The 57671-nt window shown below is 47.0% G+C and carries 50 protein-coding genes (1 of these 50 cut by a window edge); 38 read left to right on the top strand and 12 right to left on the bottom strand.

Going from position 1 to position 57671, the window contains the following annotated elements:
- The 3 genes in view from NLBNIHML_RS29815 to NLBNIHML_RS29825 are tightly spaced (at most 58 nt apart) and all read left to right on the top strand, a layout consistent with a single transcriptional unit that may run on beyond the window.
- Positions 1-229 carry the 3' portion of a DeoR/GlpR family DNA-binding transcription regulator gene (locus tag NLBNIHML_RS29815; RefSeq protein WP_339241942.1) on the top strand. Its footprint begins 539 nt before the window's first position, so only the last 229 of its 768 coding nucleotides appear in the window; the start codon falls outside the window, past its left edge; the stop codon is at positions 227-229.
- 21 nt (positions 230-250) lie between these two features.
- On the top strand, positions 251-709 hold the full coding sequence (locus NLBNIHML_RS29820; protein ID WP_339241944.1) for an OsmC family protein: 459 nt from the start codon (positions 251-253) through the stop codon (positions 707-709).
- Between the two features lie 58 nt (positions 710-767).
- A complete protein-coding gene (locus NLBNIHML_RS29825; protein WP_339241946.1) occupies positions 768-1358 on the top strand; it encodes a DUF2062 domain-containing protein in 591 nt (196 codons plus the stop codon).
- On the opposite strand, the gene NLBNIHML_RS29830 is transcribed toward NLBNIHML_RS29825, so the two are convergent.
- Positions 1336-2265 carry an AEC family transporter gene (locus NLBNIHML_RS29830; protein ID WP_342572703.1) on the bottom strand — a complete coding sequence of 310 codons (930 nt, stop codon included), beginning with the start codon at positions 2263-2265 and terminating at the stop codon, positions 1336-1338. The two genes, NLBNIHML_RS29825 and NLBNIHML_RS29830, sit on opposite strands and share 23 nt — an antisense overlap.
- 215 nt (positions 2266-2480) lie before the next feature.
- Here NLBNIHML_RS29830 and NLBNIHML_RS29835 point away from each other — a divergent pair, with 215 nt between their 5' ends.
- The 13 genes from NLBNIHML_RS29835 (at position 2481) to NLBNIHML_RS29895 (ending at position 18504) form a co-directional block, all read left to right on the top strand.
- Positions 2481-3563, top strand: a complete 1083-nt coding sequence (locus NLBNIHML_RS29835; RefSeq protein WP_339260676.1) for a lactonase family protein — start codon at positions 2481-2483, stop codon at positions 3561-3563.
- 377 nt (positions 3564-3940) lie between these two features.
- Positions 3941-4573 carry a 3-hexulose-6-phosphate synthase gene (gene hxlA, locus NLBNIHML_RS29840; protein WP_036670570.1) on the top strand — a complete coding sequence of 211 codons (633 nt, stop codon included), beginning with the start codon at positions 3941-3943 and terminating at the stop codon, positions 4571-4573.
- 4 nt (positions 4574-4577) lie between these two features.
- Positions 4578-5141, top strand: coding sequence for a 6-phospho-3-hexuloisomerase (gene hxlB / locus NLBNIHML_RS29845; protein WP_339260678.1), 564 nt, complete (start codon positions 4578-4580; stop codon positions 5139-5141).
- A gap of 266 nt (positions 5142-5407) precedes the next feature.
- A complete protein-coding gene (locus NLBNIHML_RS29850; RefSeq protein WP_062833989.1) occupies positions 5408-5767 on the top strand; it encodes a winged helix-turn-helix transcriptional regulator in 360 nt (119 codons plus the stop codon).
- 501 nt (positions 5768-6268) lie between these two features.
- The gene (pepF, locus tag NLBNIHML_RS29855) at positions 6269-8071 is read left to right on the top strand and encodes an oligoendopeptidase F (RefSeq protein ID WP_494353398.1); all 1803 of its coding nucleotides are present in this window, start codon (positions 6269-6271) and stop codon (positions 8069-8071) included.
- A gap of 109 nt (positions 8072-8180) precedes the next feature.
- Entirely contained in the window at positions 8181-8696 is a 516-nt protein-coding gene (locus NLBNIHML_RS29860) for a DUF2500 family protein (RefSeq protein WP_339241954.1), read from the top strand.
- Between the two features lie 233 nt (positions 8697-8929).
- Positions 8930-10423: a rhamnulokinase gene (locus NLBNIHML_RS29865; protein ID WP_494353399.1), complete on the top strand. Its 1494-nt coding sequence runs from the start codon at positions 8930-8932 to the stop codon at positions 10421-10423.
- 2 nt (positions 10424-10425) lie between these two features.
- Positions 10426-11187 (top strand): DeoR/GlpR family DNA-binding transcription regulator, encoded by a 762-nt coding sequence (locus tag NLBNIHML_RS29870; protein WP_494353400.1) that lies wholly within the window; start codon positions 10426-10428, stop codon positions 11185-11187.
- A 97-nt stretch (positions 11188-11284) separates the two neighbouring features.
- Positions 11285-12013 carry a (Fe-S)-binding protein gene (locus NLBNIHML_RS29875; RefSeq protein ID WP_017688927.1) on the top strand — a complete coding sequence of 243 codons (729 nt, stop codon included), beginning with the start codon at positions 11285-11287 and terminating at the stop codon, positions 12011-12013.
- On the top strand, positions 12010-13530 hold the full coding sequence (locus NLBNIHML_RS29880) for a LutB/LldF family L-lactate oxidation iron-sulfur protein (protein ID WP_339241960.1): 1521 nt from the start codon (positions 12010-12012) through the stop codon (positions 13528-13530). The genes NLBNIHML_RS29875 and NLBNIHML_RS29880 overlap by 4 nt, the downstream gene beginning before the upstream one ends.
- Entirely contained in the window at positions 13520-14245 is a 726-nt protein-coding gene (locus NLBNIHML_RS29885; RefSeq protein ID WP_339241962.1) for a LutC/YkgG family protein, read from the top strand. The genes NLBNIHML_RS29880 and NLBNIHML_RS29885 overlap by 11 nt, the downstream gene beginning before the upstream one ends.
- Before the next feature lie 213 nt (positions 14246-14458).
- Positions 14459-15013: a glutathione peroxidase gene (locus NLBNIHML_RS29890; RefSeq protein ID WP_494353401.1), complete on the top strand. Its 555-nt coding sequence runs from the start codon at positions 14459-14461 to the stop codon at positions 15011-15013.
- A 317-nt stretch (positions 15014-15330) separates the two neighbouring features.
- The gene (locus NLBNIHML_RS29895; protein ID WP_339241964.1) at positions 15331-18504 is read left to right on the top strand and encodes a bifunctional cytochrome P450/NADPH--P450 reductase; all 3174 of its coding nucleotides are present in this window, start codon (positions 15331-15333) and stop codon (positions 18502-18504) included.
- A 200-nt stretch (positions 18505-18704) separates the two neighbouring features.
- Here NLBNIHML_RS29895 and NLBNIHML_RS29900 read toward each other — a convergent pair whose 3' ends face one another.
- Entirely contained in the window at positions 18705-19127 is a 423-nt protein-coding gene (locus NLBNIHML_RS29900) for a hypothetical protein (RefSeq protein ID WP_339241965.1), read from the bottom strand.
- 124 nt (positions 19128-19251) lie between these two features.
- Here NLBNIHML_RS29900 and NLBNIHML_RS29905 point away from each other — a divergent pair, with 124 nt between their 5' ends.
- The gene (locus tag NLBNIHML_RS29905) at positions 19252-19596 is read left to right on the top strand and encodes a hypothetical protein (protein ID WP_339241967.1); all 345 of its coding nucleotides are present in this window, start codon (positions 19252-19254) and stop codon (positions 19594-19596) included.
- A 72-nt stretch (positions 19597-19668) separates the two neighbouring features.
- On the opposite strand, the gene NLBNIHML_RS29910 is transcribed toward NLBNIHML_RS29905, so the two are convergent.
- The 7 genes from NLBNIHML_RS29910 to NLBNIHML_RS29940 all read right to left on the bottom strand — a co-directional run bounded on the left by NLBNIHML_RS29910 (position 19669) and on the right by NLBNIHML_RS29940 (position 29349).
- Entirely contained in the window at positions 19669-21324 is a 1656-nt protein-coding gene (locus NLBNIHML_RS29910) for an MGH1-like glycoside hydrolase domain-containing protein (RefSeq protein WP_494353402.1), read from the bottom strand.
- 23 nt (positions 21325-21347) lie between these two features.
- Positions 21348-22676, bottom strand: coding sequence for an ABC transporter substrate-binding protein (locus tag NLBNIHML_RS29915; RefSeq protein ID WP_494353403.1), 1329 nt, complete (start codon positions 22674-22676; stop codon positions 21348-21350).
- Between the two features lie 39 nt (positions 22677-22715).
- Complete coding sequence (locus tag NLBNIHML_RS29920; RefSeq protein WP_339241973.1) at positions 22716-23555, bottom strand: carbohydrate ABC transporter permease; 840 nt, start codon at positions 23553-23555, stop codon at positions 22716-22718.
- Positions 23556-23560: 5 nt separating this feature from the next.
- Positions 23561-24475 (bottom strand): carbohydrate ABC transporter permease, encoded by a 915-nt coding sequence (locus tag NLBNIHML_RS29925; protein ID WP_339243034.1) that lies wholly within the window; start codon positions 24473-24475, stop codon positions 23561-23563.
- A gap of 116 nt (positions 24476-24591) precedes the next feature.
- Positions 24592-26151 (bottom strand): response regulator, encoded by a 1560-nt coding sequence (locus NLBNIHML_RS29930; protein WP_494353404.1) that lies wholly within the window; start codon positions 26149-26151, stop codon positions 24592-24594.
- Positions 26123-27940, bottom strand: a complete 1818-nt coding sequence (locus NLBNIHML_RS29935) for a sensor histidine kinase (RefSeq protein ID WP_494353405.1) — start codon at positions 27938-27940, stop codon at positions 26123-26125. The genes NLBNIHML_RS29930 and NLBNIHML_RS29935 overlap by 29 nt, the downstream gene beginning before the upstream one ends.
- A gap of 119 nt (positions 27941-28059) precedes the next feature.
- Positions 28060-29349, bottom strand: coding sequence for a Gfo/Idh/MocA family oxidoreductase (locus NLBNIHML_RS29940; protein ID WP_091016948.1), 1290 nt, complete (start codon positions 29347-29349; stop codon positions 28060-28062).
- 127 nt (positions 29350-29476) lie between these two features.
- Between NLBNIHML_RS29940 and NLBNIHML_RS29945 the strand changes: the two genes are divergently transcribed.
- The 18 genes from NLBNIHML_RS29945 (at position 29477) to infC (ending at position 48755) form a co-directional block, all read left to right on the top strand.
- Positions 29477-30358, top strand: a complete 882-nt coding sequence (locus tag NLBNIHML_RS29945; protein ID WP_494353406.1) for an AraC family transcriptional regulator — start codon at positions 29477-29479, stop codon at positions 30356-30358.
- A 17-nt stretch (positions 30359-30375) separates the two neighbouring features.
- Positions 30376-30822, top strand: coding sequence for a RidA family protein (locus NLBNIHML_RS29950; RefSeq protein WP_339241983.1), 447 nt, complete (start codon positions 30376-30378; stop codon positions 30820-30822).
- Positions 30823-30830: 8 nt separating this feature from the next.
- Positions 30831-31421, top strand: coding sequence for a GNAT family N-acetyltransferase (locus NLBNIHML_RS29955; RefSeq protein WP_339260711.1), 591 nt, complete (start codon positions 30831-30833; stop codon positions 31419-31421).
- Between the two features lie 14 nt (positions 31422-31435).
- Positions 31436-32254, top strand: a complete 819-nt coding sequence (locus tag NLBNIHML_RS29960; protein WP_494353407.1) for a phosphotransferase family protein — start codon at positions 31436-31438, stop codon at positions 32252-32254.
- A 43-nt stretch (positions 32255-32297) separates the two neighbouring features.
- A complete protein-coding gene (locus NLBNIHML_RS29965; RefSeq protein ID WP_494353408.1) occupies positions 32298-34517 on the top strand; it encodes a class I SAM-dependent methyltransferase in 2220 nt (739 codons plus the stop codon).
- Complete coding sequence (locus NLBNIHML_RS29970) at positions 34514-35092, top strand: histidine phosphatase family protein (RefSeq protein WP_494353409.1); 579 nt, start codon at positions 34514-34516, stop codon at positions 35090-35092. The genes NLBNIHML_RS29965 and NLBNIHML_RS29970 overlap by 4 nt, the downstream gene beginning before the upstream one ends.
- A gap of 61 nt (positions 35093-35153) precedes the next feature.
- Positions 35154-35816, top strand: coding sequence for a 3'-5' exonuclease (locus NLBNIHML_RS29975; protein WP_339241992.1), 663 nt, complete (start codon positions 35154-35156; stop codon positions 35814-35816).
- A 22-nt stretch (positions 35817-35838) separates the two neighbouring features.
- On the top strand, positions 35839-36213 hold the full coding sequence (locus NLBNIHML_RS29980; protein WP_339241994.1) for an immunity protein PIM1 family protein: 375 nt from the start codon (positions 35839-35841) through the stop codon (positions 36211-36213).
- Positions 36214-36398: 185 nt separating this feature from the next.
- On the top strand, positions 36399-37397 hold the full coding sequence (locus NLBNIHML_RS29985; RefSeq protein ID WP_339241996.1) for an ABC transporter substrate-binding protein: 999 nt from the start codon (positions 36399-36401) through the stop codon (positions 37395-37397).
- Positions 37398-37660: 263 nt separating this feature from the next.
- The gene (locus NLBNIHML_RS29990; RefSeq protein WP_494353410.1) at positions 37661-39166 is read left to right on the top strand and encodes a helix-turn-helix domain-containing protein; all 1506 of its coding nucleotides are present in this window, start codon (positions 37661-37663) and stop codon (positions 39164-39166) included.
- Positions 39167-39250: 84 nt separating this feature from the next.
- Positions 39251-39568: a hypothetical protein gene (locus NLBNIHML_RS29995; protein WP_494353411.1), complete on the top strand. Its 318-nt coding sequence runs from the start codon at positions 39251-39253 to the stop codon at positions 39566-39568.
- Positions 39569-39858: 290 nt separating this feature from the next.
- Positions 39859-42225: a putative PEP-binding protein gene (locus tag NLBNIHML_RS30000; protein WP_494353412.1), complete on the top strand. Its 2367-nt coding sequence runs from the start codon at positions 39859-39861 to the stop codon at positions 42223-42225.
- A gap of 116 nt (positions 42226-42341) precedes the next feature.
- Positions 42342-44279, top strand: a complete 1938-nt coding sequence (locus NLBNIHML_RS30005) for an LTA synthase family protein (RefSeq protein ID WP_494353413.1) — start codon at positions 42342-42344, stop codon at positions 44277-44279.
- Between the two features lie 246 nt (positions 44280-44525).
- On the top strand, positions 44526-45533 hold the full coding sequence (locus tag NLBNIHML_RS30010) for an LLM class flavin-dependent oxidoreductase (RefSeq protein ID WP_339242002.1): 1008 nt from the start codon (positions 44526-44528) through the stop codon (positions 45531-45533).
- A 101-nt stretch (positions 45534-45634) separates the two neighbouring features.
- Positions 45635-46387, top strand: coding sequence for a metallophosphoesterase family protein (locus NLBNIHML_RS30015; protein WP_339242004.1), 753 nt, complete (start codon positions 45635-45637; stop codon positions 46385-46387).
- Between the two features lie 101 nt (positions 46388-46488).
- Entirely contained in the window at positions 46489-46812 is a 324-nt protein-coding gene (locus NLBNIHML_RS30020; protein WP_339242005.1) for a (2Fe-2S) ferredoxin domain-containing protein, read from the top strand.
- Between the two features lie 399 nt (positions 46813-47211).
- Positions 47212-48144 (top strand): manganese-dependent inorganic pyrophosphatase, encoded by a 933-nt coding sequence (locus tag NLBNIHML_RS30025; protein WP_339242006.1) that lies wholly within the window; start codon positions 47212-47214, stop codon positions 48142-48144.
- 119 nt (positions 48145-48263) lie between these two features.
- The gene (gene infC / locus NLBNIHML_RS30030; RefSeq protein ID WP_339242008.1) at positions 48264-48755 is read left to right on the top strand and encodes a translation initiation factor IF-3; all 492 of its coding nucleotides are present in this window, start codon (positions 48264-48266) and stop codon (positions 48753-48755) included.
- A 185-nt stretch (positions 48756-48940) separates the two neighbouring features.
- Here the strand turns inward: infC and tgl are convergent, their stop codons facing one another.
- The gene (gene tgl, locus NLBNIHML_RS30035) at positions 48941-49765 is read right to left on the bottom strand and encodes a spore coat transglutaminase TGL (RefSeq protein WP_339243037.1); all 825 of its coding nucleotides are present in this window, start codon (positions 49763-49765) and stop codon (positions 48941-48943) included.
- A 271-nt stretch (positions 49766-50036) separates the two neighbouring features.
- Here tgl and NLBNIHML_RS30040 point away from each other — a divergent pair, with 271 nt between their 5' ends.
- A complete protein-coding gene (locus tag NLBNIHML_RS30040; RefSeq protein ID WP_339242010.1) occupies positions 50037-52784 on the top strand; it encodes a PAS domain-containing hybrid sensor histidine kinase/response regulator in 2748 nt (915 codons plus the stop codon).
- 49 nt (positions 52785-52833) lie between these two features.
- On the opposite strand, the gene NLBNIHML_RS30045 is transcribed toward NLBNIHML_RS30040, so the two are convergent.
- The gene (locus tag NLBNIHML_RS30045; RefSeq protein WP_076249592.1) at positions 52834-53046 is read right to left on the bottom strand and encodes a cation:proton antiporter regulatory subunit; all 213 of its coding nucleotides are present in this window, start codon (positions 53044-53046) and stop codon (positions 52834-52836) included.
- 118 nt (positions 53047-53164) lie between these two features.
- Positions 53165-53920 (bottom strand): hypothetical protein, encoded by a 756-nt coding sequence (locus NLBNIHML_RS30050; protein WP_339242012.1) that lies wholly within the window; start codon positions 53918-53920, stop codon positions 53165-53167.
- Positions 53921-54527: 607 nt separating this feature from the next.
- Here NLBNIHML_RS30050 and NLBNIHML_RS30055 point away from each other — a divergent pair.
- Together NLBNIHML_RS30055 and NLBNIHML_RS30060 are read left to right on the top strand one after the other, a co-directional pair.
- The gene (locus NLBNIHML_RS30055; protein WP_494353414.1) at positions 54528-56222 is read left to right on the top strand and encodes a M3 family oligoendopeptidase; all 1695 of its coding nucleotides are present in this window, start codon (positions 54528-54530) and stop codon (positions 56220-56222) included.
- Between the two features lie 250 nt (positions 56223-56472).
- Positions 56473-57624 (top strand): iron-containing alcohol dehydrogenase, encoded by a 1152-nt coding sequence (locus NLBNIHML_RS30060; protein ID WP_494353415.1) that lies wholly within the window; start codon positions 56473-56475, stop codon positions 57622-57624.
- The last annotated feature ends 47 nt before the right edge of the window (positions 57625-57671 follow it).

A 57671-nucleotide genomic window follows, 5' to 3' on the forward strand; every position in this document is an offset into this window, starting at 1 on the left:
GACTAAAGGCATCAGTGAATCGAATGAATTACAGGCCTTGGTGAAGCAGAAAATGATCCAGATTGCGGATGAAGTCATATTACTTGCCGATTCCAGCAAATTTAATATACAGGCATTTACCAGAGTCGCTGAGATAAGCAGTGTTGCGAAAGTGATTACAGATCAGGCTGTAGATGAAGAGCAAGTTAACGCATTGATCGAGCAAAATATTACGTGTATACGTGTGTAAATCAGAAAGGAATGAAGTGTCATGAAACATCCTTTTCATCTGAAAGCAGTATGGAATGGTGGACGTAACAGTGAGGGAACAATCGATGCGGGTGGATTAAAAACGGTCATATCGATTCCGCAGGAGATGGGCGGACCCGGTACGGGAACCAACCCGGATGAGATGCTGCTGGGTGCAGCCTCCACCTGTTATCTGATCACACTGGCTGCAATGCTGGAGCGTTCGGATATTACGCCGGATGAATTGACGCTTGAATCGGAAGCAACGGTAGATGTTACGAATAACGTATTTACGTACGAACGGATCGTACATAGACCCCGGATTGTACTCAGCCAGGATGCTTCAGAGGCGGATATAACCAAGGCTGAGCGCTTAGCGCACAAGGCTGAATCATCCTGTATGATTTCCCGAGCGGTGGCAGGTAATGTCCAGATGGAGACACAACCGGTCATTATTACAACAGGAGCTAAGGCGGTGTGATATACTGAAGAATAGACGATTCAAGTTGTCATTTGTGTAAAATAAGGAGTCATTCGGTATGAACACACAGAAGCGCAAGACTAACCGCTGGGTACGTTTAACACGTGCTATGAAGCTGAATTTTCTCAAATTATTACGTGCTCCCGGAGGTGCCCATAAAGTATCCACCGGATTTGCCATAGGGTTCGGATTGGAATTGATCGTGATCTCGACCGCTTCCCTGATCTATCTCATATTTTATCCCATTGTACGACTGTCTGGCGGTTCGATGCCCGCAGCGATTGTTGGTAATGTGATTGGTAAACTTACGTTTTTACCTATTATACTGATGCCGCTCGCCAAACAAATTGGTTCATGGATTTTGCCTGCTCACAGCATGGGACAGGGACTGGTGCATGAGAGTGCATTCATGGAGCTGTTTCGTGGAAACTGGTCGGCCGTGAGCGAATTGTTGCTTGGTGGGCTGGATATTCTGGCAGGTATGTCCGTGTTCGGTGTCATTTTGGGTGTAATTTCGTACTTTGTCGTGAAATTTTTCTATGTCAGAGCGCTCAACCGGCGTTATGAACGCCGGCTGGAGAAACGCCGACAAGCGGATATCGCTTCGGTATCCCCTCCAGTGTTAATCAGGAAGCCATCACAATCATAATGGGCAGCATGAACATGGATGCAGCAGTTGTCCACAGAATACAGCGGGATACAAACTGCGGGGAAGCATTGAACTGTTCAGCCAAAATAACGGCGTTCACTGCGGTAGGCATGGATGCGAGGATCAGCAGCACACTGAACAACGTACCCTCGACCTGAAGCACGGTAAGAATCAGCCAGGAGAGGATCGGCGCAGCTGCGAGACGCACCACAAGTCCGGTCCAGAAGGCTCGGCGTACATTGGGCAACCAAGGCACCGTTGCCCCTTTGGGTCTGAGCATCTGTGCCCCAAGAATGGCGAGAACGACAGGAGAATAGCCCGCAGCCAGCATGGCAATCCCTCCATCCAGTGCTTCAGGCAGGCTCAGATTGGACGTACGCAGCGCAATGGCGATGCCAGCAGCATAGATGGAAGGCATGCGGAAAACGGACAGAATCGCATTTTTTACCGTGAATTCGGATCTCGCGGCAAAAAAGATACCTACCGTATTAACAATGATCATCTGTCCAATAACGTAGACGGAAGCCTTGTCCAGTCCGAGCTGACCAAAGGCCAGCAGTACCAGCGGGAGCCCGTAATTCACGCAGTTCGTAAATGTGGAGACAAGGGTGAGACCCGCTTTTTCGCTTGCACCCAGACGGAAAATCCGGCTTAACAGCTCGGCGAGTGCCCACAGGGCAATCAGATTGATGAGAGAGAACCAGAACGTGCTGGTTACGTCCGTCCAGGTGATCTCTGCATGCAGCAATGTATTGAAGATGAGCGCAGGGCTCAAAATATAAAGGGAAAAGGTCGAGAGCGACCGGGTATCCCAATTCTTGAAGCGTTTTAACAGAATACCTCCGATCACGGGAAGTGATATCGGCAAGAATACATGGTATAACGTGAGTATGAATGAGTGAAGCAATGCAGTTCAGTCCCTTCCGGATGAAAAACCTATTTTATCATAGCAGAAGATGAACCTCATATACATTGATTTCAGGATGATCATGTTGTAGTAATCGCCGTGCTTAACTGAGGATTTCCCTGATGTGCAGCGTCAGCGGATTGCTATTTTGATATGGCAGATTTATTATAGAAGAGGTGCAACAAGATTACATACACATAGAGGAGGAAACTGTAATGAGTGAATCAAAACGCTTGCTCGTACTTGCTGGCTCTTATGCCGAAGCGGAAAATGAGGGCATTTACGCATATGAATTGAATGAGGATACAGGCAGCTTGTCCAAGCTTGATGGCATTGCTGGCGTGAAAAACCCAACGTTTGTCAACGTGGATGCTGAAACAAACAAACTGTACGCGATTGGTGAAACTGCGTCAGCTGAAGGCAACAAAATGTCTGAAGCTGTAGCTCTGAGCATTGATCCTTCTACAGGAAAATTAACATTGCTGAACCGGAATGACTCCATTTCAGCTCCACCATGTCATATCCAGCGTGATCCTTCCGGCAAATACTTGATTCTTTCCAGCTACCACGGTGGCCTGGTAGGTCTGCAAGCCTTGACGGATAACGGTGAAGTTGGAGCGCTTCTGGATGAGAAGAAACATGAAGGCCAGGGTGCGCATCCTGAGCGTCAGGACAAGCCACACGTACACTCCGCATTCTTCAGCCCGGATGGCAAATACATGATGGTACAGGATCTGGGTGCGGACAAAATCGCGATCTATTCCATCGACGCAGACAAGAATGAACTTGTGCCGCACAGTGAAACCAAAACACATGCGGGAGCAGGTCCACGTCACTTGGCGTTCCACCCGAATGGTCAATTCGCTTATGTGATCAACGAAGTGGATTCTTCGATTACGTCGTTCCAATATGATGCAGCAGCGGGTACGTTGACTGAATTGTCTACTGTATCCACATTACCTGATGGATATGATGGCAAAGAGAATACAACAGCAGAAATCACCGTTTCCAATGATGGACGTTATGTATATGGTTCTAACCGTGGACATGACAGCATCGTTGTATTTGCAGTAGATGCAGACAAAGGTCATCTGACACTGGTTGAGCATGTATCTGCTGAAGGAGAGCATCCGCGTCATTTCGCTCTGACACCTAACGGCAAATTGCTGATCGCAGCCAACCGCGATACCAACAACATCGTGTCTTTCACAGTGGATCAGGAGAGCGGACGTCTGAAATACACAGGTCACAGCACAGGTGTATCCAAGCCGGTATGTGTGAAACCAGTATACTTGTAAAAAATAAATTTCTAATACCAGCCTTGGCTGGATTGAGATGATAATGACCCTGCCATGTGGCGGGGTCTTTTATATTGAACATCCAACGTGATAATTAGGTTGCTGTTCTGCTATAAACAGTGCTGTAAACGGATCTGAACAAAGGATTTATCTTGTTATATAATTCGTTTAACAACGAATAATTATCAATAGTATCGCCCAAGTAACTACCCCACTTCAAAGTGCGTACTTCCTGAATGGATAGTCAGGGTCTACAATGAGTGAGTAGCCAAAACAAACCCTGCATGCATCTGAATAGACGAATTGGTGCAGGCTAAATATCTGATTATTATTTTATAGGAAAGACTCATACTTGAACAACAAAGGAGAAATAAATGATGAAATTGCAATTGGCACTCGACTTGGTAAACATCCCTGAAGGTATCGCACTGGTTAAAGAGGTTGAACAATATATTGATATCGTTGAGATTGGTACACCAATCGTTATTAATGAAGGTTTGCACGCGGTAAAAGCGATGAAAGAAGCATTCCCTAATCTGCAAGTTCTTGCAGACCTTAAAATCATGGACGCTGGTGGTTATGAAATCATGAAAGCTGCTGAGGCTGGTGCGGATCTGATCACTGTGCTTGGGGCAACCAATGACAGTACGATTAAAGGTGCAGTAGCAGAAGCGAAGAAACAAAACAAACAAGTTCTTGTAGACATGATCAACGTGCCTAACCTTGAACAACGTGCTCGTGAAATTGATGCGCTTGGCGTAGATTACATCTGTGTACACACAGGTTATGACCTGCAAGCTGAAGGACAAAGCCCGTTCGAAGATTTGCAAACGATCAAAGCTGCTGTGAAAAATGCAAAAACGGCTGTCGCTGGTGGAATCAAGCTGGAAACATTGCCAGAAGTAATCAAAGCACAACCGGATCTGGTTATTGTAGGCGGCGGTATCACAGGACAAGCAGACAAAGCGGCAGTTGCAGCTGAAATGCAACGTCTTGTTAAACAAGGGTAAGCGAATGAGCAAAACACAATATGCAGCGGACATCTTGAAGGAGCTGGAACGCACGTTAAGCCAGATCGATGATGCAGAGATGCAAGCGATGGCTGAACATATTCTGGCTGCAGAACAGATTTTTGTAGCAGGAGCAGGCCGGTCAGGATTGATGGGAAAGGCTTTTGCCATGAGACTGATGCAGATGGGGCTTCGTGTATATGTGGTGGGCGAGACCGTTACACCCGGGATCAGCTCGAAGGACTTCCTCTTGCTGTGCTCTGGCTCAGGAGAGACAGGCAGTCTCGTAGCTATGGCTAAGAAGGCTAATCAAGCAGGAGCACCTGTCGGCCTGATTACGATCAAGCCAGAGTCTACGATCGGTCAATTGGCAACTACGGTAGTGCGCCTTCCGGCTTCAGCCAAAGAGGACACAGCGACTTCCGGAGCGGAAGTAACCATCCAGCCAATGGGCTCGCTGTTTGAACAGGGATTGTTAATCGGCATGGATGCTCTCATCCTTACGATGATGGAAATGAAGGGTATGACCGGAGCGGATATGTTTGGCCGCCACGCTAACCTGGAATAGTAAATAGATGGAAGACCGGAATCCTTTGATTATGAAGGGTTCTGGTCTTTTCTGCGATGCATAGGCATTCATTTGTTTAGATTTATCCGTAATTTTCACTTAAACTTTGCATCCCGACCAGGCTGTAGTAGAATTAATAGATAGCTGTATCGAATGAATGTACTTATTACATCATGCATGGAGCGGAAAGCTTACCTTATGTGAAGTATTCCCGTGATATGCGTAATATACGCGATATAAGATTGAAGATGAGGGGGCTCGGAGCCATGGCAGCCGAAGTCAAGGAACGGATTAATCTGAAAGAAATCAACTGTGAGAAGGAATTAACCCTTGCGGTGATCGGTGGCAAATGGAAATTGATTATATTGTGGCATTTGGGTCTGGAAGGCACCAAACGTTTCAGTGAACTGAAACGCCTAATCCCTCATATTACCCAGAAGATGCTGACCAACCAGCTGCGTGAGCTGGAGGAAGATAAATTGATTGAGCGTAAGGTCTATGCAGAGGTTCCGCCTCGGGTGGAATATACGTTGACAGATCACGGTCAGAGCCTGATGCCTGTGCTGCACGCAATGTATAACTGGGGTAAAAATTACGGTGAAAATGTAATCTGGAAAGAAAGCTAAATAATAAGATTTTGAACAAACCGCTGGTTAAATGGATGCTTCCATAACCAGCGGTTTTTTAGTTACTTTTAAATTTTGGTCAGAGGATCAATAGTTTACTCCAAACGCAGTGGGCAGAAATAGCTTGAAGAAGCGGAGCTAAAAAGCTTTCTGAAAGAAAGCTACATCGCAAGCATATACTGGCTTTTATCCTAGATACCCCTTTTATATAGATGGAACTAAACATTCACATGAGAACGTAGAGGACAGAAAGAATCTGAAGAAGCGGAGCGTTCGCCTTTATCACCAGATTTTCACCTTTATAAAATTGAATCAAAAAATTAGGGGATAACAGCGATCGGAAGGTTGTTCTGTCATCGGAGTGGTAAGTGTGAATATTCTTTAGTCCAATCTATATTCCCCTGAACCAAAAGTCTCATTATTTGCAGATGTCATGTATACATAAACCGATTATGATACGATGAGATATATTGGAAAATGCAAGGAGGATGACAACTAAAGATGGAAAAAATACGTACACGCGCTGAGGTAGATCAGGAAACCACATGGGATCTGAGAGATTTGTTTGTAACCGATGTAGAGTGGGAGCAGGAACTTCGATCACTTCCTGAGGCTGCTGCCCAGATCGAAACGTTCAAAGGACGTCTGGGCGAAGGCGCTGAACAATTGCTGGCTTGTCTGGATGCTCGTGAAGCTTTGCAGGAGCGAATCGGCAAGACGGCTTCTTATGCCCGCTTGAAGCAGTCAGAGGACAGCACCAATCCGGTGAACATAGAGAATTCAGCTAAAGCAGGAGATATCCTATCGAATCTGTCGTCATCCTTGTCTTTTGTTAATTCGGAGATCGTTGAACTTCCTGATGGAACTGTAGAGCGTTATATCCAAGAACTTCCGGGATTGGAGCCGTATGCGCGCAGTTTGGAGCGTTTGATTCGGGAAAAAGCACATCGGCTTACGCCAGAGACAGAGAAGGTACTCGCTTCACTCGGAGAGGTACTGGATTCGCCATACCGTATCTATCTACGCGGTAAACTGGCAGACATGACGTTTGACGATGCTCTCGATGGAGAGGACAATAATCGTCCACTGTCCTGGTCTTTCTATGAAAATAATTATGAGATGTCGTCCGATACCAAGCTGCGCCGTTCTGCTTATGCTGCATTCAGCTCGACATTAAATGATTACAAAAATACGTTCGCAGAAGGTTATGCAACCGAAGTGAAGAAACAAGTTGTGTTATCCAGGCTGCGGGGTTATGACGATGTTACAGATATGCTTCTTAGCCCACAGCAAGTGAGCAAAGAGATGTACAATAATATTCTGGATATTATCCAGCAGGAACTCGCACCACATATGCGCAGACTGGCGGCTCTCAAGAAACGTGAGCTTGGTCTGGACAAGCTGATGTTCTGTGATCTGAAGGCCCCGCTTGATCCTGAATTTAGCCCCGCCATTACATATGATGAGGCGTGCACACTCATTCGAGAAGCGCTTGATGTGCTTGGGCCGGAGTATGGCGAGATCGTAGAGCGTGCATTCAGTGAACGCTGGGTGGATTACGCAGATAATGCAGGCAAATCTACAGGGGCATTTTGTTCCTCTATATATGGTTCACACTCCTATATCTTGATCTCATGGGCGAACAATATGCGCGGAGCATTTACACTTGCCCATGAAGTGGGACATGCAGGCCACTTTATGCTTGCGGGACGTTACCAACGGCTCACGAATACAAGACCATCGCTTTATTTCATTGAGGCACCATCGACCATGAATGAAATGCTGCTGGCAGATCATCTATTGAAGCGTTCCGATAATCCGAGAATGCGTCGTTGGGTCATTTTGCAACTGTTGAATACGTATTACCATAACTTCGTTACGCATCTGCTGGAAGGTGAATTGCAGCGCAGGGTGTATGCACTCGCAACTAATGATGAGCCGATTACGGCGAAGACGTTAAGTCAGCTCAAAGGGGACATTCTCTCTGAATTCTGGGGACCTGATCTGGTGATTGATGAAGGAGCCAAGCTCACGTGGATGAGACAACCTCATTATTATATGGGTCTATATCCATATACCTATGCGGCAGGTTTGACCGCTTCCACAACGGCAGCACAACAGATTAGGGAAGAAGGGCAGCCTGCGGTAGATCGCTGGCTCGAAGCACTCAAAGCCGGTGGAAGTCTCACTCCGCAGGAGTTAATGAAGCTTGCAGGTGTCGATATGTCCGGACCTGAGCCGATTCGCTCTGCGGTTGCTTATGTCGGCAGTCTGGTCGACGAACTTGAACGTCTGTATTCCTGATCTGGTTCATATAGTATACGGACAAGGCAGAACGGGTTGTCTGCATGCACCGCCCTCCTTGCGTAGGGGCGGTGCATCTTATTTTGCAAGGGGAAAGGAACGATGATGAATGGCGTTAACGAGCGTGTCCTCATCGATGGGCCGATTAAGCGTGGACGGCTTTGGTGTGTTTGACGACATGAATGGAGTACCGGGGTTTGAAGGCAATCAGGGTGGTTTCTTTTCGGGATTGAATGAGTTTGGTGCCATGGGTGCGTTTGTTTCCATTTTTATTGGTGCCGTATTTCTTATTGTTGCGGGTGTGATTGTATATGCCATCATTTCAGGGGTACGCACGTGGTCCTCGAATAACGCTGCGGCCTTGTTAACCCTGCATTCAGCGGTGGTGGCGAAACGAACGGAAGTCTCAGGTGGAAGCGGGGATAGCAGTGCGACGACCCGGTATTATGTTACATTTGAATTCGACAATGGCGAGCGCATTGAACTGATTGTTGGTGGAAACCATTATGGCATGTTGGCTGAACATGATCGAGGGATGCTGACGTATCAGGGGACACGATTCAAGCATTTTGAGAGAGATGTGCAGCCCCAGTCGGGCGTTAACAAAGGCCAGTTTTATACGTGAAAATAGAAATGCGGCTCCTCCTACTTGGGAGAGAGTCGTTTTTGGTATGCCCAAAAGAAAGAAAAATCGAAGGGTATTCAAACGCTTACAATGGTGATATACTCGTAAAATAAAGTAAAACAGTATTAAACAAAAACAAACAAACAATAAATACAGAATAAAGTACAGAGTGCGGACTGAATCAAGAGATATCGTATGGAAATAGAATTGGCTCGAAAGGTTGGTGAAGCGCGGTGAGTGTTCTGGCTTATGATTTGGGGGCTGGTAGCGGGAGAGCGCTACTGGGGCATCTGAATGATCATGGGATCGAAACAAGCGAAATTCATCGGTTCAAGAATGAACCCGTGAAGGTTGGCGAGCGGATGCACTGGGATATTCTGCGATTGCATCATGAATTGTTGCAAGGGCTTACTCTTGTGAAACAGCAGGGAGAAAAGCCGGAGAGCCTGGGGATCGATTCCTGGGGCGTTGATTTTGGTTTGCTTGGCAGTCATGGTGAGCTACTGGGTAACCCGTATCATTACCGTGATACACAGTTTAACGGCATGATGGATCAGGTACGCCAAGAGTTGAGCTCTCAGCGAATCTTTGAACGTACAGGGATTCAGTTTCTTAGCTTTAATACCCTGTATCAGTTGGCAACCCTTCAACGTAGCGGTTCTCCGCTTCTTCATGAAGCAGAGCGGTTTCTCATGATTCCGGATTTGCTTCGATACTTTCTGACGGGAGAAGCCGTGAATGAGTTTACCAATGCTACGACAACACAATTGTATAATCCCTCACAGGGTCAATGGGACGGTGAGTTGCTGAAGCATATTAGCATTTCGGAGAAACTCTTCGGTGAAGCGGTGATGCCAGGCACCCGTGTTGGACAGTTGCGCAGCAGCATCTGTAACGACCTTGGTCTTTCTTCTATCCCTGTGATCGCCGTTGCGGAGCATGATACGGGTTCAGCCGTTGTGGCTGTTCCTGCAACGGAACGTTCATTTGCTTACCTGAGCTGTGGAACCTGGTCCCTGATGGGTACCGAGATAGATCATCCTGCGATTAGTACCGAGAGTCTGGCATTGAACTTCACGAATGAAGGCGGGGCGGGCGGAACATTCCGTCTGCTCAAGAACATTATGGGTCTGTGGATTTTGCAGGAAAGCATGCGGGAGTGGGAGCGTCAGGGGCAGGAAATTAGCTACAGTGCGTTATTGGCAAAGGCGGAGCAGGCACCTCCATTTGCCAGTTTATTTGATCCGGATGATGAACTGTTCATGCCAGCAGGAGATATGACAACCCGAATACGCCAGTATTGCCGTGATACAGGACAAGTGATACCAGAGGATCAGGGGGCTATTGCCCGGGCAATTCTGGAGAGTCTTGCATTGAAGTATAGAAGAGTTCTGGGATGGACGGAACAATTATCGGGACAGTCGTTCAACGGATTGCATATGGTCGGTGGAGGTATCCAAAACCGCCTGCTATGTCAGTGGACTGCGAATTCCATTGGCAAGCCGGTATGGGCGGGTCCGGCAGAGGGAAGTGCTATCGGGAATATGGTTGTGCAATGGATGGCGAGCGGAGCGTTTAAGGATATCTGGGAAGCTCGCAAGGCCATTCGTGATTCATTTCCTGTAATTGCGTATGAGCCGCAGGACGGATCAATCTGGGAAGAGGCTTACGGCAGATTTTTGCGTGTGACGGCTTCATCCACTTCACAAGCGGGGAGTGAGATGTAAACATGTTGGCAGCCGAGCGGTATGACCGGATTGTGGAGATGGTGAATGTCAAGGGCAGTATGCGTGTATCCGAGCTTAGTGAACGCTGCCGGGTGACGGAGGAAACCATCCGGCGAGATCTGGATCGTTTGGAACAGGCAGGACGACTGCGTCGCTCTCACGGTGGTGCCGTGAGTGTGAAAGAAGATCAGCCCGAGATCCCTTATCGGATCAGGGAGACAACCCATGCGGAAGAGAAAAAACGGATTGCACAAGCGGCTCTGGCGATGATTAATCCGGGTGATCGCATTCTGTTGGATGCCAGTACAACGGCAGGTTATATGGCAGCAAACATGCCTGATTTTCCGCTGACCGTCTTGACTAATTCCATTCAGGTAGCGACTGAACTTAGCAGTCGTGACAAGGTTGAGGTCATCTCAACGGGAGGCCAGTTGGCATCTCGCTCGTTGTCTTTTGTAGGGCCACTCGCGGAGCGTTCTCTGGAGACGTATCATGTGGACAAATTGTTTTTGTCCTGCAAAGGCGTACATCTTGAAGGTGGCGGAATCAGTGAATCCAATGAACTTCAGGCAAGGCTGAAGCAAAGAATGGTTGGCATATCCGATCAGGTCATCTTACTTGCCGATGCCAGTAAATTTGGTGTCCGTGCTTTTGCTCGGGTATCCGGATTAGATGCAGTCCATACGATCGTTACCGATCAGCCATTGGAGGCTGAACAGACAGACCGTTTGAGCGGATACGACATCGAGATTATCACAGTTTAAACAGCGATGGGAAGCTTATTCTGTCATCGGAGTGTCCAGTGTAAATATTCTAAGTGAATTCATCTACTTACTAATCAGTTAATAGGAGCGTGTACTTATGAAGGTCTCCTTATTCATTACCTGCCTCAGCGATGCTATCTATCCCCGAGTGGGGGAGGCCATGGTCAGATTGCTCGCCGCTCATGGCGTTCGGTTGGATTTTCCGCCGGTTCAGACCTGCTGCGGTCAGCCATCCTACAATAGCGGGTACTGGGATGAGACTCGGGTAGCGGCCAAGACGATTCTTGAAGCGTTTGACGACAGTGATTTTGTAGTCTGTCCTTCGGGATCGTGTACGTATATGATTCATCATTATCCCGAACTGTTCGCGGATGAACCGGTGTGGTTAGAGAAGGCAAAACGATTGGAAGCCAAAGCCTATGAATTCACTCAATTCCTCGTTCAGGTACTCGGGATAACCGATCTGGGCGCACATTTTCCACACAAAGTAACCTATCATCCATCCTGCCACGGCAGTCGTCTGTTGGGTGTAAAGGATGAGCCGATGGCATTACTATCCCAAGTAAAGGGACTGGAATTGGTTCCCCTGCCGTTTGCTGAGGATTGCTGCGGGTTTGGAGGTACCTTTGCCATCAAAATGTCCGATATTTCAGGAGCGATGGTGACGGAGAAGGTTGATCATGTCAAAGAGACCCAAGCCGAAGTACTGGTGGGGCTAGACATGGCTTGTCTGATGAATATCGCAGGTAATCTGCGTTATCGGAATGAACCGGTGCGTGTGATGCATCTGGCGGAACTATTGTATGAGGGGGTGCGAACTGGATGAGCCAACCGGGAGTTATGGATACGACGGTCAAAGAACGTGCCGGACTGGCCTTGAATGATGATTTTCTGCGTAAGGCGGTCAAATTCACAACAGAACGATTGCGTAACGGTAAGAAGTCGGCCTCAGAAGAACATGGAAACTGGGATGAATGGCGGGAACGTGGACGTCAGATTCGTCTGCATACCATTGCGCACCTGGATTATTATCTGAATGAATTTGTGAATAACGCCCGTGCGAACGGGGTTCATATTCATTTTGCAGATACATCGGTGGAAGCAGCGGCGATTGCACTCGATATTGCGGCTCACAAGCAGGCGTCTACGGTGGTAAAGTCCAAATCGATGGTGTCGGAGGAAGTACATCTGAATCATGTGCTGGAGTCAGCGGGCATTGAAGCGATCGAGACCGACCTGGGTGAATACATCATACAGTTGGCAGGCGAGGCCCCCTCTCATATTGTCATTCCAGCCATCCATAAGAACCGCTATCAGATTGCAGAGTTGTTATCGAAGGAAGCGGGTGAAATTCTGGAGCCGGATACGACGGTACTTGCCGGATTTGTTCGCAAAAAGCTACGCGAGAAGTTCCTAGAGGCGGATATCGGCATGACGGGCTGTAATTTTGCAATTGCAGAGACAGGTTCCATGGTTTTGTTCGAAAATGAAGGCAATGCCCGTATGGTATCCACTGTTCCCAGAACGCAGATTACACTCATGGGCATGGAGCGGATCATTCCATCGTGGACGGATCTGGAGGTCATGGCAACCTTGTTGCCACGCTCTGCAACAGGTCAGAAACTGACGATGTATATGTCAGGCATCACAGGTCCTCGCCGTACAGCGGATGCGGATGGACCGGATGAAATGCACATCATTATCGTGGATAACGGTCGATCCCTTCAACTCGGTGATCCCGAGTTTCAAGAACTGCTGAATTGTATTCGCTGTGGTGCTTGTTTGAATGCTTGCCCGGTATATCGTCATATTGGGGGCCATGCCTATGGTGGTACCTATAGCGGACCGATTGGAGCGGTATTGACACCTGCACTCAATGGCAACATTGATGAATGGAATGATATTGCGGGTGCTTCGAGTCTGTGTGGAGCCTGTTATGAAGCATGTCCAGTTAAAATTCCGCTACATGATATGCTTGTTTATCTACGCAGGCGTAAAGTGGAAGACGGTCATGGCAACAAAATGGAGAGCATGGGCATGAAGGGCTTTGCTGCCGTTGTTTCCAATTCCAAACGCTTCAGTGCGGCCATACGTCTGGGACAGATCGGGCAGAAGGCAGTTGTGCGCAACAACGGCATTTCTCTCAAGCTGGGTCCACTTAAAGGCTGGAACAATTATCGGGTTGCGCCAAGTCTCGCCAAGAAATCCTTCCGGCAACAATGGAACAAGCTGGATCAGGAACTGAACGAGAAGCAACAAGCTATGGATTCTTCCGTTCGCAGCCGTATGGAGCAGATTATTCGTGAACGAGAAGAAGGGGAGGGGAAGAAGCATGGTCACTGAACATGAGCAATGGCTTGCACAATTGGAGAAGAAGTCCATTGAGAAACAGGAGCAGTTCATGAATGACATTGCTTCGAAATTGAGAAGACCAAGGCAACGCCAAGCGCCGACCCAACCCTTTCGGGGAGCACCCGACTTTTGGACGGAATTGGAATGGGATGAAGAGAAGCGTATTCAAGCATTTACGGATAACTTTGTAAGTGTAGGCGCACACATTGCACGGGTTCAGAACATGGAAGAAGTATCTCAATTCATTGCTAACAAATCGCATGAACTGAGTGCCAGATATATCATTCGTCAGAATGAACAGGCGCTAAAAGATCTCGGATTGGAAGAACAGTTACCGGAGGTACAGATCTCCGTCTGGAATAGTCAAGCGGATGAGAACTGGAAGGCTCGGGCAGCTGAGGCTGATATCGGTGTGGTCATAGCGGATTATGCGACTGCATATACAGGTTCGGTTACTGTACTTTCTTCACCCGAAAAAGGTCGTTCCGTCAGTCTGCTGCCTACCGTACTTATCATCATTATTCCAGTAGATCGGCTGTACACCAGACTGGGTGAGACGCTGGATCGATTTGACGAGGTGGGAAGAGAGAATCTTCCCGCAGGTATCCACTTTATTTCAGGCCCAAGCCGATCGTCCGATATTGAAAATGATCTGACCATTGGGGTACACGGACCAGGTATTGTATATGGTTTGATTATGGGGTAACGGTGAGTTGAGCGTGATGGCGCAACATGATTTGGAAGACTGTCCAAGAGGTAGCACGTAGCTGCTGAGGACAGTTTTTTTGTTGAGTTTTTATAGTCGAAATCTATTAAACATATACTTATTATATATTTCACCTATTAATAGGGTGGGTGTATAATTCTTCTCAAGATAGAATTGATGTGAGATATGAGAGAGAAAGAGGAGGCGTTGTGAATGAGTATATTTTCTTACCAGGTTCCGTTTATGGATGGCCACGCGGGTGATTTGTCTGCTTTTAAAGGGAAAGTACTGCTTATTGTGAATACAGCAAGTCGGTGTAGCTACTCCCGGCAATTCAATGAACTTCAACAGATATACGAGAAATATCGTGAACAGGGGCTGGAGATTCTGGCTTCCCCATGTAACCAGTTTAACGAGAAAGAACCTGGTAGTAGCGCTGAGGTTGCAGAATATTGCAGAAGTCAGTTTCAGATTTCCTTTCCGATCTTGGAGAAAGTTGAAGTTGCAGGGCAATCGATGCATCCGTTGTTCCGTTACCTGACAGAAAAAGCGCCGTTTCAAGGCTATGATCTGGATACCCAAGAAGGAAAGTGGATGGACACTTTTGTGAAAGAGAAGCATCCCGAATTGTATCAAGGGAACGGGATCAAATGGAATTTCACCAAATTCCTGATTGACCGCAGTGGCAATGTTCATGGCCGGTATGAAACGACAGTTGCCCCATTGGAGGTGGAGTCTGCTATTCAGATTCTGTTGAAGAATTCCTAGTTATAATGTAATCCCTGTCCTGAGGTCCTATGACTTTGGGACGGTTGAAGATTGGAACTGGAAATGTTAGGGTAAAAGGAGATAACGAGTTCTCCATTTTTTTTAATCAAAAATGACCAATATACCATTTCGGTCAGTCAGTTCTTTTTTGGGTTTAACAGTTATCTGGATGAAATATGAAATTGTGCAAAAAATAACTTAAGTCTGTTGAATTGAAGGTTAAGTGCGATCCGAAGGTAAAGTGCAATTCCTCATGGAATCAAGTCATTATTTTTTAGTTGTCAAAACTCTTAACTTGGAAAGAAGGAGTGAGCGTCATGCCACCAATTTCAGTGCCTCAACCGAAAACATTTGGCCCACTGGGCAATTTGCCGCAATTGAACTTTGAAGAGCCGGTGCAATCGCTGGTGAAACTGGCTGAAGAATACGGACCGATCTTTCGTATGGAGTATCCGGGACGAAGTGAATTGTATATTTCAGGTCACGAACTGGTCGCCGAGGTAACGGATGAATCCAAGTTTGACAAACGTGTATGGGCACCCCTTGCCAAGGTTCGTGCTTTTGCAGGAGATGGACTATTCACGAGTTGGACCGAGGAACCGAATTGGAAAAAAGCTCATAACGTACTGCTGCCAAGTTTCAGTCAACGTGCCATGCAGGGATATCACAACAAAATGATTGATCTGGCGGTACAGCTGGTTCAGAAATGGTCACGATTAAATCCGGATGAAACGGTTAACGTTCCGGATGATATGACACGTCTTACACTCGATACGATTGGACTCTGTGGGTTCAACTATCGGTTTAACAGCTTCTATCGGGAAGAACCACATCCATTCATTACCAGCATGGTTCGTGCACTGGACGAATCCATGAGTTCATTGCAGCGACTGCGTCTGCAAGACAAGTTGATGATCACCAAAAAGAAACAGTTTGAACAGGATATCCGTTCCATGTTCTCTTTGGTGGATCACATTATTGCCGAGCGCAAAGAGAAACCACAGGAAGGCGCGGATGATCTATTGTCCCACATGCTCAGCGGCAAGGACCCGGAAACGGGAGAAACACTGGATGATGAGAACATCCGTTATCAGATTATTACATTCCTGATTGCTGGACATGAGACCACAAGTGGACTGTTATCCTTCGCTGTTTATTATCTGATGAAGAACCCGGATACACTGGCTAAGGCCCAAGCAGAAGTGGATCAGATTCTGAAAGATCCGGTTCCAACGTACAACCAGGTTCGCAATCTGAAGTACGTTCGCATGGTTTTGAACGAAGCCTTGCGGTTATGGCCGACGGCCCCGGCATTTTCTCTGTATGCCAAAGAGGATACGGTACTTGCGGGTCAATATCCTTTGCAAAAAGGCGACAGCGTCAGTGTACTTATTCCCAAGCTGCATCGCGACCGCGAAGCATGGGGAGATGACGTAGAGGACTTCCGCCCGGAACGGTTCGAAGATCCGAGCAAAGTGCCGCATGATGCCTACAAACCTTTCGGTAATGGTCAACGGGCCTGCATTGGTCAGCAGTTTGCACTTCAGGAAGCAACGCTGGTGCTGGGCATGGTGCTCAAGCATTTTGACTTCATCGATCATTCCGATTATCAATTAAAGGTGAAAGAAACGCTGACGCTCAAACCGGATAACTTCACCATTCGGGTACGTGCGCGTGGAGGCCAGCCCGTCATGGCCGTGCCAGGTGTAGCGGTCGAAGAACCGAAGCCAGTTGCCAAAAGAACAGAACCGGATGCTGCGAATGCTCACCACACACCGATGCTTGTTCTATACGGTTCCAATCTGGGAACGGCGGAAGGCATAGCACGTGAGATTGCGGATACTGCCAGATATCAAGGTTTCCGGAGCGAGGTTGCTGCGCTTGATGATCGTGTTGGCCAACTGCCGAAGGATGGCGCCGTTATTATTGTCAGTGCATCCTATAACGGTCAGCCGCCTAGCAATGCGAAGATGTTTGTCGAGTGGATCGAACACGCGGATGCCAATGAATTCAATGGGGTGCGTTTCGCCGTTCTGGGATGCGGTGACCACAACTGGGCCAGCACCTATCAGCGTATTCCGCGTCTAATCGATGAACAGTTATCTTCTAGAGGAGCAGAGCGGTTATCGCCCTTGGGTGAGTCCGATGCAAGCGGAGATTTTGAGAAACAGGTGGGGGATTGGACAGAGCAATTATGGCCGGATCTCGCACGAACAATGGGACTGAAGCTAAACACAAGTTCCAATAGCGAACGCAGCTCACTATCAGTACAGTTTGTCAGTGGGCTCGCCGTAACACCGCTTGCGGATACGTATGATGCTCATGTGGCAGAAGTACTCGAGAACAGAGAGCTTCACGACGCGGGTAGTGAACGGAGTACACGTCACCTCGAGATCAAATTGCCTGAAGGCATCACCTACATGGAAGGGGATCATCTTGGCATTCTGCCACAAAACCCACCGGAGTTGGTGGAACGTGTACTCCGTCGGTATGGATTCACGGGAACGGAGCATCTGGTTCTCGATGCATCGGGTAGAAGTGCCGCACATCTGCCGCTGCATCAACCGGTTAACCTGTATGACCTGCTTAGTCACAGCGTTGAGCTTCAAGAAGCCGCAACTCGTGCTCAGCTCAGAGAAATGGCAGCATACACGGTATGTCCACCGCATAAGAAGGAGCTTGAAGCGCTGCTTGATGAATCTGTGTATATGGATGAAGTTCGGAATAAACGGATCTCCATGCTGGATTATCTGGTGAAATATGAGGCATGTGAACTGCCGTTTGAGCGCTTCCTTGAATTACTGCCTTCACTGAAAGCCAGATATTATTCGATCTCCAGTTCACCGCGTGTTCAGCCCGATCAAGCGAGTATTACGGTGAGTGTGGTGCGTGCTCCGGCATGGAGTGGACAGGGAGAATACAAAGGCATTGCGTCCAACTATCTGGCTAACCTGAAACCGGGTGACGAGATCGTCATGTTCACGCGGACACCGGAATCCGGTTTCCAACTGCCGGAAGATACACAGGTTCCCGTCATCATGGTAGGGCCGGGTACAGGCGTTGCCCCATTCCGTGGTTTTATACAAGCAAGACATGTGTTGAAGGAACAAGGTCAAGAGCTTGGCGAAGCACATCTATACTTTGGATGTCGGAATCCCGAGCATGATTATCTATACAAAAATGAATTGGAAGCAGCCCAGCAAGAAGGGCTTGTCGAGCTTCATACGGCGTTCTCCCGAGTGGACGGAGAAGAGAAATGTTATGTACAGCATCTGATGAGAGACGATGCCCGGCATCTGATTCCTTTACTTGAAAAGGGTGCGCATCTGTATATCTGCGGTGATGGCAGCAAGATGGCACCTGATGTGGAAGCTACACTCCAGCAGGCATACGCTGAACTTCATGGCAAATCCGCGCAGGAAGCAGCAGATTGGCTTGATCACCTTCAGCAGGAAGGTCGTTATGCCAAGGATGTATGGACAGGCATCTGATGTACACATGTGAAGGATCAGTTTGATCCGTAACTGGCTGAGCGGTGAGATACAGAAGCAGTTCTGTGCTCACCGCTTTTTGACATAAAATGATTCTTCAGCAGAGAAGTGGTTGCATGGGTTATAATGAAATATTGGAAGGGAGCACCCGTATGGTAGGCGTTCGGGAACCATTGTATGGTTTGCGAAAAGAACCAGCTTTATTTCCGCCTACAAGGTCGTCTGAGTTTTTTTCTTCCAGTGGTTGGTCGATAGATCGACTCGACGCTGGAGAGAGGGAATAGAATACGGGAAGGGACTCTGCCTTTTCCCTGGAGTTCAAGATAATCCAGTCCCACGCCTACCAGTCTGATATTGTTAAATGCATTCCAGGAAGGGAACGTCGTGCGGATTCCCACTCTGACGCCTCGCCGTGTTCGAGGAATATCAAATACCCGAATGGAATTCAGACTGAGCGGAATGAATAACTGACGGTTTACTTTGATAAACTGCCTTGGATAGACACGACGAATACGTCCCGGTTCCAACCCGGAGAGTGGAGTATTCAGTTCTGCAAGGTGCCCCTGAAGTTCTGCCAGACGCTGTTGAAGTGTTTTGCCAGTATGGAGATGCTGCCAGCTCATAAGAATTCCTCCGTTCGCCATTTGTACCTAGTATATGAAGGCAAGGGGTAGGAAGGTGTACGTTTGATAGCCCATGTTCGTTACGGCTAACGGGGTTTCATTTTATAATAGAGGAGTGATTCAAGTGATCGTTGAGATGTATAAAGACCTCATTCAGGATGAGCGTGGCAATTATTATCTGGCAGTACAGATGGATGGCAATGAGCTTACGCTTGTTAATGCATTCGTCGAAGCAGCATTCACGCCTGAAATGATCTACAATGAAGAGTTTCGTACCAAGCATAAGGAGATGGAAGGCGGGTTTGTAGGCAAAATTGCGATGGACCTGTTAAGACACGATGTGGTCATGGGGATGAAGCAAATCGACCGCAAACTGTTGAACCTGTCGGATGTAGAACAGCATTTCACGGTAAATTATATTGATACGATAGAATTTTATCGTCACCCGGCGTGGAACCGGAAAGTGTAGAAATAAAGAAATACAAGAGCGCAAGTGCTGGGCAGTAAGCCTCCGCAACTTGCGCTTTTTGCATAACAACAATTAACGATACGCAGGATGGATGATGCCAATATCGCGCTCGGTTCTGAACCCTCCGTCAACGTAACGCTGCATTTCATTTCCTTTGATCCGAATTGGGATGCATTCTCCTTGGTAGAAAAGCTCTCCCTCGACGGTGCGAACGGTCATTCCGATGACGGCTTCCAGATGTCCACTACTGTCGGTTACAAGGCGAATTCCTGACGGGCCGTCCAGATGAATATTGCCCTCCTTATATACGGTCATGCGATCCGGGGTGTTCACCAATTCATATCCTATTCCACAGACCTTACGGCTATAAGCCGTGTTGCCAGATACGACCTCACCATGATCCATATCGATGGGGAGCAGTCCGGTAAACCAGAGCTGATTCGATCCAACAGGCATAATTCCGCATAATCGCTCGACATAATCAAGGAGACAGAGGATGGAAGGTGAGTATGTCTCGGTAAAACCTTGTTCTCCGGTCCACGGGCTGAGTACCTGACCAAAACGCTTATCTTTGGACAGAGCAGACAAGATAGGCTGCATAACCCAGGTTAGCTCCACATATCGATGATGATACTCAAATGCGTGTGGTGCCCGGATTAGACTCAGAAAATTGGATGCGCCTCCCCAGCTGTTATAGGAGGAAAACGGATCGAATCGGGGATCATCCATTGAGATCGATGTAAATGGGTATTTAGCGAAAAACTTGCTTGTATTCAACAGGTACCGCCGTAGTAGGTTATCGAACAATTCACGGTTGCCCACCTCGCAGGCCAACACGCGGAGCAGCACATCGGATTGCACTCTGACGAATTCGTCATTGCGATCCCGATCATAGAAGAACATATCCTGTTCGTCGTAACAATAGCGAAAGAGACTTTCCAGGCTGGACTCGGCTTTGGCTTTCCAATCCGTTCCGGACTCCCCCAGCTCCTCAGATATGCGGGATAGATACATGCGCTGACAATAAATATTAGCAGTCAGATCCGGTGCCAGAAAGGGCAGAATCGGAGAATCCGGGTGGTAGGCAGAAGCTTCATTCATATAAGGTGTATCCGGAACATGCCAGAATCGGGGGGATAAGTCATGTCCAGTGTCAAACGTACTGAAGGCCTCTACACAGCCGGTTCCTCGTGTATTACGGTTTCGTGCAATCCATTCATCGTAACGAACCATAGCCTTGTACATGGTGCTCAGGAAAGGTGACTGCTTGCCATCATTATCATGAAGCTGATAGTGGTTCCACACACTGCGTGCCAGTGGAGTGACCAACTGAATTTGCCGGAAAGAAGGCCCGGTAGCCGTGAGTTTATACGGAAGCAATCCATCATCTCTTTGCTGCTCGGCTAATGCGAGGTACGTTGTTTCGGATACGGAAGGCAGCAGGCGAGACAGTAACTCCGCATTGATGGTACCTGTGCTCTCTAACCAACATCCCAGATAGATGCCGCCTTCTTGTAAAATGGGATCGCTGTCTCCCATGGGCAGGATGCAAGCAAGCAATTTCTCCACTGCCGCATAATACGTAGCTTCCATTCGTCCGCCCGATGCTGCAAACCGGACACCCGACGCATGCCATTCCTGTAATAACTGCTGATCTTCCGGTTTAACAGGCTGTATTTGATCCATGATCGACATGTTCCGTAGACGATTCAGTATCTCTTCTGTCATATGTTCCTCCTCACAGCCTCTGCTTATTGATTCGACTCAAAGATGCGAACGGTCCCGTTATAGAAGTCGGAGACAGCCTGCTCCACACTTTTTCGTCCAAATCCGATCTCCTGATTCGTCGTTTGAGCTAACTTGGAGAACTCTGCAAATCCCGGCGGGTTGTAGCTTACGTCAAAAGGTTCAGTCTTCGTAGCTTCAGAGACAAGATTTGTATAGTTATAGACAATCTCCTCCACAGGGCCTGCACCTTCCTGAAGAAGAGTACGATTGGCTTCCGTAACGGGCACGCCGCGGTCATTACCGAGGATTTTGGCTGCTTCCGGATCATGAATCCAGAAGTCCATTAACATTGCCACTTCCTTCGGATGTTTGGTATTCGCGTAACCTGATAATCCCTGACTGGATTCAAATACAACTCCCGTTCCTTTAGGACCTCGTGGTACAGGGAGAAGAACCAAAGGATCTTCCGTCAAGCTCTGGAATGCAGCGAGCTGGTTGGATGGTAGGAGAGTCATGGCTGCTTTGCCTGTGATCAACAGGGATTTACTGGTATCATCATGCGGGTTAGAAACCTGCAATTCCGGTGTGACTACACCGCCGGATGCAGAAGTCTTCTCCCAATACTGGAACCATTCAAGAATGTCTTCCTTGGCGAATCCGAGTGTACCGTTTTTCATGTCATATAGTTGTTTACCCCTTTGTTTGAGAAAAATATCCATCCCGTCGACGGTGAAATTATAGGTTCCATAGAAGCCGTCCCCGAGTTTGTCGGATAACGCCTTGCTGATGGTGGCATAGTCCGCCCAGTCCCAATCCGCAGCTGGCAAAGGCATGCCGGCTTTCTCAAAGAGTGCCTTGTTAACAACAATTCCCCGTGCGTTCGCACCGGCAGAGATATGTTGCAACTTCCCGTCGAGACGTCCGTATTCGATCATCGTTTCATCCATACCGTCGAGATTCAGTTCGTTGCCAACATAGGGGTCCAGGTTAAGCAGGACATCTTTTTGGGCATAATCAACGACATTTCCACCGAGGAAAAAGATATCCGGTGCTGTGCCTGATGCCAACTGGGTATTTAGCTTGTCGAAATATCCAGAGGAGGGTGCAAATTCACCTGAAATTTTAATATCCGGATGTTTTGCCTGAAAGATCTTCAGGGCTTCATTCGTAATATCTGCCCGTTTCTGGTCACCCCACCACATGATGCGAAGTTCGACCTGTCCGCCCTCGGTAGTTCCATTGTTATTACCGTCGCCTGTATTATTAGTAGCACCTGTATGGTCTGTTCCAGAGCAAGCTGTTACGAATAACAAAAGTGAAGTGATTATACCGATCATGAAACGTTTGAACATGGTGAATCCCCCTGACTATGGATAATGAGAAACGTGTTGTTACTTCAGACCTGTTGTCGCAATGCCTTCAAGGAAATATCGTTGAAACAGTAAAAAGATGATGGTCACGGGAAGCAGTGACAGGGTAGACATGGCGAGCAATGCTCCCCAATCGGATTGTCCTGAGGGATCAAAGAGAGACCGGATGCCCAGCTGCACGGTGAACAGATCAATTTTGCTCAGATAGATCATCTGGCTGAAAAAGTCATCCCAGCTCCACAGGAAGGTGAAAATCGCTGTTGTAATCAGTGCCGGAATGAGCAGGGGCACTACGATTCTGAAAAAGATCTGTGATTGTCCGCAACCGTCAATGGTTGCACTCTCGTCCAGTTCCCGCGGTATACCGCGTATGAATTGAACCATGAGCAAGATGAAGAAGGAATCCTGCGCGAGCCACTTGGGCAGAATCAGCGGGAAATACGTATTAATCCATTGAAGCTCATTATAGAGAATGTACTGGGGCACCAGAGTAACATGGTAAGGCAACATAATTGTGATCAACATCATGCTGAACCACAGGCCTTTGAATCTGAACTTCAATCTGGAGAAAGCAAAGGCTGCAAGGGAACAGGAGATCACATTACCCAGCACACTCATGACCGAGATCAGCACGGAGTTGCCGAAGAAACGGCCAAAGGAGATGCCCTGCAGACCTTTCCAGCCATTAATATAGTGCTCAAGCGTGAAGCTGGTTGGCAAAAGACTGCCACTGGTGAAAATGAGATGGTTCGGTTTAAACGAACTGAGAATTAACCATAGTACAGGATATAACATCAGCAGACCGAAAAGTATAATGGCGGCATGCCTCCCGGCCTGAACCAGTTGTCGTTTGATTGGCATATGCATTACCTCCCTTCCTGATTATCCCCGTAGAACACCCAAAATCGGGATGTAACAAAGACGATTGCGGTGAATACGCCGATAATGACCAACATGATCCAAGCCAGAGCCGAAGCATAACCCATATCAAAGAACGAGAAACCTTTCAGATACAGGTACAAGGTATAGAACATTGTTGCGTCGAGTGGACCCCCGCGGCCATCTCCGATCACGTAAGCGGGTGTAAACGCCTGGAATGAATTGATCATGCTCATGATCAGGTTAAAAAAGATAACGGGGGAGAGCATGGGCAGGGTGATTCCGAAAAATTGACGTATCTTTCCCGCTCCATCGACATCGGAAGCTTCATACAAGTCTGCCGGGATCTGTTTCAGACCCGCAAGAAAGATGACCATGGCAGACCCAAATTGCCACACGGATAGCGTGATGATGGTATAAACCACATAATCCGGATGTGCAATCCAGGACGGACCAGAGATGCCAAACCAGCTTAGAAACTGGTTGACCAGTCCGTTCCCCTCAAAAAGTTGACGCCAGACGATTGCGATTGCGACGCTACCGCCCAAGAGGGAAGGGATGTAATATACGGTCCGGTAGATGCCGAGGGCTCGAATTCCTTTGTTCAGCGCCATTGCCACCATTAGAGCAAAGGCAAGCCTTAGAGGAACGGATAAAAAGACATAATAAAATGTCAGCCCGAGGGACCTGCGAAAGGTATCGTCCTCGGTAAAGATGTGAACATAGTTGCTAAGTCCAGTCCAAGTTGGTGATGACAGCAGATTGAATTTGGTCATGGATAAGTATAGGGACGCAATCATCGGTCCCAGTGTCAGACAGAAGAGTCCGATCAGCCAGGGCAGAAGAAACAAGTAGGCTGTGGTATTCTGCTGACCGTATAAGGGCTTGGTCTGTTTTTTCATCATGTGCCTCCCTTCTGAATCGATAAAATTCATGGTTAACCCCTGTGAATCCGCTTACAACATGTGTCGTTCTATGGGTAACCACATCATACCGGGGAAGGAGAGAAGCTTGAATCTTATTTCTTCGGATCATGATTATCGATTTTTTCGGAATGCTGCAACCGATAGTCTGAAGGACTCATGTTGAACATTCTTTTGAATTTCGAACTGAAATAACTTGGCGAACTGAAACCTGTCAGTTCAGTAATATCCCATACCGTTAATTGAGTATCCTTCAGCAGTTGCAAAGCATGTTTCATCCGAACACCCGTCACATATTGAACGAAAGAGGTACCTGCCCCTTCCTTAAACAATTCGGAGAAATAGGTAGGGTAATAGTTGAATCGTTCAGCGAGTAACGTCAACGTGAGCTCCTGCATGTAGTTCTCTTCGATATATCGCTTGGCTAACTCTATAACCGTCCCATCCCCATTTTCCGAAGGAAGTTGTTGACCCAGGAAGTCTTGAGCCCATTGCATTAATAAGCGTTCTGCTTGATCTGGCGTCTTAAGCCACAGTATCCATTCCGGGGCCATTGGAAAATCCATCAACAGTGAAATTTGAAAAATAGTTCTTGTCATTCGAGAAGGAGAGAGCTGGAATGCCTCGTGAATTTCCTTATGGATGATGCTGCGGAAGGAGTCCAGTTCTCCACGAATGAGGCAACGATGCAGCGTGCGTGTCGTTTCTTCAGGCAGTAATGGACTATAGTCTGTTCCAGCCTGAGGGTTCAGCCCGCTGACAGCCCGTTCAGCTGAATTCCATGCCAAAAGGGAATGGATATAACCTTCTTTCCAGTGCTCAAGTCCGGATACAGAAAGTCCCATCCCAATCTTGAGTTCCATGGAAAAAACGGATGCCGTATGTTCCGTGAGCTGTTGGATGAATTCATGCTGCATACCATCTTGTACCATGAAATGCATGATGCCTGCGTGTACCGAATCATGAAATACCTGGACATTGTCTGAATCAGACCGGGCGATTTCATAACATACCATCTCGAAAGGAAGATGCATCTGCTCGGGTAATCGATCTTTTCGAATATCCGGCTTGTCCGAGTGACTTATACTCGCGGTGATGAAACAGACCTTCTGATCCTGCCATGATTCGAGATGGAACAATCGGAGTCGTTCTGGCATGGAGGAAGGCGGTAGGCGATTACCTTTGACGAGATCAAGAAGGAAACGTTCCTTCATTTCCCGGTAATACTGAGAGAGTCGCCAATGCAGCAATTCGGAGTCGACTCGAATTTTACGTTGTTCATCCAGTTCCGCTTTGATTTTGCCTAATGTGGCTTTCAATTCATCCCGGGTTACTGGCTTCAGTAAATAATCGATCACCTGGCTGCGGACCCCCGCTCTGGCATATTGAAAATCTTCATAACCCGTGATAATGATAATCTGAATGGAAGGGTTATAACTGCGGCAGGCATCCAAAAGTCTGATGCCATCCATGACAGGCATATTCATATCGGTAATCAGCAAGTCAAAATGTTCAGATTGTAAAAGTTCATCCGCTTCGATCCCGTTAGACGCTTCCCCTGTTATGACAAAGCCCATGCCGTGCCAATCGACTTTCAATTTTAATCCTTCGCGAACTTCGATCTCGTCATCTGCGATTAATACGTTGTACATCATATTCCTCCTGTACGGGTAGAGTCAGTTCAATACATGCACCACTGCTCTCATCGTTCTTCATATGAACCGTGAACAAGGCACCGTAATGTAGGCGGCAACGAGCAATCACATTGCCCAGTCCAATATGCCAGCCTTCATTAAGCAAAATGGATTCCAATGAGGGGGAAGCATCAGGGTGATGCATGTTATGGATTATCTCTGCTGGAATACCCGGTCCGTTGTCGGAAACGCGGATATGCAGACGATCATCTAGCCGATTGATTCGAATCTGAACCTGAGCTGTTGTCTGATGCTGGAAGCTGTATTTCACTGCATTTTCAATAAGTGGCTGTAATATAAACTTGATGATGACCAAGGCGTTCAGTGTGCCTTCCTTTGTTATCGAAATGTTGAGCTTATGACCGAAACGAGTCTGTAAGATGGAGATATAACGCTGCACATAATCCAGTTCTTCGGTTAGGGGAACAAGATCGTCATTGGTGTTAATGGAAAAGCGCATCATTTTACCCAAATCCTCAATGACCTGAACCGTATCTTCTGTTCTACGCTGAATGGCAAGACTGCTTACCAGTTCCAAGGTATTGAACATAAAATGTGGATTAATCTGTATGAGAAGTGCTTTATACTCTGCTTGTTGGCGAAGCAGCTTCAGCTCGAATTCATTCTGGATATGCTGCCGCAGCTGACTGATCATATAACGGAAGGTAAAGATGACATAACTGATCTCACTCTTTACATTTTTATCTGGAGGCAGAAGTGAATCCGCTTGGTCAAAAGCACCTCGTTGCACCTGTCTCATCGCCAGCACCAGTCTGGTCAAAGGTTTGGTTACGCCGTGGGATAACCATGCGGCCGCCAAGAGGGAGACCAGAATTAGGACAATTGTCACCACCACAATCGTGCTTTGGAGCTTATGGAGAGAGAGATACATTTCCTTTTCAGGTGCCAGACCTGCCAACATCCAGCCGGTGCGGCCCAGTTTCTTGAATACAAGGATGTCTCGCTGTCCTTCCTGGTTGGTGAGGTATGCCACACCGGATTTGAGCGGGCTGTTTCGAAATCGATCGATCTCTGCGGTAGCTACAGCACCTAACGTGTCTACCTGCTGTGACAGAATGGGATTTCCTTGCTCGCCCAGTAGAAAAATAGTGCTATTCTCCGCTAGGTGGATACGCCGGAGCGGCTCCAGAAAGTAGGATTCACTGACATTCACCTTCATGACATTCTGCGCTGTAGCATGATGAAAGGTGCCAATAGGCATCAGCAGACTGACCACCGGATTGCCATGATCTATGACACGTTCATGCTGATCGGTGTGTGCAGGTAACCAGCGTTCCCCCAATGTATAGAAATTCGTGTACCAGGATTCTTGTACAAAGGCAGGGTCATATGTTACCTGATTCTCGCTGCCAATTCGCAGTCCATTCCGTCGATAGATGGATACATCCGAGATACTGGTGTAACTGTTGGTTGCCTGAGTGAGGAAACGGCTCATCGCGAGGTTGGCCAGCATCTTTTCTCCTTCCGGAAGGTTAGGATCACTGATCGCGTTATCCCAGTTCTTGCCCATATCACTATTGAAAACAAGTGAGGCAACATCATAGATCTGCATCTGTACCATGTCTACGTATGAACCGTATTCCTCCATTTTCTCAAGAGCAGAGGATTCGATATAAGAGCGAATGACCGTGCGTGATTCCTTGAAGAGCAGGTAGGAGAGTGTGCCAAAAGCGAGGACAAACAGGACAACGATAAAGGCAATCAGGCGGTTTTTTAAAGAGAAGAACATGGATTTCCTCCTTCTACCGAGTCGACTTGAGCGCAGAGTAATTATAAAAATATAAAAAAGACTGCGTGATATGCGCAGCCTTTAAAAAAAATTAATAATGTAGTGAAGACCTGGGAGACTTAGAAACGAACCAGATTGTTGACGTTGACAGGCAAGCCCGTGGCGATGGCGCGATTGGCCGCAATGCCCGTCAGAATGGATCTGGCACCGTCCACATGATTAGCTGCGCGATGGAACGGATCTTCTACAGGCTCTCCGAACAGATCATTCAGCAGCACCGGGTCACCACCGCCGTGTCCACCTGCTTTTTCCTCCACTTCAACCTCATATGGCGCACCAAACATCGGAAGGACCCGCAACGTTTTACCGATCAGAGCACCTTCCTTACTTTTGTCACCTAATGAATTGACATAGGATTGCTCCACAATGTTCATCTCAATCCGGCCTTTGGTGCCGTTAATGGCAATGCGGTAACCTTCCCATGGCTGATAGGCAACGAGGGAGTACGTCAGAATGGCTTTGCTCCGATACTTCACAAGCACACCCATCGTATCCTCAATGTTAATGCCATCCCCAAATACGCTTTGATCCCGCTGATAACCATCTTCCGATTCGGCATCCAGATACATGGACTTCATATGAGCATCCGAATCCAAATGCAGTGCAAAAGGATCTTCCTTCGCGATTGGGTTACCGGTTGCTCGATTGTAGAACTGTGTTACACCGCGTTCTTCTGCGTTTTCTCTGCCGTAAAACATCAGATCACCGAATGCAAACACGGTCTCTGGCTGCGAGCCGATCCAGAAATTCACCAAATCGAAGTGATGGGTGGATTTGTGCACGAGCAGTCCGCCGCTATTACGCTTGTCCCGATGCCAACGGCGGAAATAATCTGCCCCGTGGCGTGTATTCAGCAGCCATTCAAAGTGAACGGACGTGACTTTTCCGATGGTATCATTCAGAATAAGTTCCCGAATCTTCGTATGGTGCGGCGCATAACGGTAGTTAAAGGTAACTCTGACGTTCTGGCCAGTGCGCTTGACTGCATCCAGAATGTCCTGGCATTTCTCCTCATCGATCGTCATTGGTTTCTCGGTGACAACGTCACAACCCAGTTCCATCGCGCGAATGATGTACTTGTGATGGGTACGGTCAACGCTGGTTACGATGACATAGTCAGGCTTCTCGTTCTCAATCATCTGATCAAACTGATCCGCAGGATAGGTGGGTACCTCTGGATAATCGTACTTTTCCTTCAGCAATTGATTCGCGTAGTTCATGCGGACTTGATTTATATCACAAAAGCCGACAAGCTCGGAAGTATCCCTGTAATCCCGGGTTAATGCACCATAAAAGAATTCGGCGCGGCCGCCGGTTCCGACTAATACATAACGTTTCTTGTTACTCATGTCTATCGCCTCCTTGAATATAGCTTTAGACTATAACAAGGGAGTACTTCTTTCGCCGCATTTTATGCGTAACCGCTTTCAAATGCCGCATATTTTGCTATAATTTATGGAAAGGAGAGAGGCCGACATGACAGAACCTTTCAGTGCAGATTTTCATGATCCCACGGATTTATTACATATTGAATATGATCGTCGCATTGGATATTTCTCGATGACGGATGACCACCTGCATGATCATTATGAGTTGTATTACCTGTTGTCTGGCGAGCGTATCTATTTCATCAAGGATCGGACCTACCGGGTAAAGGCTGGTGACCTGGTGTTTGTTGACCGCAATACGGTTCATAAAACCTTGGAGAGTGGCATGCCCGACCATGAACGCATGGTATTGTATTTGAAGCCTGAGCTTTTTGCAGCCATGGCTATTTCAGCGGAGTTAGTCGAAGCCTTGAAGGAGCCCTTCTGCTGGGAGATTCCTATTGTAAGGTTTCCTTCACAGGTCACGGAGGTATTGCAGCGGATGGTTAGCGAAATGGTCGATGAGATGCTTCGTCCTCAACCGGGAAGCATTCTGTTACTTCGTCACCGGGCTATTGAATTGTTGCTTCATGCCCATCGTAATCAGCATCTGGGCAGGTTATGCTCCGATGATCGTGAGCCGGTTCTTCATCCCAAGACACAGGCCGTTGTTCGTTACCTGAATGAGAATTATCAGAAGCCACTGACACTACCGGAGGTGGCGGGGATGTTTCGCATTAGTCCGCATTATCTGAGTCGATTGTTCAAACAAACGACGGGCTTTACCTTCAGTGATTATCTGAATCTGTTACGGGTGAAGGAAGCACAGCGTTTGCTGCGGGAAAGTGAGGAATCTATTACGGATATTGCTTGGCTTGCCGGCTTCAGTAACTTCTCTCATTTTGGCAAGATGTTTAAGCGAACCGTACAGGTATCACCAAGAGTTTACAGGCAGGAAAACAAGGAATCGGGTTCCGTGAGGACCTTATGAGAGGGAGCGAGTATATGATGATTGAAGCGAGATTAAATGAACTGGGGATCACTTTGCCACAGGCCAGTGCCCCTGCGGCGAAATATGCCAATGCTGTTATTGTTAATGGCATCATGTATGTATCCGGGAAAGGACCTGATACCTCGGAACGTGGCAAACTGGGATCAGACTTCACAACTGAGCAGGGATATGATTTTGCCCGGAATGCCGGACTGGAAGTGCTCGCTGTCGTTCGAGATGTGCTGGGTTCACTGGATCAGGTGAAGAGAGTGGTTAAAGTGCAGGGCTTTATCAATGCGTCCGCTTCATACCAGGAACATCATAAAGTCCTGAATGGATTCTCCGATCTGATGATGGAGGTATTCGGGGATCAGGGTGTACATGCTCGTTCGGTATTTGGTGCCGTATCTGTTAGGGACAATTTGCCCTTGATCATTGACTCCATATTTCAAGTAGAGGAGTAGATCTAACCATGACAGAATCGTCTTCATTTAATCCAATTATGCTAACGATTCCCGAGAGCTTCCAAACGGAACGCCTCACGATTCGTGCCCCGCAGTGGGGGGACGGTGCGGCAGTCAATGAAGCGGTCCGTGAAAGTGCGGAGCAGCTGCGGTTGTGGTTACCTTTTGCGGAGAAGATCCCGTCATTGGAAGAGTCCGAGATGACTGTTCGCAGAGCAAGACTGAAATATCTGGAACGTACCGACCTGATGCTTCATCTGCGAGACAGACACACGGATGAATTGGTAGGCAGCAGCGGGTTACATCGCATCGACTGGAATGCACGTTGTTTCGAGATTGGTTACTGGATTCGAACTTCACGAGCTGGTGAGGGGTTGATGACGGAAGCGGTGAAAGGCATTGAGCAATTTGCCATTACGCATCTGGAGGCGAACCGTCTGGAGATACGCTGTGATGCGCGTAATGTGCGAAGTGCCAAAGTAGCTGAAAGGGCGGGTTATACACTGGAAGGCACACTACGCAAGATGCGGCGGAATAGTACAGGTACTTTGGTCGATTATATGGTTTTCTCTAAAGTCAGAGGAATTGAGTTCGAGTAAAAGGGCGGGTAGATATGGAGCGAATTGGTCAGGGAAGAACTGCGGAAATCTATGCGTATTCGAACGAGCACATTATGAAGCTATATCGAATGGATTTTCCATTCGAAGCAGTCCAAAATGAATTTAGAATAAGTGAGTTGGCTTACAAAAAAGGACTACCCGTCCCACAAGCAATATCCTTGATAGAACATACTACGTCGCGTGCTGGCATTGTTTTTGAGCGAATCCAGGGGATTACCCTGTTATCCCTTATCATTCAGCAACCGGAGTTACTAGAGCAGCTGGCGTTTAAAATGGCTGACTGCCATTACAGACTTCATTGCGAACGAGATGATGAAGGAGCACTGCCCTCCCAAAAGCAGATTCTATCCGGAGCAATTCGCAATGTTCGATTATTATCAGAGGGTGATCAAGCGCGAATCCTCTCATACTTAACAATATTGCCTGATCAACAGCAAATCTGTCATGGCGATTTTCACCCCGATAATGTTATGCTCAGTGATGCTGGCGATCAATACTGGGTTATCGATTGGATGACTGGTATGTCAGGAGATCCTGCGGGTGATGCGGCTCGAAGCTGGGTAATATTAATGAGCAGCACTTTGCCGGAGAATACAGAGCCTGCTGTACGAATGGGGTTTGAAACGGCTCGTGAGTCGCTGATTGAATATTACATGCATCATTATATGCAACTGTCCGGGATTACACGTGAATCAATCGAATCCTGGATGCTTCCCGTTGCTGCCGCGCGTCTTGATGAGGATCTGCCTCCTCAAGAGGTGGAACATCTGCTTAAGTTGGTTCAGGAACGGCTTCGTCTGTTGGACGAATAACGATATAATATAGGTAGGGTAGAGAACGAGAGGGGACGAATTCATGCTGCAATCATTAATGGCCATACAATCATACAAGTCAGGTAACACGCCGGAGGCCCAGCAGCCGTGGCTGCAACTGCTGGCAGCAGCAGAGAAACCCCATATTAACCTCGAACGCATTCATTCCATCGCGGAACTTGAGGGAACGAATCCGGTGCTGGATTACACCGAGCGTACACTGCGTGTGCTGGAGAAGCTTCAGGTTTCTTTTTGGGTGCGAGAAATTCTGGAGGAGGTTCTAATCTGGTCAGAGACAGCAAAGGCCGGATCACGTGAGCAGCGGCGTGTATGGCAGAAGCAGGGCGTTAATCTGTTTGTGCACAATGTGGGGTCCGCCCAGTTATACGATCTATACATAGGGGCAAACCACTTGGATAATGACATCAGTAAGAGCGGGGGAACGAGTATAAATCAACCTGGTTCTCTGAGCGATGCCTTAAGTAAGAACGCGGATATAAGCAAGCATGCTGTGTTGACTTCACACACACCAAGGCATGAGGTTATTCGTACTCTAATTGCTACGCATGGACTTATTGGTCAATACATACGCGGGGAGATTCCATTTGCCGAGAATGCTCCGCTGCACGACTTGATCGCCAAAGGATGGCTTACTACAGAAGAACTGCACACCATACTGTTGGCATTAAATGAGTGCATTATTGCAGGCGTTGATCCAGCGTTATGGTTTCAGGTTCAGGCTGAGGTACAGCGAATTGTAGGCTGGATTATTGCTGGACCGGATCATGAGGACTGGAGCGTGAAGGAACGGTTATCCCGATTAAGAAGTTCATCCATCCGGAAGGGAGAAGCTATGGATACGGCTTATGCCAAACTTCAGACGGAACTGGATGTGGAACAGATACTGGCTCCGCTGGCCCATCGTACGCTGTGGTATGTAGAGTCGGCCATGCAGGATTTCTCGTTGCAGGAGATGGTGAAAGTGTTCCTATTGACGCTACGTAGCGAGAGTATGACTCCAACATCCATCGAGAAACAGTCTGATATAGTCCGCCATATCAGCTTCGAACCATTGATGAATACGATGTATTACGACTACAAAGGGGTCAAAAAGCTCAATATTTACAAGAAACGAATGATTGAAAAATATTTGGAACAATACACGTGGGAACAGATTGCGGCAGGGGAGCAGATCGTCTATCCCCATCTAACCCATCGCATGGAGCGTCATGTGGATCTGCCGGATACATTATTCGTGACCTTCGAATTTTCCCCCGCTGCCGAGAAGCTCATCGCATTCTGTATTGAAGCGGAAAAGTCACCATTATATGAGAAGGCTGTGCTGCTGTTATTTGACCTGTTCGGATTGCGGCGGGATGCCTATGACCGGTTCCACAACGAAGAAACGTATTTGTCCGATATGAACAGCTCCGGTGATTATAAAAAAGTACTGCTCGACTATATTGTCGGTAAACGGGTACTTGATATTGGTCCAGGTGGAGGGATTCTGCTGGATCTGATTGAGCAGGAAAAACCGGAAGTGGAGCCGATCGGTATCGATATCTCAGCCAATGTCATTGAAGCGCTGGAGCGCAAAAAGCAGCGTGAGGGACATCGCTGGCAAGTGATGAAGGGCGATGCACTGCAACTGGAGCAATATGTGCAGCCAGGCTCCGTGGATACGGTCATTTTCTCATCCATTCTGCATGAGTTATATTCATATATTGAACTGGACGGTCGAAGATTTAATTCCGATACGGTTGTAGCAGCGCTGAGAAGTTCATTCCGTGTACTGTCACCTGGAGGAAGAATTCTGATTCGGGATGGCATCATGAGTGAACCCGAGGCGCAAAAGCGCCGGATTCGTTTCCTGGAACCGGATGGGATGCGATGGCTGGAGCGGTATGCAGAGGATTTTCAGGGACGTGCAATTCAATATGAACGAATATCAGACAACGAGGTCGTCATGCCAATCAACGATGCGATGGAATTTCTCTACACCTATACGTGGGGGGAAGAGGCATATGTACATGAGATACAGGAACAGTTCGGTATCTTTACGCCGACCGACTATAAGAACTGTATTCTAGAAGCGCTGGGCGAACAAGCCGAAATGATCACCTTCGAACATTTCCTTCAGGAGGGTTATACGGAAGCACTTGGAGAACGAATGATCTTCATGAAGGAAGATGGTTCCCCTGCGCCTTTGCCGGACAGTACCTGCCTGATTGTCATTGAGAAGAAGGGGTTGGCGGACGGATGATGAGCGAGGCCAGTACGTTTTTGTATTTTGTCAGACATGCGGAGTCTAGGTATGTTGAAGGACAAGAGCGCGAGCGTGGGCTGACAGAACAAGGTCATCAAGATGCAGGGACGGTTGCCAGTCTGCTCCAAGGGGAGCAGATTCAACTGTTCTATTCCAGCCCGTATAGGCGAGCGGTGGATACAATTCAGATTCTGGCAGATCGGTCAGGTGGAATTGTGGTGACAGAGGAAGATCTGCGTGAACGCCAGTTGTCGAGTTCGGATGTGAAGCATGATAATTTTCGTGAAGCCAAGCAGCGATTGTACCGCGACCCTACGTATGCATATCCTGGAGGAGAGTCTGGTGAACAGGCTCGCTCAAGGGCGGTAGCGGTGATCGATAGAATTCTGGATAAACATGCGGGTCACAAGGTACTCATCGGAACCCATGGAGACGTGATGACGCTTATTTTTCAACACTATGATGCTTCCTACGGTTATGATTTCTGGGAGAAGACTACGATGCCGGATATCTATAAGTTGCAGTTTGACGAAATGCACAAGTTGATCCAGGTAACAAGATTGTGGGAGTGACAGGTTAATACATGAGAAATACATTAAGCGTGATGAGAATAGAGAGGTGTGAGTTGAACGGATGAAAATGACGCTGTTACCTGATACATACTTTATTGAAAATCTAAGCGTATCCCCATTACAGGATAGAATGTACTGCATATTTGATCTCGAAGGTACGGGCATTAATCCTGTGGTGGAGAGTGTGACACAATTCGGTGCGATGCATTACCAAAGAGGTCAACAATGTAATACAACATTTTCTTCACTTACACGGGCGGACAAACCTATACCAGAAGCCGTGGCCAAATTAACAGGCATTTCGAATGAGGATATGGTAGAGGCTCCGTCGTTTGTAGAAGCATTTCAGTCCTTTCAGGAATTCATTGGTGATAGCGTTCTTGTGACCCAAGCCGGATATGAATATGATCTGCCCATCTTGAAGCGACATTGTGATGAGTATGGTCTCCCGATGTTCACTAATCTGGTATTGGATACAAAAGCGATGTTCACGTACATTCATCCTGAGATTAACGAGGTCGTCTCTACGGATTTTCTGATTCGGTATTACGATCTGAATACAGATGGAGTTCACAGGCACAATGCTCTGGCAGACTGTGGTGTGATCGCTGGTATCTTTGAATGTATCCTTAGTGAATACGAGGAACTTCAATTGAATCATTTTACAGCTGATCCCAAGCGCATGATGAAGCGTTTTGTTATACCTGAGATGTATCTGACATAATGAAGAACTGGAGGGGAGATCGATGAGCAGAACAGATGTGGAGAAGCTGCTGTCGGAACTTAACGAAGGACGGATTCTGACTCAGCAGACATTCGAAGGATTGGATGTAGAGGTTTATCTGGATGACAGGGATGCCTCAACGTTTGCTGACGAGTGGATGCAATCCTTTGAACGATGGGCTCAAGCTACTGCTGTGGCTGAAGAAGAGGTGCTGCGCGCATGCAGGGAACAGGCGTTCAAACAAACGTTAGCACTCACTGGCGAACCTGAGTTAGCGGGGTATGTGAGTGATGATCTGGGTTTAATTGGCGCTGCACTGTTACAGGATATGGTGAATGATATCTTTGTGAACAAGCTGCTGGAAAGTTATCGTCAAGGTAGGTTGCCCCTGCGATAAGCGGGGGTGAGCCATGTTGGCTCTTCTCGTTTGTATAAAAAAATAGCATCAAATGTACATTGTGAGTCGGTTGAAGCATGAGTTACAATTCACCTAAGCACTAGATGAGAATGATAATCATTATACGTTATGTGTATATCATTCTCACGATTATATCAACAGATCATATAGGGGTGAAGGGTATCATGGTAGGTTTTATTAAAGGTATAAAAGGGTGGACGATCACATTACTGCTCATGGGTCTGGTGATTTCGGGATGTAGTACAAACACCGCTACCAATGCGGAACAGACTCCTGCAACTGAAAGTGCAGCTTCGGGAGAAAATACATCCGTAACCGAGACAGAGCCTGCGACACGAGTTGTACAGGATGAATTTGGAGATGTAACGATTCCGGTTCAGCCACAACGAATTGCTGGAATCTATGTAGAAGATTATCTGAAGGCGCTCGATATTACACCTGTCGTGCAGTGGTATAATCCGATGTGGGGTGTGCAGGAGTATTTAGGACTGGATGTGCCGCAATTTGATACTACAGGCAGCATTGAGGCCTTGTTGCAATATGATCCGGATCTCATCATTGTGGATGGGGGAGCGGACATGGAGAAATATGAGATGTATTCCAAGGTGGCACCAACATATCGTTTACCTGAGGAAGTACTGCAGGACGCCGATCAAATGTTAAAAACCATTGCCGATGTTGTAGGTAAATCAGACAAGGGTGAAGAAGTTGCTGCGGCATTTGAGGCCAAGATTGCAGATGCCAAATCGAAACTGAAGGAAGCGGTCGGGGACGAGAGCGTCGCAGTGGTCCGGCTAAATGTTAACGATGACACACTGGCACTGTTCGGTGTGAAAAATCGATTGACCGGATTTATTTATTCAGAGCTCGGTCTAACACCGCATCCTCTGGTTAGCAAGATGGAGGAATATCAGGAAATTCTGTCTGAGGAAGCCATCCCGCAGCTTGATGCGGATCATCTTATCATTTTCCCTTCCAATGGAGAATGGTCATCTCCCGAGAACAAGGAAGCTTTGAAGGTGCTTGACAGCAAGTTATGGCAATCCCTTCCAGCGGTTAAAAACAATCAGGTGTACATCATGGAAAGATCACATTGGCAATCAGGTGCAATTACAGCGAATTCCATGAAAATTGATGATCTCTTGGAAAAGATGACTCCATAGTATAACCCTATAAGAAAGAAAGTTCTTCAGCGAGGGTTGAAGAGCTTTCTTTTTTCGTATACACTATTTCAAATGATAATAATTCTCAGTTAAGGACGATGAACATGTACCCCACGATAATACAATGGATTCCCAAGCCCTGGCTGTGCACGATTCAGCAGATGGAATATATAAACCACGGTAAATCTGAGATCGATAAACGTTTGCTACATAAAAAATCGTCTTCACACTCCATATTTGTTGTTACGTCTGGAAAGGGTTTGATGGTTTACACCGATCGGGAATTTCATTTGGAAAAAGGACTGATTATGTTTGTTCCAGCGGGAACACCGATTAAGATAGAAGACTTTCCTTGCACAGAAAGTAATTTGCAATATTATAAGCTTGATCTGGTCGTGGCTGAGGTGAAAGAAGATATTTCAGGCCATTCGCCTACGATAATCACGACTGAGCAGCAAGAGTTTCTTAAAGGGATTGAAGATCAAGAAGCGCCCCCTCTTATTCAGCTGAGTTACAGTCCGTGGAGTTCCTGTCTGGAGGCCTTGGAACAAATACTGCGACAACAGGTCACTGGCGATTGGCTGAAGCAATGGGAGGTACAGCTTCGTTTCCAAGAGTGGTTCCGTGCCTTGCTTCGCCAGAGTGATCCCGAAACTGATGCACCAGATGACCGTGCCCGTCTTCAAAGTTCAATTCGTTATATTGACGACCACTATGATCTGACTATAACCGTGGACGAGCTCGCGGCAGATATTGGTCTAACCAGAGCCAGCTACACTCGGCAATTCAAAAGGATAACAGGCAAGCTTCCGCTTGATTATGTGAATACGGTTCGGCTGGAGCGCTCGAAGCAACTATTGCAGCTAACGGATGATCGCATCCATGAGATTGCACAGAATGTGGGATTCAGCAGCGAGTATTATTTTGGTCGTCGTTTCAAGCAGTATGCTGGTATTTCCCCCGGTTTATATCGTCGTCATCACCGTCAAGAGGTTCGTGTCTTTGCTCCGTATCTGGAAGACTTTGTGTTGGCCCTGGGCGTAAAGCCTGTGTTGCAATATTCGCATCACTCCTGGGGTAGACAGCATTATTTGGGATTGGATGATGTGCCCGAATTCGATGTAAGCCAGCAGGATGCTCAATTCAGTGCGGGTATTGTACCTGACTTTATCATGCTGAACAAGGGATATGATCGATGGAATCTGGACCGCTTTGAGCAAGTAGCACCTACGTTTTACGTAGATCATCTGGGAGAGGATTGGCGTTCCATTCTTAGATCAACGGCCGATGTGTTGGGAAAGGTGAATCGGGTTCAAGATGTAATTGGTGCGTATGAGGACAAGGCATTGGAAGCTAAAGGACGTTTAACACGTTATATGCGTGGTCAAACGGTGGCGTTTTTGCGTATATCTGCGTCGGATATTACTCTCTATGGGAATCAGCAAGGTTACGTGGGCCCTGTAATTTATCAGGATCTTGGACTAACTCCGCATTCCCGTGTGCAGCAATGGACAAGACATGAGCGCAGGATTTCCATTGGATTGGAGCAGTTAAGCCAACTTGATGCGGATCACTTGTTGATTACTTTTGATACTGGGGATTCTGCTGAACCAGGAATTGAGCGCGAACTGCTCGACCGGGATGAATGGAAACGTCTGCCTGCGGTGAAGAGCGGCAATGTGTATGAGGTGGATTTCATGACTTGGATGAACTACGGTGTGATCTCTCATGGGAAGAAGATTGAGGATGTATTGCGGTTTATGGCTTGAGGAATGGGAGCTAAAACTACAAACAAGCTGGTTTCAATAATTAAATTAAACTCGAAGAAAAATGAATAGGAGAATAGACATCACATGCAGAAAAATATCTGGGCATCGCTTTTAGTAGTAGCTGTTATTGGAACGGTTCCTGTTACAGAGGTACCGAGGACTACGGTTGCCGAATCGCATGAAATCTTGCCTGAAGATCTTCCGGAAAGCTTAAGATATGATTCCGAGCATCCAGATGTAATTTATGTGAAGGATTGTGGGGTCTACGAGAAAGTTGATTCGAGTTTAATAGACTATGGTGAAGAAGAGGTTGTAGTCGATGATTTACAAAAGGTAACAGATAAAACAAATGTAATTGTTGCTTATGAAGCAACTTACGTCAAAAAAGGTGAATGGGAATAAAACATATGACGTTTGAGGTAAGTGAATACTAAAAAATATGAAGTTCCATCAGCATAGCTGAAGGGGCTTCTTTTTGTTCGCTTTGATAAATGAACCAATACAACGACTCAAAAGGCTTGATTCATCTCATTTTAGTGTAGCGTTTACAAAAAAACAGGATAACGAGCACAAAATGCAAAAGCGGATGTCCTTGACTGAAAGATTACGACATACCATTAGAGTGAAGGCTGATCTGTAAGGCAGGATGAAGTCTTCAAGCATAGCCATGAATGGCGGATGGGAGAGCTGTAATGACAAAACGGGTAATTCTGTTGGAAGAAGGTACGGCAGAGATGAAGGGGCTAATGGGCAGTATAGGGGCTGATCTTGCGGAGCTAAAGCATGCAGGTTGGTCTGTCCCGGCCGGATTTGTAGTCACAACGGAATGCTGTCGCGAGTTCTGTACCCGTCTTGGACATCTTTCCGGTGAAGGAGAGGAAGAGATTGTGAACGCGATCCGGCACCTGGAACAGCAAACCGGGAAATTCTTCGGACATTCGGAGAATCCGCTTCTGCTTGCGGTACGTACTGATCGTGATCAATCATCAGATGCTGCCATACATCCATTGTTAAGTGTGGGTCTAAACGATGTCACTGTGGAAGGACTCGCACGTCATACCGGTAATCGGTTGTATGCACTCCAATGTTACCTTCATTACTTAAAGGAATATGGACAGTTGATACATGGAATTCCGTCTGAATTTTTCACAGAAATATCGAGCAACGTCAAGGATGGGGATGAAGCGGAGCTTGAATTAATCATTACCGAATTTAAATATTTAATTGAAGCGAAGGGTCGCAGCCCTTTTCCACAGGATGTCCAACTTCAATTCAATGAAGCTGTACGTGCGGTATATCATTCACAGCGTGTTCAAGCATCCAGATCTCAGAATGAGATCATGCGTAAACCAACTTACTTTTCTTCGGAGCCAGGCGCTCCTGTTCTTATACAGACCATGATGCATGGGAAATGTGGAGACTCAAGCGGGACCGGAACAATATATACGCGTAACCCACTTACAGGAGAGAAGGGAATTATTGGACAGTACGTTTCAACGGGAAACACCGATCAAACGGATCACGGTCTGGAGCGGCTAAGAGATGACCAATCTGAGCTTTATACACGTTTGTTGGAGATAGGCAGCCAGTTGGAGAGACGTGAGGGAGAAGTGCAGGAGATTACCTTTGTAGTTGATTCCGGCGCGTTGTATGTTGTGTACACCCAGCCCGCTCGATTATCTTCTACAGCCTTACTGAGAAGTGCTGTGGATTTTGTCCATAAAGGACTCATTACCAGGGAGGAAGCACTGTTGCGTATCCAACCTGGGCATATCACGGAAGTGCTGAAGCATTATACAGATTCGGGCAGAGAAGAGAGCATTGGAAATCTTCCCACACAGATCCAGCTAGGAACGAATGACGAGCATGCAGCCTCTGAGAATAACTCAGCTTCACCTTCTTCATCCGATCTGCAACTGCTGCTCGAATGGGCTAATGAAGTGAAAGAGTTGACGATACTTTCCAATGCGGATCGACCGCAGGATGCCATAACAGCACGGAAGCTGGGGGCGGAGGGAATCGGGTTGTGCAGGACGGAGCACATGCTGTTGTCACCTGCGCGGCTACCTTTTGTACAGAAAATGATTCTGGCTGATAGTGAATCCGAGCGTAGGAGAGGGTTGGAGCGTCTGTTACCGATGCAACAGTCTGATTTTGAACAGCTGTTCGAAGCGATGGATGGATTCCCGGTAACTATACGTTTGCTCGATTCGCCGCTGCATGAATTGCTACCGGATCTGGGCGTGTTGGAGAAACGACGTGAATGGTTACAAGCCGAGGAGCCGCAGAAGCAAGAAGACCCCCAGAGTGAACTGGAGGAACTGGAGCGCGTCATTCGCAGAGTCAGTGAATTGCACGAACTCAATCCGGCACTTGGGCAACAGTCTTGTCGTCTGAGTACCGTGTTCCCTGAAATTATGGATATGCAACTTGAAGCAATATTCCGTGCAGCGGTGAAAGGCATCCGTCAAGGCTGGTGGGTACGCCCCGAGATTATGATCCCGCAGATCGGTCATGTGCATGAACTTCAGGTGATGAGAGATTTGGTGGATCATGTGGCTGACCAAGTGCTAGGTGAGGAGAGACGGCATTGTCACTATAGAGTTGGGGCGGTGATCGTTGCTCCGAGAACGGCGCTGACGGCGACTCACATCGCTCGCCATGCAGACTTTTTCACATTTGGCACGGATGAGCTGACAGAGATGACGTTTGGATATAGTCGTCAAGAAGCCGAGAAGCGATTCCTTCAACGTGATACGGATTCTCGTACAGTAACGAATAACCCATTTCATGTGCTCGATATTGAAGGAGTCGGGCAACTGATAGAGATGGCGGTAGTCCAAGGGCGAATTCGAAAACCTCATTTGAAAACAGGGATCTGCGGAGAAAATATGGCGGATCTGGAATCGATTACGTTCTGCCACCGTATTGGAATGGATTACGTAAGCTGTCTGCCTGAACAGATCCCTTATGCACGAATTGCAGCTGCACAAGCAGCCATTGAGGAACAGAGAGAGGTTACGAACACACAGAATGCAGATATATCCACCATTGCGTAAACACGCAGCCTATCTTGCACGGAACTTCCATGGAATAGCAAACAGAAAACTGTTATACTGAAATATGCGTTTTGTAAAGGGAACGTAAAATTTCAGGGTAAGGGTTGAAAGCGACCATGTATAATTCCAATAATGAACGAACTTCATCACGGACTTTATTCGCCGTGTTATTCATTCTTATGTTGTTGAAGCTGTCACTGTTGAGGTGTTTCTTTTTCCAGGGTCTGTCCGGCATTGGTCTGTTGACTGACGCATTAGGTGCATTAGCGTTGGTATGCATACTGGATCTGATTGTGCCCAAAGGCTGGAAGAGAACCGTTTATGGGGGATTCAATATTTTGTTTTCTCTGCTTCTGTTCGCGGCAACGCTGTATAACGTTCATTTCAGTTCGGTACCCACATATACCGTGCTAAGTGAGTTAGGTCAGGTTGCGCAAGTGCGGGGCAGTATCGGACCTCTGGTACGACCGGAGCACTTTCTGTTTTTTGCAGACATCGTATTGGCACTGCCAATATGGTTGATTATGCGCAGACGTGCAGGTGGGCGTAACCGCAGCAGTTACCGCGATAGCGGTCTGACGTTCGGCAGAGTTCGCAGACGTTACTGGGGCAAGCTCGGTGTTGCGCTTACCGCTGCATTCTGCATCGTGTTGTCTGGCAGTTTTATTGTCAAAGGTGAAACGATTGATAACGAACTGGTTCGCGCCGAAAATCTCGGTTTTCTGAACTACCAGGTCTCATCTGCTATTATGACAAGCAAAGAGAATGAGGCCATTGCGAATGGCAACATTAACGAAACGATTGCCAAGATCAATGACTTGGTTAGCAAGTATCCATATCAGGATAAACCGAGTGACGGCTCAGCCGTGAAGGCCAAATATTTTGGTCAGGCCAAAGGCAGTAATCTGATTGTACTGCAACTGGAGTCCTTTCAGAATTTTCCAATTAATGCTTCATTGGACGGTCAGGAATTAACGCCGGTATTGAATGATCTGGCGAAAGAAAGCTATTATTTCTCTCATTTCTTCCAACAGATTGGACAGGGAAACACATCAGACGCTGAATTCATGTCGAACACGTCTATCTATCCAACCGGCGTTGTCCCCATGTCGGCAGGGTATAGTGACCGCGAATTGCCAAGTCTTCCAAAATTACTGGGCAAAGAGGGATATGAGTCCGAGACGTACCACGTCAATGACGTTACCTTCTGGAACCGGAACAAGATGTATCCGGCCCTCGGATTCACTCGTTACTTCGACAAGCCGAGCTTCGAGAATGACAAGTTTAATGATTTTGGACCATCAGATGAAGAGTTGTACCGTGTAGGTGTGGAAAAAATGACTGCGCATCAGGCTGCAAATCAGCCGTTCTATGCTCAGTTCATCACGGCATCAAGTCACTCGCCGTTTACGGTTCCTGCCGATCGTGCACGAATTACGATTCCCGCGACGATCACAAACAAACTGCTTCACGATTATCTGCAGTCGATCAACTATACGGACTATGCCATTGGTCAACTCATTAATGAGTTGAAGGCCAACGGATTATGGGATAACACAACCCTAGTGCTCTACGGAGACCACTTCGGTCTGCCTGCTGACGAAGAGATTACACAACAGATTCAGGCTAATCTCGGTGTCCCTTATGACGGTAAAGTAAGTCGATTCAACATTCCGTTAATGATTCACACACCGAAACAGAGCAAAGGGCAAGTCATTGAGCAGCCAGGCGGTCAGCTGGATATGTTGCCAACAATCATGAATCTGATGGGCGTTTCGCTCCAGGACGAGAAGTTCACTGCCTTCGGACATGATCTGCTCAACATGGATCATAATGCCTTCGGTATCCGGTATTACTTGCCGACGGGGTCATTTGTCAACAATGACATCATGTTTATTCCGGGTGCAGGGTTTGATGATGGAACAGCTTACTCACTCAAAACGTATGAGCCGATAACGGATTTGGAACCCTATCGTGCCGACTATGAACATGTGCTCAGCCTGATGAAACTGTCTGACGAGTATGTGAAGTTGTTACCGAAACGTGCGCCATAACTGAGTTTTTCTGAAAGAGATTAGATCTCAACGCTACATCCAAACGTCACCAGTTCAAAACTGGTGGCGTTTTTTGCATGTTTCTTACACAAGTGTGGTAATAAAAGAGGATAACTAAGTTTGAAACTGTAATAATTAATGTTACAATGGAACAAGCAAGAATGAAGTGAGCAATAGCGTGTAACATCCGCAAGAACTCATATTCATAGAGATCAAGAACCTAACAGATGAGAGGATTGAATATATATGAAACTAAGTGTACTCGAACACGGACATATCAATGAAGGACGGAGTGTGCAGGATACGCTGCAGGAAACGGTGAAACTCGCGCAACATGCGGATCAATTGGGATACTCCCGCTTCTGGATGTCGGAGCATCACGGTAGTGGTGCACTGTCTTTTTCCAGTCCTGAAGTGATGATTGCACATGTTGCTGCACATACGGATCACATTCGGGTAGGTTCCGGTGGAGTCATGTTACCTCATTATAGTGCCTATAAGGTTGCGGAGAATTTCCGTCTGCTGGAAGCGTTGCATCCGGGGCGGATTGACCTTGGAATTGGCAGAGCACCAGGCGGAATGCCGATTGCCAGCAGAGCGCTGAACGAAGGCAAATCATCGAATGTACAATTCTTCCCACAGCAGATTGCGGATCTAGGCGGATACTTCCACGAGCAATTGCCTGAGGATCATCGGTTTGCGTCTCTGGTAGCCGGACCATCGGTTCCAACGGTACCCGAAGTGTGGTTGCTAGGTTCCAGCTCCGAAGGTGCGAGGATTGCAGCTGCGCAAGGGACGTCGTATGCGTTTGCCCAATTCTTCGGTACACCAGGCGGCGAAGAAGCAATGAAACATTACCGTAGACATTTCAAGCCGTCCATCCTGAATGACAAACCCCATTCCATGATCGCTGTCTCGGCGTTCTGTGCAGAGACAGAGGAAGAAGCGGCTGAACTGGCGCGCAGCAATGAACTATTCTTCCTGCGACTCGGACGGGGACTTGAACAGAGTTCCTTCCCATCCCTGGAGACGGTGAACAACTATCCATTCACAGCGATGGAGATGGAACAGATCCGTCAACGTCGTTCTTTTTCCATCGTGGGTACACCGGATCAGGTGAGAGACAAAATTACCGCTATGGCTGAACGTCATGAAGCGGATGAAGTCATTATCGCGTCAGCGATCCATTCGTTCGAAGCACGTCTACGCTCATTCGGCTTGATTGCAGAAGCCTTTGGACTCAAGCAGGACTAATAATCAGCAAGCGGGAATAACTACTCTGAACAGACCGGAATTTTGCTCTTGCAAGGTTCCGGTTATACTCTTGCTTGATCAGGGAGAGGAGAGAGATTCATATGCGCAGATGTGTCATTAGTGATATTCATGGCTGTTACGATGAAATGAATGCATTGCTTAAGCTTGCAGATTATAATCCTTTGCAAGATGAGTTGATTTTGCTGGGTGATTATGTGGATCGCGGTCCAAACAGCAGGCAGGTCATCGAACAGATTATGCAGCTTCAGCAACGGCACAATATTATAGTGATTAAAGGCAATCACGATGCCATGATGGTCAAGGCGCTGACTCAGGATGTTGAGCAATATGATCAGCATTGGATTCGTAATGGTGGATTAAACACGATGGCAAGTTATCTGGATCTGGAGCTTACATATGATGAGCAACAGATCGATTGGGAAGCTTATGCTGAAGCCAAACAGTGGATACGTACACATTATGAACATCATCTTCAGTTTCTGGATCAGCTTCCGCTGGTGTACGAGATACCGGGTTATATTTTTGTGCATGCCGGGATCAACCCGGATATCGAAGATTGGAGAAACCAGTCCGAGCGGGACTTCATTTGGATTCGGGAACCATTCTATTCCAGACCAACGGCGATTAGAGAGACGGTCGTATTTGGACACACACCCGTGAAGCATTTGCATGATGAGTCAGGCATTTGGTTTGACCCGAGCGGAGACAAAATTGGCATTGATGGTGGTTGTGCCTATGGAGCACAATTGAACATGCTGGAGATTAACGAGGATGGCAGTCTACAGACCTTTTTTGTACGGCAAGGGCAGAGCGTGGAAGAGTCCGAGATTTAATATTTTCGTTGCGTATCAGGAATTCATATGCTAATTTATAAGGTTGTACGATGGAATAAATAGGATACATATCATATCGACTTGAGGGGAATGAACCAAGTTTGGCTATCTATAATCTGGATCAACTGCAACATCACATTTTACTCTGTAATGGTGGAACATGCATGCGTAACGATGGGGAAGAAGTAACTCAGGCGGTACGGGACGAGATTGTTAAACAGCAGGCGGGAGGATTCATCCATACGACTCGTACCAAATGTAATGGTCAGTGTGACAACGCATGCGTGTCGATTGTGTATCCACAGGGTGACTGGTATGGCCAGATGACACCGGATTCAGGCAGAGCACTCGTACAGGCCTTGTGCGAAGGCGAGAAACTGGAGAAACACTTGATTGCGAATGTGGCCAAGACCTCTGTGAAATAGAATTACAGAGAGGATATTATTTTTTTCTAAGATGACTTACCTGAGAATGATTTGCAATTAATTCGCTGTAACGGGATTGGAATTAAGCCTTATAAGCGCTATAATCAGTAGGGTATGATTAAAATATGACATGTATTATTCTATATAAGTTCAACTAAACGTTTTACACGAGAACGGAGAGGACAGAAAAAAGCTGGAGAAGCGGAGCGCTCGCCTAAAAGCTTTCTGAAAGAAAGCTGCATCGGAAGCGTATGCTTATCACCGGATTTAACCTTTAAAAAGGGAATCAAAAAATCTGGGGATAACAGCGACCGGAAGGTTATTCTGTCATCGGAGTGGCAAGTGTAAACATTCTTTGGTTAAACTTATATAAATGAGAATTGACGGAGGGCTATAAATATGGAAAAAGCGTTAATCTTCGGTCACAAAAATCCCGACACGGATACGATCTGTTCGGCAATCGCCTATGCGGATCTCAAAACAAAATTGGGTCAGGACGTTGAAGCTGTTCGTCTCGGCGAAGTCAATGGTGAAACCCAGTTTGCACTGGATCATTTCAAAATTGAGGCACCGCGCCTGATTAAAACAGCTTCAAATGAAGTAAACAAGGTTATTCTGGTTGACCACAACGAGCGTCAGCAAAGCGTAAGCGATATTGAGGAAGTGACTGTCGTGGAAGTTATCGACCACCACCGTATTGCTAACTTTGAGACAAGCGGACCTCTGTATTTCCGTGCAGAGCCTGTAGGTTGTACTGCAACCATTTTGAATAAAATGTACAAAGAAAACGGCATCGAAGTGAGTGCGCCGATTGCTGGTCTGATGCTGTCTGCAATCATTTCTGATTCCTTGTTGTTCAAATCCCCGACTTGCACAGAGCAGGATGTAGCCGCTGCGCGTGAACTGGCTGCCATTGCTGGCGTAGATGCAGACAGCTATGGTCTGGACATGCTGAAAGCCGGCGCGGATCTGAGCCAAAAAACAATTGCTGAGCTGATTTCCCTGGATGCCAAAGAATTCGTAATGGGTCAAGCCAAAGTGGAAATTGCACAGGTTAACGCTGTAGATGTGAACGATGTTCTCGTGAAGCAACCTGAGCTAGAAGCAGCCATTGAAGCGATCATTTCCAGCAAAGGTCTCGACCTGTTCGTATTTGTCGTAACAGACATTCTGAACAACGATTCTGTGGCTCTGGCATATGGCGCATCCACCAAAGCTGTGGAGAAAGCCTACAATGTGACACTGTCTGATAGCAAAGCGCTCTTGAAAGGCGTAGTATCACGCAAATCACAGATTGTACCGGTTCTGACGGAAGCATTCAACACGTTATAAATCGGACAGATTGGCGTATTCATACGCTGATAGGTATTACAAATAATAGCAACGACATCCTAGCCTGCTCTGATCGGTACATGATCAGGACAGGCTTTTGATGTGGAGGAGGAAGAATCATGATCAAAAATGAAAAAATCAAAGCAGCCGAAGTACAGCTTACCGGATTGAATGGTGAAGATCTGGGCGTGATGCCCACAAAGGAAGCCCTTCTACTTGCGAAGCAGCATAAAGTAGATCTGGTGTGCTTGTCCTTGATGACCAGTCCGCCGCCATGCAAGCTGATCGGTGCAGGAGCAGCCAAAGCGGAAGCGCAGCAGGCGAAGAAAAAAGCGAGTAAATCCCCTGATAAACGGAAAGTAAAAGAAATTCGTTTGAACCTTGCAATGGAGGATCATGACCGGGATACCAAGCAATCTCAGGCGGAACGCATCCTGAAGAAAGGTGATTCGGTAAAACTCGTCATCCAGGTGCATGGAGCCAAAGAGGGAGCTGCTGGCAAGGAATGGGCAGAGCAACTGAGCAAATCGCTGGCTGAATTCGGTAGTAAAACGACGGGTGTCCAGGTAAGTGGTAAACAGGTTGTCGTGCAACTGGACCCCCATGCGTAGATTGCCAGACGATTATTGAGATAACACATAGCAAGGCCAATGTGAATGCAGTAATGATTATTCGAATGTGAGAAAAGCCCAATGAATGGCAGGGTAACTGCTGTACCATTGGGCTTGTTAATCGTCACTTGGATTGATATATCAGGGATGCAACTCAAGGCGAAATCCGTTTCTGTATCATTAATTCAGCTGCGTAAATAACGACTGCCCCCAAGACGTACATATAACTGTCCGGGTAATACAGGTGTAGAAGCAGCGGCAACATTATTCGGGTTGTTCTTGGCGAATCGAGATAAATAAAAGAAGTCCGGATAAATAACCATATCCATTAAGTAAGCAGAGACCCGGCTACCTGGAACGCGGAACTGATTCAGGGTACGTATTATTTCTCCGCCGCTTGCAATGCCAATCCCATGGCCATAATACCAGTCCTCGCGCAGCATAATCGTATTCTCTCCCTGCCATTCGGGGGTTTCGGGAGAAACATCCGGATTTTTGAAATACAGTACATCTCCTGGAAGCGCGGTTTCACTACCATTTTTTTCGATCAATCGCAGGTCGCTGTCATAATGCCAGTCAAAGAGCAGCAGATTTCGAAACAGCGAATTAAAAGCATCTTCACGAATGCTTCCCAGCACGCCACCATACAGCACAATGACCGTGGCTGTTGCACATTCAAAGGCATACAAGTGCCCATTCCTCCAAATATCCCGGATGCCGTCAGCGGGTGTTACGTTCGGTTTAAGCTCGAATCCACCCTCTGCATTTCGATTCCAGAAGGCAGGATTACATCTGGATTTTTCAAAGGATGCAAAATTCACCCCGCTTCGATCCAGTCCTTCTGCTGCATTCACGAGCGAGCCTCTCAAGTCCCATTCAAATCGAAGATGATCCATGGATTGGTAAACATATCTCGTTGGACGATCCTGAAGTTGCTGTAACCAGTACCATTCAAAATCAGACCATTCCGAGCGGTTCAGCAGGGCGGGTTGATTTGCGACAATGATCATCATTCATAACCTCCATTCCTGTTTGAATATTCAACATTGTATTATCAGTAGAGCACGGGTATTGTGTAGTATATGACGCGATGTGTTCGAATTGGTATGTACATATTGAATGTCCCGGCATCCAAGCTTAAAAATGTCGTTTCCTGTGAACATTTTGTGTGACCTCGTTTATAAATCATGGCATTTGGGGTAGTACTCTATAGATGAAGTTATGTTCAAGCGGGTCTATTCATACGGAATACAATCAGATTCTCATAAAGGAGGACACGTGATGTCGAAATCCATTACAGAGAGCCGATCTCTGTTCGAACAATTGTATACACACGCACCAATCGGCATTGCTGTCGCATCGCATGTAAATGGAAAGTGGTTGCAGCTTAATCCTGCATTTTGCGAGATGCTTGCATATAGTGAAGAAGAACTGCTCGATACTTCGGTCGTACATATGATCTGCGAAGAAGATCTGCACATGGAGGAATTCCGCAGCAAGTTCTGGGAAATGACCCATAAAACAAGGGAGATGTACGAGACGGAGGTTCGCCTGAAACGCAAGGACGGTTCGTTATTATGGGCAACCATTAGAGCTTGCATCGTACGGGATGAAACGAGTGGTGAACCTTTGTATCTGCTCGTACAAGCTGCTGATATTACGAAACAAAAAGATGCAGAGGAAATCCTTATTGTGCAACGTAAGCAATTGGAGGAGAGCAGTCGCATCTCGAGGCTGCTGGCAGAGTCTTCACTGGACCTGATTGCAATACATGATGTCGATTCCAGTCGTACATTTAAATATGTTTCGAATGCATGCAAGAGCATGCTCGGCTATGAGTTGGAAGAAGTGATAGGTAAGCCTGGAACATTCGTTATCTGTCCGGAGGATGTGCCCTTGGTTGAAGCGTATATGGAAGAGCAGAGAAGGGGTCTGGCTCCCAAACGGCTCAGTTATCGCCTGCAACATAAGGACGGATCTACGGTGTGGGCAGATACCATTACACATTATGTCTATGACAGTGCAGGTGAATTGTTAGAACTCGTCGCTGTAACCCGGGATATCACAGCCAGCCAGCAACAACAGTTAAGCATGCAGGAGTACAGATCATTATTTGACTGTAATCCCCTGGGCGTGGCTTCTCTTGATCTGGAAGGCAATCTGCTGAAAGCCAATGTGGGTCAGGAACAGTTGACGGGACACAGCAAGGAGGAGCTGCTGAGCCGACCTTTTGATCACCTCATTGATCCTGTGGATCTGGAGAAGACACGATATCATTTTGAGGAAACGGTGAAGGGCACGGCACAGAGCTATGAGATAGGCTTGATTCACAAAAATGGACAGCGAATTGAAACCAATGTGATTAATGTTCCTATTATACTGGAGGATAAAGTTGTAGGTGTCTATGGGATTACCAGTGACATTACGGAGTCCAAACGTTATGTCGAGGAAATCGAGAATCTTAGTTATGAACGGGCATTGATTTTGAATGGCATGTCTGAGGGTGTTATTGGACTGGACCTGGAAGGGAATCTGAACTTTGCTAATCCGGCCGCTGCGGAGATCATGAACTTCTGTCCAAGTGAAATGAACGGCAAACCTCTTGAACAGATGATGATTCAGATGCAGAGCGAAGGAATCCCTTACCCATCCAAGGATACACCAATTCTACAGGCTGTTCGTGAGGGACGAGGTCTGCCGCGTACCGAATCCGTTTTTTGGAGACAGGATGGGTCCAGTTTCCTGGCGGAGTTCCAATTGAAGCCGATTATGGATCAGGGTAGAACCCGTGGAGCCGTTTTGGTTTTCCGTGATATGACATCTGTGAAGGACATCATACGTGCCAAGGAAGCAGCAGAGCATGCAGACCGAGCGAAGTCCGAGTTTCTGGCTATCATGAGTCATGAGCTTCGAACACCATTGAATGGCATCATGGGCATGGCCCACCTATTAATGGAAACCGAGCTGGATGATGAACAGAAAGGCTTTGCAGAAATCATGATTGATAGCGGCGAATCTCTTTTGTACATTTTGAATGAAATCCTGGATTTCAGCAAAATCGAAGCAGGCAAAATGGATCTTGAGCGCGCACCTGTAGATATTAAGGCGATGCTGGGTGGAGTGATTGAACTGTTTGCGCTGAAGGCCTCAGAGAAAAATATTGAACTCTTTTGTGAAGTGTCGGATCACATTCCTGAGCGAATTCGGGGGGATGAGACACGAATTCGGCAGGTGCTGATTAATCTGGTGGGTAACGCTGTTAAATTCACAGAGCAGGGTCGTATTCAGGTGAGCGTTGGTGCTGATTTTTCAGATGAGCATGGTCGGGACAATCTGATGTTGACCTTTAAAGTAAGAGATACAGGAATCGGTATTCCAACAGAAAAGCAGCATCAGTTGTTCCAATCCTTCTCACAGCTTGATCCGGCCATCAATCGCAAGTTTGGCGGGACAGGACTGGGGCTTGCGATCAGCAAGAAACTGGTGGAATTAATGGGTGGAGCGATTGGCGTACAGAGTGAGATCGGTGAGGGAGCAGAGTTCCAGTTCACCCTCGTAGTGGAGCGCTGGCAAGAAGAAAGTAGTGACCCGATCGAAATTACTGAGAATGATGAACTGCAATTGGATCGAGCCAGTCTTGCCCATGACCTCAAAATATTGATTGCTGAAGATCAAGCGGTCAACAGCCACCTGTTGGAGGAGATGCTGCGCAAGTTTGGCGGAGTATGTGATATCGTTGAGAACGGTGCACAGGCCGTTGATTCATTGAACAAGGTTCAATATGACCTGGTGTTCATGGATATTCAAATGCCCGTTATGGATGGGATTGAAGCGACCTGTCGAATCAGACAGAGCCATCCAGAGATACCGGTTATTGCAGCGATAACTGCTTTTGCAGGTGCGAGTGACCGCGAGGAGTGCTTGAAATGCGGGATGCAGGACTTTATTAGCAAACCGTTCCATTCCGCGGAGATCAGCCGTGTATTAAATACATGGGTTCCATATATTCGCTCTCAAAGGGTAACGTAACAGAAAAATAACCTGTGCCTTGAATTCAAGGTACAGGTTATTCTGTCATTTACGACCAGCCTCCGATTAACCCGGAGAGGGTTACGCATTCGTCATCTTCCAAATCTGCAATCAGAGTGAGTTCTTCGTTGTCTTGTGGATCAACGGAGAATAATTCACGGCGTCCGTCCTCATGCACAATAATGACTAACTGCTGGCCGCCCTTTGTATCAAACTGGTACTTAACTCCAATACCAGGTAGTGGGCATTCGCGGATATTCATGAAACCTGTCACCTCTTTAGCTTTGCTGAATAAAAAATTAACCGTTCACACAGTACGGATGTATTCTACTATCCACAACACCGTTTGGCAAGTCACAAATAAAATTGGTGTGAAGGAATTAATTTTTTCCGCGATGTGATCCTGCACTATGTCTCTGTCTGGCCCGTTTGCGACGAACCAAAAACCAAATGAGCAGAGCAACGATGAATAATAGGCCAATGACTGCAACGATGATGATGTTCCGAATGTTGGGGACCTGTACAGTCAGATCCAGTTTATTCATCTGGAGGGGGGAAACGTGCCAAATGAGCGTTTTTCCGCCATCCTCTACCTGATCCGCATTGGAATCAGCTGCCTTGATAGGCAAAGACAACTTAAAATCAAAGTTAACATCTTTTAACAAGAGGTTCTTAAGAAAGCTAGGCACCTTGTTAATCTGATTTTTGATCTCACCATCCGGCATGGATTCCATGAGGTCGGCTTCTGCTGTAATGTGCATCTTGGAAGTGAAGAAGCCGGGAGAAGTTGATTGTTCAACTTTGATCCCTTGTGGTAACTTGGACGTATCAAAGTTGGTTGTATTGCTTTTTTCATAATGGGTGGTCGCTGTGAGTTGCTTCTGATCTCCCTGTTCCGAAACCTCTGCCTGGAAGTTATTTCGATTCAATGCATCTGCGATCAGAGGCATGAGATTGTCTTGTCCAATCTTTCCAAGAGCGGAGTTCTTTACGTTGAGATTGAGATCCAGATCCGTTGATCCGTCCATATTCACCGTTAGATGGGCTTCTCCATCCGCACAGGCGGATAAAATAGATAACATAAGGACTAGTAGAACAGTAAGCATTAGCTGACGTAAGGGGATGCGAGTCGACATGTCTTTCAACCTTTCTGCGTAAAAATCCAAATTCCATTTCATAGAAGTATAGTATACACCGTAAACATGGCGGATGAAACTTTGAACCCTGCAGTGAGGTACGTATGATATAGTGCCCTGTGGGAAATAATCAATATGTTAAAATTGAAGATTTCGTATTTTTGTCAATGTTCGGTCAATTCAAACGGTGTTTCACCGTGTACACTAGTAGTAGTGTGATGAATATACGGAAGCAGGGAGGTTACATTCATGACATATATCATTATTATGGCCGTTATTATGGTCGTGGGCATGGTCGGAATGGGCTGGTTCTATCAGATTATGGATAAAGACCAAAGCTAGTATTTTTTAAATGTGAAAAGAAGAGAGACAACCTATAAGCTGGCTTCGCTAATGCGAGGCGGGCTTATTTGTGTTTGAAAGTTTTTTGAAGAAATGATCTTACATTAGCACGTAATATATGTAGTCAACAATGTTGTACAAATTTGACCGATGGACAAATATTTTTCGTAAAGATGGGATTTTTTAGCTGCTCTTTTGTATAATAGGGGTTAGTTTAACTCGGGATACTCTCGAGATTCTGCCAAACAGGAAAGGGTGTACATAAATGAAATTTAGTGAGTATACGTATACACGTCCGAATCTGGAACACATCAAGACATCTTTCCGTGAGCTGTTGAGCGGTTTTGAAGCTGCGACAACGGTTGAGGAACAGAGTGGGTTCATGGATCAGATTAATGCGCTGCGCAGTGATTTTGAGACGCAAGCCCAACTGGTCTACATCCGTCATTCCATTGATACCAATGATGAGTTTTACAAAGCGGAGAACGAATTTCTGGATGAAAATGCACCCATTGTGCAGGAATATATTACGGATTTTTACCGTGCACTGGTTAACTCGAAATTCCGCAATGAATTGGAGCAAAAATGGGGTTCACAGCTGTTCCAACTGGCGGATCTTTCACTGAAAACATTCAGCCCGGAAATCATTGAAGAACTCCAGAAGGAGAACAAACTTTCCACAGAATACAATCAGCTGACCGCTTCGGCCAAAATTCCTTTCGAAGGTGAAGAGCGCACGTTACCACAGCTTCATCCATTTGAACTGTCCACGGATCGCTCCATGCGTGAGCGGGCTTCGGAAGCCAGATACACGTTCATGGCTGAGCATGAGGCTGAATTCGATCGTATTTACGATGAACTGGTTAAAGTGCGTACACAGATTGCGAAAAAACTGGGATATCCAAGCTATGTGGAACTCGGCTATGATCGCATGAACCGTACGGATTATAACGCAGAGATGGTAGCCAACTTCCGGGCCCAAGTTCGCGATTATATTGTACCTGTAGCGACCAAGCTCAGAGAGCGCCAGCGTAATCGGATTGATGTGGATACACTGTATTATTACGATCAGGGCTTCAGCTTCAAGACAGGTAACCCGACACCTAAGGGTGATGCGGAATGGATTATTGAGAATGGTAAAAAAATGTACGCTGAATTATCGCCAGAGACGGATGCATTTTTCCAGATGATGACCGACAACGAGCTTATGGATCTGGTCAGCAAAAAAGGTAAACAAGGGGGCGGATATTGTACGTTCCTGAACGATTACAAAGTGCCGTTTATCTTCTCCAACTTCAACGGTACATCCGGTGATATTGATGTATTGACACATGAAGCAGGTCATGCTTTCCAAGTGTATGAGAGCCGTGATTTTGCAGTGCCTGAATACAACTGGCCGACATATGAATCGGCTGAGATTCATTCCATGAGTATGGAGTTCTTCACATGGCCTTGGATGCAATTGTTCTTCAAGGAAGATACGGACAAATACAAGTTTGATCACCTGTCTTCCGGTTTGTTGTTCATTCCGTATGGTGTAGCTGTGGATGAATTCCAGCATTTTGTATATGCGAACCCGGATGCGACACCAACGGAGCGTAAGCAGGCATGGCGTAACATTGAGAAGACCTATCTGCCACACATCAATTACAAAGATAATGCTTATCTGGAGCAGGGTGGTTTCTGGCATAAGCAGGGTCACATTTTCTCATCGCCGTTCTATTACATTGACTATACGTTGGCACAGATCTGTGCATTCCAGTTCTGGAAACGCAGCAACGAAGATATGAAGTCCGCATGGGCCGATTACCTGACATTGTGCAAAGCGGGAGGAAGTTTGTCCTTCACAGGATTGGTTGAACTGGCTGGATTGAACTCACCATTTGAGGACGGTTGTGTTTCCTCCGTAATTGGAGATATTGAGGCATGGCTTGACGGTGTGAACGATAAGGCGCTTTAAGCCTTCGTAAGGATAAGGATGTCTCTATGAAAGTTCCTTCGTAAGGTATAAGTAGTGGATAAAGCTTTAAGATTGATAGGCAAGACGGCTTGGATACCTTCGGGTGCCTGGGTCGTCTTTTTTCATTACGGGTAAAAATCAACCTCGGTGTAACATTTATCGTGTTCATTGTGATTTATTTCACTATATCTGAAAACGGATTCAGTTACAATGTAGATAGTAAATCAGGGGTTACAGGAGGCTGGTTCAGATGGCAACACATGCATATTATGTTCCGCCCGTGAACTTGATGGGTAGAGGATGTTTACAGGAAGCAGGCCAGATGATTGAACAGATGGGTATCTACAAAGCATTGGTCGTAAGTGATTGTCAATTGATAACTTCAGGCGTTGCAGAGCAGGTACTGTCTATATTAAGAAAATCAGGGATAGACTATGTCGTATATGATGAGGTTCAGCCTAATCCAACATGTCAGAATGTACATGACGGACTTCAATTATTCCAGGATCATGGCTGTGACGCCATTATATCGATAGGCGGAGGTTCACCGCAGGATGCTGCCAAAGGTATTGGCATTGTAGCTACCAACGGTGGGCATATTCGTGAATATGAAGGATTGCATCAATCGAAACATAAGTCCGTGCCACTTGTGGCTTTTAACACAACGGCTGGCACATCGAGTGAGGTGACAATGAACTACGTGATTACAGATGAGGAACGTAAAGTAAAGATGGTAATGGTGGACCGTAATAGTCTGGTCTCCCTGTCGGTTAATGATCCGGAGCTGATGCTCAGCAAGCCAGCAAGTCTCACAGCGGCTACGGGAATGGATGCCTTAACCCATGCCGTGGAAGCGATGGTTACGCCCGGTGGATTTACAGTGACAAGTGCGACAGCTGCAGCAGCTGTTGAATTGATCTTTGAATATTTGCCAAGAGCGGTGAGAGACGGCAGTGATCTGGAAGCGCGGGAACATATGACGTACGCATGTTTCCTTGGCGGGATTGCTTTTAACAATGCGGGTCTGGGTTATGTCCACGCGATGGCGCATCAACTGGGTGGCGTATATGATCTGCCGCATGGGGTATGCAACGCCATGTTACTCCCCTATGTGGAGGAGCTGAATGCCAAGCATGTACCGGGCAAATTCCGTCACATTGCCAAAGCGATTGGTATGGATGTGAAGGGTAGAAGTGATGAGGAGTGTTCCGATTACGTTATTGGGGCCATCCGTCAGCTATCGAAGGAAGTTGGCATCCCTGAGAAACTGTCTGAGCTGGGTGTGAAAGATCCGGATGTGGAACTGCTTGCCGATAACGCGATGAAAGATGCCTGTGCACCAGGCAATCCCTATCAACCGTCCAAGGACGAAGTGATGGAGCTATTCCGCAAAATTATATAGACTTTTTCAGAAACGGATATATCCAAGTACGATCCTATTGATGTTGA

The sequence above is a fragment of the Paenibacillus sp. JNU01 genome (assembly GCF_059130585.1).

What these genes read in the sequence shown, in the direction of transcription:
- NLBNIHML_RS29885 (WP_339241962.1), top strand. Translation starts at nt 13,520, where the DNA reads ATGGTCACTGAACATGAGCAATGGCTTGCACAATTGGAGAAGAAGTCC.
- tgl (WP_339243037.1), bottom strand. Translation starts at nt 49,765, where the DNA reads ATGATCATTGTCGCAAATCAACCCGCCCTGCTGAACCGCTCGGAATGG.
- NLBNIHML_RS29955 (WP_339260711.1), top strand. Translation starts at nt 30,831, where the DNA reads ATGACAGAATCGTCTTCATTTAATCCAATTATGCTAACGATTCCCGAG.
- NLBNIHML_RS30010 (WP_339242002.1), top strand. Translation starts at nt 44,526, where the DNA reads ATGAAACTAAGTGTACTCGAACACGGACATATCAATGAAGGACGGAGT.
- NLBNIHML_RS29930 (WP_494353404.1), bottom strand. Translation starts at nt 26,151, where the DNA reads ATGATGTACAACGTATTAATCGCAGATGACGAGATCGAAGTTCGCGAA.
- NLBNIHML_RS29880 (WP_339241960.1), top strand. Translation starts at nt 12,010, where the DNA reads ATGAGCCAACCGGGAGTTATGGATACGACGGTCAAAGAACGTGCCGGA.
- NLBNIHML_RS29835 (WP_339260676.1), top strand. Translation starts at nt 2,481, where the DNA reads ATGAGTGAATCAAAACGCTTGCTCGTACTTGCTGGCTCTTATGCCGAA.
- NLBNIHML_RS29945 (WP_494353406.1), top strand. Translation starts at nt 29,477, where the DNA reads ATGACAGAACCTTTCAGTGCAGATTTTCATGATCCCACGGATTTATTA.
- NLBNIHML_RS29820 (WP_339241944.1), top strand. Translation starts at nt 251, where the DNA reads ATGAAACATCCTTTTCATCTGAAAGCAGTATGGAATGGTGGACGTAAC.
- NLBNIHML_RS29990 (WP_494353410.1), top strand. Translation starts at nt 37,661, where the DNA reads ATGGTTTACACCGATCGGGAATTTCATTTGGAAAAAGGACTGATTATG.
- NLBNIHML_RS29870 (WP_494353400.1), top strand. Translation starts at nt 10,426, where the DNA reads ATGTTGGCAGCCGAGCGGTATGACCGGATTGTGGAGATGGTGAATGTC.
- NLBNIHML_RS29825 (WP_339241946.1), top strand. Translation starts at nt 768, where the DNA reads ATGAACACACAGAAGCGCAAGACTAACCGCTGGGTACGTTTAACACGT.
- infC (WP_339242008.1), top strand. Translation starts at nt 48,264, where the DNA reads ATGATCAAAAATGAAAAAATCAAAGCAGCCGAAGTACAGCTTACCGGA.
- NLBNIHML_RS29910 (WP_494353402.1), bottom strand. Translation starts at nt 21,324, where the DNA reads ATGACAGAAGAGATACTGAATCGTCTACGGAACATGTCGATCATGGAT.
- NLBNIHML_RS30055 (WP_494353414.1), top strand. Translation starts at nt 54,528, where the DNA reads ATGAAATTTAGTGAGTATACGTATACACGTCCGAATCTGGAACACATC.
- pepF (WP_494353398.1), top strand. Translation starts at nt 6,269, where the DNA reads ATGGAAAAAATACGTACACGCGCTGAGGTAGATCAGGAAACCACATGG.
- NLBNIHML_RS29850 (WP_062833989.1), top strand. Translation starts at nt 5,408, where the DNA reads ATGGCAGCCGAAGTCAAGGAACGGATTAATCTGAAAGAAATCAACTGT.
- NLBNIHML_RS30045 (WP_076249592.1), bottom strand. Translation starts at nt 53,046, where the DNA reads ATGAATATCCGCGAATGCCCACTACCTGGTATTGGAGTTAAGTACCAG.
- NLBNIHML_RS30060 (WP_494353415.1), top strand. Translation starts at nt 56,473, where the DNA reads ATGGCAACACATGCATATTATGTTCCGCCCGTGAACTTGATGGGTAGA.
- NLBNIHML_RS30025 (WP_339242006.1), top strand. Translation starts at nt 47,212, where the DNA reads ATGGAAAAAGCGTTAATCTTCGGTCACAAAAATCCCGACACGGATACG.
- hxlB (WP_339260678.1), top strand. Translation starts at nt 4,578, where the DNA reads ATGAGCAAAACACAATATGCAGCGGACATCTTGAAGGAGCTGGAACGC.
- NLBNIHML_RS29970 (WP_494353409.1), top strand. Translation starts at nt 34,514, where the DNA reads ATGATGAGCGAGGCCAGTACGTTTTTGTATTTTGTCAGACATGCGGAG.
- NLBNIHML_RS29890 (WP_494353401.1), top strand. Translation starts at nt 14,459, where the DNA reads ATGAGTATATTTTCTTACCAGGTTCCGTTTATGGATGGCCACGCGGGT.
- NLBNIHML_RS29940 (WP_091016948.1), bottom strand. Translation starts at nt 29,349, where the DNA reads ATGAGTAACAAGAAACGTTATGTATTAGTCGGAACCGGCGGCCGCGCC.
- NLBNIHML_RS29895 (WP_339241964.1), top strand. Translation starts at nt 15,331, where the DNA reads ATGCCACCAATTTCAGTGCCTCAACCGAAAACATTTGGCCCACTGGGC.
- NLBNIHML_RS29975 (WP_339241992.1), top strand. Translation starts at nt 35,154, where the DNA reads ATGAAAATGACGCTGTTACCTGATACATACTTTATTGAAAATCTAAGC.
- NLBNIHML_RS29950 (WP_339241983.1), top strand. Translation starts at nt 30,376, where the DNA reads ATGATTGAAGCGAGATTAAATGAACTGGGGATCACTTTGCCACAGGCC.
- NLBNIHML_RS29925 (WP_339243034.1), bottom strand. Translation starts at nt 24,475, where the DNA reads ATGAAAAAACAGACCAAGCCCTTATACGGTCAGCAGAATACCACAGCC.
- NLBNIHML_RS29985 (WP_339241996.1), top strand. Translation starts at nt 36,399, where the DNA reads ATGGTAGGTTTTATTAAAGGTATAAAAGGGTGGACGATCACATTACTG.
- NLBNIHML_RS29915 (WP_494353403.1), bottom strand. Translation starts at nt 22,676, where the DNA reads ATGTTCAAACGTTTCATGATCGGTATAATCACTTCACTTTTGTTATTC.
- NLBNIHML_RS30000 (WP_494353412.1), top strand. Translation starts at nt 39,859, where the DNA reads ATGACAAAACGGGTAATTCTGTTGGAAGAAGGTACGGCAGAGATGAAG.
- NLBNIHML_RS29860 (WP_339241954.1), top strand. Translation starts at nt 8,181, where the DNA reads ATGGCGTTAACGAGCGTGTCCTCATCGATGGGCCGATTAAGCGTGGAC.
- NLBNIHML_RS29995 (WP_494353411.1), top strand. Translation starts at nt 39,251, where the DNA reads ATGCAGAAAAATATCTGGGCATCGCTTTTAGTAGTAGCTGTTATTGGA.
- NLBNIHML_RS29980 (WP_339241994.1), top strand. Translation starts at nt 35,839, where the DNA reads ATGAGCAGAACAGATGTGGAGAAGCTGCTGTCGGAACTTAACGAAGGA.
- hxlA (WP_036670570.1), top strand. Translation starts at nt 3,941, where the DNA reads ATGAAATTGCAATTGGCACTCGACTTGGTAAACATCCCTGAAGGTATC.
- NLBNIHML_RS29900 (WP_339241965.1), bottom strand. Translation starts at nt 19,127, where the DNA reads ATGAGCTGGCAGCATCTCCATACTGGCAAAACACTTCAACAGCGTCTG.
- NLBNIHML_RS30015 (WP_339242004.1), top strand. Translation starts at nt 45,635, where the DNA reads ATGCGCAGATGTGTCATTAGTGATATTCATGGCTGTTACGATGAAATG.
- NLBNIHML_RS30040 (WP_339242010.1), top strand. Translation starts at nt 50,037, where the DNA reads ATGTCGAAATCCATTACAGAGAGCCGATCTCTGTTCGAACAATTGTAT.
- NLBNIHML_RS29935 (WP_494353405.1), bottom strand. Translation starts at nt 27,940, where the DNA reads ATGTTCTTCTCTTTAAAAAACCGCCTGATTGCCTTTATCGTTGTCCTG.
- NLBNIHML_RS29875 (WP_017688927.1), top strand. Translation starts at nt 11,285, where the DNA reads ATGAAGGTCTCCTTATTCATTACCTGCCTCAGCGATGCTATCTATCCC.
- NLBNIHML_RS30005 (WP_494353413.1), top strand. Translation starts at nt 42,342, where the DNA reads ATGTATAATTCCAATAATGAACGAACTTCATCACGGACTTTATTCGCC.
- NLBNIHML_RS29920 (WP_339241973.1), bottom strand. Translation starts at nt 23,555, where the DNA reads ATGCCAATCAAACGACAACTGGTTCAGGCCGGGAGGCATGCCGCCATT.
- NLBNIHML_RS29965 (WP_494353408.1), top strand. Translation starts at nt 32,298, where the DNA reads ATGCTGCAATCATTAATGGCCATACAATCATACAAGTCAGGTAACACG.
- NLBNIHML_RS29960 (WP_494353407.1), top strand. Translation starts at nt 31,436, where the DNA reads ATGGAGCGAATTGGTCAGGGAAGAACTGCGGAAATCTATGCGTATTCG.
- NLBNIHML_RS30050 (WP_339242012.1), bottom strand. Translation starts at nt 53,920, where the DNA reads ATGTCGACTCGCATCCCCTTACGTCAGCTAATGCTTACTGTTCTACTA.